Genomic DNA, 57,671 nt, shown 5'->3' on the forward strand with positions numbered 1-57,671 from the left:
AAGGCCGCCCCCACGGCACCGATCAGGCTGAGCGTCGGTGTGCCCAGCAGAAGCGCCAGCAGCAACAGGCCGAAGCCGTCCGCCGGCATGTTCAGCAGCACCGCCAGCACGGGGGCGGCGACGATCAGCGGCAGGCCGGTGATCAGCCAATGGGCCAACACCTTGGCCAGCACGACGACTTCGAGCGCGGGGGGGCTCAAGGCCAGAAGCTCCAGCGATCCGTCCTCGAAATCCGCATGAAACAGGCGTTCCAGCGACAGCAGCACCGACAGCAGCGCCGCGACCCACAGCACCCCGGGCGCGATGCGCGCCAGCACGTTGGGCTCCGGCCCGACGCCGAGGGGGAACAGCACCACGGCGATGACGAAGAACATGACGACCATGGCGCTGTCCATGCCCTGGCGCAGGGCAAGGCGCAGGTCGCGCATCAGGATGGCGCGGAAGCCGGTCATGCGGCGGTGTCCGCGTCCAGCGCCGGGCGGGCGGCGAAGCCGGCGAGGTCCAGGTTGTCGGCGTCCTTCAGCCCCAGGTCCGAATGGGTCGAGACCACGGCCATGCCGCCCGCGTCGCGGTGGCGCTGGATCAGACCGCGCAGGCGGTCGGTGGTCTCGGCGTCCAGCGCCGTCGCCGGTTCGTCCAGCAGCCAGATGGCGGCCGGGGCCAGGGCCAGGCGGGCCAGGTTCAGGCGCCGTTTCTGCCCGGCCGAGAGAAAGCGCGCGGGCAGGTCGGAAAGATGGCCGATGCCGAGCGCCTCCAGCGCCGGGGCGACCGCCCTGTCGGGGGTGGCGCCGATGAGCCCGGCCCAGAAGGCGAGGTTTTCCGACGCGGTCAGGGCGGGCTTCACCGCATCCAGATGGCCGAGATAGCGCAGCCGCTGGCGATGGGCGTCGGGATCGTCGGCGACCGGGGCGCCGTTCCAAGAAAGCGTGCCCGCCGCCGGCGGCAGCAGCCCCGCCATGAGCCGCAGCAGCGAGGATTTGCCGGAGCCGTTGGGCCCCGTCAGGACCAGCGCCCCACCGCTTTCGACCTGGAACGCCAGGCCCCGAAACACGGGCCGGGCGCTGCGCAGGCAGTCGAGCTTTTGTCCTTGGAAACGGTTCACGGGTGGACGGGTCCTCCGGTTCTGGGCGATCGCCCCGCTCAGTAATAGCCCGGAAGCCATTGTGAATACAGGGCCTTGGATTTGACCTTCATCAATGCGCGCCGGGCCGTGCGGGGCTGTGATAGGGGCCGTGGTTTTCATGCGTATGGAGGAATTTAGACATGACCCGGAAACCCGCGACCGCAACCGCCGCCAAACCGAAAGCACCGGCCAAAGTCCCCGTGAAAAAGGCCGAACCCAAGGAAAGTTTTCGCCAAAAGCTGTCCGACGTGTTCGAGGACATGTGGGAGACCATCGGCAAGCACCATATGTCGATCTCCGGGCGGGCGTATAGTGGCGACCCGCCCGTAACCGATTTGAAGGAATCGCAGCGCGTGATGACCTTCACCCTCGAGGTTCCAGGCATGGATGAGGGCGATATCCAGGTTTCCGTGGCGAATGGCCTGTTGACCGTCTCCGGCAAGAAAGAGGCGCAGAGCGAAACCAAGGGCGAAGGCTATGTGTTCCGTGAACGCAGCTACGGCAGCTTTTCGCGCGGGTTCTCCCTGCCGGCGGACGCCTTGGAAGACGGTGTGACCGCCGAGCTGGAAAAAGGGGTGCTGACCGTCAAGGTGCCGCGCAGTGGAAAGGCGATTGCGCCCGACGCCAAGCGCATCCCCATTCAAAAGAAATAGGCGCGGGTCTTCTTGCCCCATCGGGGGCGGCATCGCGAAAAAAAGCCGGGCTCTTGGGGAGAGCCCGGCTTTAAGTTCGGCTGGTGCCGATTAAGGGGACCAGAGAGGGGGGTCTCTGGTTAATAGACGAGGAGGTCTATGGTTCCTATTTAGCCCCCGGAATGGGGCGAGATTATGTCCCCAATGTGATCTTTTCTTGTGCCTGCCAAAGGCCTGAAATTCCGGGCTTTTCCAAAGGCGCCCCTGGCGATATCCTGAATCTCATGGCAAATCCGCGCCGTTTCGGGGGGCTGCGCGCCGCCCCGGTCCTGTTGTTGCTGCTGTTCCTGGCGCCCTTAATTGCGCGCCCGGCCCCGGCGGCGGCGGGGGATGGCGCGGCCCTGGTCGCGGCCCTTCGCGCCGGGGGTCATGTCCTCTATTTCCGCCATTCGGCGACGGACTGGGCCCAGAACGATCAGGTGCGGCAGGCCGGCGACTGGCAAAGCTGCGACGGGGCCAGAATGCGCCAGTTGTCGGACGCGGGGCGGATGACGGCGCAGTTGATCGGCCTGGCCATCCGCACCCTCGCCATTCCGGTCGGCGAGGTGCTGTCCTCGGAATACTGCCGCGCGGCGGAAACGGCGCGCCTGTTCGGCCTGGGCGATGTGCGCACGACGACGGAGATCATGAACCTGCGGGCGCAGGATTTCGTCGGCGGCCACGACGCGGCGGTCAATAACGCCCGCGCCCTCCTGGCCCGCCCGCCGGCGCCCGCCACCAACCGCATCATCGTCGGCCACGGCAACCTGATGCGCGCCGCCACGGGCCAGTATACGGACGAGGCCGGGGCCGTGGTGGTCCGCCCGGACCCCGGCGCGGACCTGGGCTTCGCGTTCATCACCCTGGTCACGCCGCAGGACTGGCTGCGGCTGGCGGAGGCGTTTGGTGGGGGGAAGTGAGGTCTGCTTTTGACCCGAAGGGGACGAATGGACGTTCATCGTCCGGTATAAAACGATTCGTCATTTCGCATGTTCAAGGTCGATGCCGATAACCATCCGCGTCTTATCGCCCGCGCCGGGATGGGTCGCATGGCTGAAATAGGCAGGCCACATCAGCATCGTTCCCACCTCAGGCTTGATGATACGGCGAGGGTAGTCATTACCCGTGGCTGATGAGTAGAGATGTTTGCCAACCTCCAGGCAATTTGTCAGTTCGTCCCTTTCCTCAACGTCATCCGGAATACGGACGTAATAGTTGGCGACCAGAAAACAATCGGAATGAACGTGGGGACCGACGTACCCGCTGTCCGGCATTGCGACGGCGAACATCCGAGGAAACGATTTTTCAGGCAGCCGCTCGAAATTCGGATGTTTGAACGGTGGGTTGGTGACGATGAATTCGTCCTGGTGTTTGGCGACGAACTCTTCGAAGTAGGCTTCGACCGCCCGAACGCACGGCCCGGCATTGGCGTCGTTCAGGTCTCTTGCGATGTAGTAGTTCACAGATTGTGGTTGGAACTGCAGTTTAAGGTTGGGCGACGCCATGACTTCATCAAACAGCCGATCATTGAAAGTTGGGTCATCATCTCCGGCGGCTGAGGCAGATGTTTGGAATTGAAGAGGAAAGGTCTCCAAGTCGACCCACTGTCGGGCCCGTTCGGGATGGCCGGACTGATGTTCAAGCGCGTACAACAAGTTCATGGTCTGGCCGATGTCGTATGTTGCTTTCGGGCCGGACTGGAGGATCATCATGTAGTGGTGCCGCGCCTTTTCGTGATCCTTCAATACGTGGGCAGAGACGCCGAGGCACGTATGAACAAACGACGGCAGGTCTCTTTCATCCACATCTTGAAAGTTATTCCCGACCACCTGATCAAATGCTTCCAGGATCCAACGGGCGACCGTCTCGTATGTAATGTCGGTGCCGGTGTCAAACGGGCCCGACTCAAATTCCAGCCGGGAGCGGAGGCATTGTTCGCCGAGTTTCATAACCTCCATGCATGACCCTTTCTCCCTGGCCAGCCGCAAGAGAAGAAGCCAAGGGCCAACCGCGGTTTCGTCCCGGTTTATCATCTTCTGACAAAGGGCGACCGCTTCCTCATGCCGACTTTTGTCGATTAGGGTGCTGGCCTGCTTGACGCCACGACGAATGTTTTGGGAGAGCTGTTCCCGGATGAACGCGTCCATTACCGATCCCAAATTTTCAATCAAAAGTCAGGGGCAGCAGGATTGGCGTAAATGATTAAGTTCAGTTTAATGGTCCGGCGTTGCGGAGAACGAACGTCAAGCACCTCGGCACGGCTGAGAATTTTGCCGAGCGAATAGAGCAAAAGGGCCGCCAATCGGGCAAAATCAATTGATGGCCATCCTTGGCCATAAGCGGACAATCTCCGTCGCTTAACTCCCAGCCCCCCGCCGATCATCGATCACCTTGCCGTCGTTGGGCAGGCTGCCGGGGGCAACGAACTCGACCCCGCCCTTGAGCTTGCAGGTCGCCTGGATGGTGTCGGCGAGGGCGGCGGCGAGGGCGTCCGGGGCGGGCGGGGTGGTCTCGCACATCAGGGTCATGACGTCGGTGCCGTCCCGGCGGTCCACCACCATGCGGGCGCGGGCGATTTCCGGGTGGCGCTTGACGATGTCGGCGATCTGGCGCGGGTGGATGAACATGCCCTTGACCTTGGCGGCCTGGTCGGCGCGGCCCATCCATCCCTTGATGCGGGTGTTGGTGCGCCCGCAGGGGCTGGCCCCCGCCATCACCGCCGACATGTCGCCGGTGGCGAAGCGGATCAACGGATAGTCGGTATTGAACGGCGTGGTCAGAAGAACCTCGCCGACCTGGCCCGGTTCGACCGGCTCACCCGTGCCGGGGGTGACGATTTCCAGGATCAGGCCCTCTTCCAGGATCAGGCCTTCGCGGGCCTGGCTTTCATAGGCGATCAGGCCGACGTCGGCCGAGGCATAGATGTTGAAGGCGTCGATCCCCGAGGCGTCGCAGGCGGCGCGCTGATCGGGCAGGAAGGGTTCTCCGCCGACGGCGGCCCTGGCGAGCGACGACACGTTGGCGCCCGTCTCGGCGGCCTTGTCGAGCAGGATCTTGAGGAACGACGGCGTGCCGCAATAGGCCGTGGGGCGGATGTGTTCGATGGCGCGGACCTGCAACTCCGTATTGCCCACGCCGGCGGGCACCACGGCGCAATCGAGGGCCTGGGCGCCGCTGTCGACCATCAGCCCGGCCGGCGTCAGGTGGTAGGAAAAGCTGTTGTGCAGGACGTCGCCCGCGCGCATCCCGGCGGCATACAGCCCGCGCGCCATGCGCCACCAGTCGGCGCCCTGGCCGTCGGCGTCGTAGGTCGGCCCGGGGCTTTGGTAGATGTGGCGCAGCCGGCCGTCGGGCACGGTCGTCAGGCCGCCCAGGGTATGGCCCGGCGCCTGCCGGTCGACCAGTTCCGACTTGCGGATCACGGGCAGCTTGGCCAGCGCCGCGCGGTCGATGATCCCGGCCGGGTCGATGCCGGACAGGACTTCGCGGTAATAGGGGGATTTCGCCTTGGCATGGGCCAGCAGGCCCCGCAGCCCCTCGAACAGGTCCGCCTCGCGGGCCTCCGCCGCCCGGGTTTCCAGATCGTCGTAATGGGGGGTGTCGGGCATGGTCGGTCTCTCGTTGTTGGTTGCACGCAAATGCGTCGCCGCAATCCGTGCCGGATTGCTCGGGATTTGCGTCAGAGCCAGCGCTTGCGGCGGCGGTAGTGCTTCACGTCGCGGAAGCTTTTGCGGCCTTCCCCGGCAAGGCCGAGGTAGAATTCCTTCACGTCCGGGTTTTCCCGCAGCCCCGCCGCGTCGCCGTCCATGACCACGCGGCCGTTTTCCAGGATGTAGCCGTAATCGGCGTACTTCAGGGCGATCATGGTGTTCTGTTCGGCGAGCAGGATGGACACGCCCTCCTGCTCGTTGAGCGCCTTCACGATCTCGAAAATCTCCTCGACCAGTTGCGGGGCCAAGCCCATGGACGGCTCGTCCAGCAGGATGGTGTTGGGATTGGCCATCAGCGCCCGGCCGATGGCGGTCATCTGCTGTTCGCCGCCCGAGGTATAGCCCGCCTGCGAGGTGCGGCGTTCCTTCAGGCGCGGGAAATAATGGTAGACCTTCTCCAGGCTTTCGGCGACGGCGGCGGCGCCGTCGGTGCGGGTATAGGCGCCCGTCATCAGGTTGTCTTCGACGGTCAGATGTTCGAAGCAGTGGCGGCCTTCCATGACCTGGATGACGCCGCGTTTGACCAGTTCGTTGGGCGTCAGGCTGTCGACCCGTTCGCCGCGGAACAAAATCTCACCCTTGGTGACCTCGCCGCGTTCGGCCCCCAGAAGGTTGGAGATGGCCTTCAGCGTCGTCGTCTTGCCGGCGCCGTTGGCCCCGAGGAGGGCGACGACGCCCCCCTCGGGAACCTCAAGCGATACCCCCTTCAACACCAGGATCACATGGTCGTAGATGACCTCGATGTTGTTGACCACGAGCGGTGACGTCTGGGCGGCCGCCTCGGTCTTCTGTTCAACAGCCTGTACCATGAACCTCGCCTTTCGTGCTCTGTTCGGGGGCCCGTCGGAACCGCTTACTTGCAGGTCCGGGGCGTGATGTTGTTTTCCTTCGCGTAGGCCGCGGCATCGGCCTCCACGATGGGGCGGACGATGTCGCGCATCGGCGTCAGCCATTCGCTGGCGTAGGACCACTTGGCGCCGTCCCATTTCTGGATGATCACCGGCCCCATGGTTTCATGGTCCTCGCAGGTGATCTTGAGCGGGCTGACCATCCCCTTGAACCCGAGCTTGTCCAGGGTTTCCTGGGTGATGTTCAGGTTTTCGAGGCCCCAGCGGACCTGTTCGCCGGTCAGGGATTTCTTGCCGAACTTGGCCTGGGCCGTGCGCACGGCTTCGGTGGCGAACATGGCGTTGACGACGCCGCGGTTGTACAGAACCTCGCCGACCTTGTTTTCCTTGGCCGCCGCCGCATCACCGCCGTAGATGTGCTTGATGATGTCGGCATGAACGCCGAAGTCGGTGCCCGCGCCGTGGAAGGTGGTCGACAGGTAGCCCTTGGCGCCGTCGCCGGCGGGCACCACGTCGGCGTCCGAACCGGACCACCAGTTGCCGACGAACTGATCCATGGGATAGCGGATGCCGGCGGCTTCCTTGATGGCGACCTGGTTCATCACGCCCCAGCCGGACATGAAGATGAAGTCGGGCTTGATGCGGCGGATCTGGCGCCACTGCGAGGCCTGTTCCTGGCCCGGATGATCGACCGGGACCAGGGTCAGCTTGTAGCCGTAACGCTTGGCCAGAACCTCGAGCGTCGGGTTGGCTTCCTTGCCGTAGGCCGAGTTGTGGTGCAGGTGGACGATCTTCTTGCCGGCCAGCTTGTCGTATCCGCCGGCCCGGCGCGCGAAGTACTTGATGACCGCGGACGCCTGCGACCAGTAGGTGGCGGGCGGGTTGAAGACCCATTCGAACACCCGGCCGTCGGCCGCCGAGGTGCGCCCGTAGCCCATGGACAGGATCGGAATCTTGTCGACGCTGGCCTTCGGGATCAGCTGATAGGTGATGCCCGTGGAATAGGGGTTGAACAGGCTGGCGCCGGTCGGGCCGTTGCCCTTCAGCTTTTCATAGCATTCGACACCCAGGTTGGTTTTGTACTGGGTTTCGCATTCCTCGAAGGTGACGGTGACGCCGTTGATGCCGCCGTCGCGCTTGTTCAACAGGGTGTAGTAATCGCGGAAGCCGTTGGCCACGGGAATGCCCGACGGCGCATAGGCGCCCGTGCGGTAGACGAGCATCGGAAAGAACTGCTCGTCCGCCTTGGCGGTTTCGGCCGCGGCGAACGTACCGAGGCCAACCACGGTCGCAGCCGTGGCCAGTACCAGTTTACGGAACTTCATGGTTGTGTCTCCCAGTTGCGGACGCCCCGGTTTTTGTGGGGCTTGGTCCTTCGGATTATCCCTCGGATCGTGGCACGCGGGGCAAGGGGCCCCAACGCGCACAACCCGGTTTCCAACGTCGCTTGTTATTGGTCTTGGCGGCAGTCGCGCCGCGTCACTTCAAAAATTCTCGGGCCGTCCCGTCAGTACGGGAACGGCCATTTCCTAAGCTTCTCGCGCAGAATCTGCCATAGCCGCGCGAAGCCTTCCGGCTCGACGATCAGGAAAAAGACGATCATCACGCCGAAGATGATTTCCTCCAGGTGCTTCTGCAAAGCCGTGGAAATATCCAGGCCGATCATGGGCGGAAAGTTGGTCAGGAAAATCGGCACCAGAATGATGAACGCGGCCCCCATGATGGAGCCGCCGATCGATCCCAGCCCGCCGATGATGATCATGAACAGCACGCGGAACGACACGGTGGCCAGATCGAAGGCTTCCGTTTCGGCCGATCCCAGCCAGCAGAAGATCATCAGGGCGCCCGCCACGCCGCAGTAGAACGACGAAATGGCAAAGGCCAGAAGCTTGGTCTGCAATGGGCGGATGCCGATGATTTCGGCGGCGATGTCCATGTCGCGGATCGCCATCCAGTTCCGCCCGATGCGCCCGCGCACCAGGTTCTTGGCGAACCAGGCGAAGACGATCAGGAAGGTCAGGCAGACGATGTAGCGGGCTTCGGGCGAGGCCGAGGGCCCGGTGATCAGCACCCCGAACAGTTCGCGCGGCGGCGCGGTGATCGTGCCCGACGGGTTGTTGTTGTAGAACCAGCCGACCTTGTTGAACAGCCACAGGATGAAGAACTGCGCGGCCAGGGTCGCGACGGCCAGATAGAAGCCCTTGATGCGCAGCGAGGGCAGCCCGAACACCACGCCGACGGCGGCGGCGCAGCCGCCCGACAGCAGGATCGCGACGATCACGTTCATGCCTTCGATGTTGGTGGTCAGCTTGTAGCAGGCATAGGCGCCGACGGCGGCGAAGGCCCCGGTGCCGAGCGAGACCTGCCCCGCGTAGCCCATCAGGATGTTCAGGCCGATCGCCATCAGGGCGAACACCAGGAACTGGATGAAAATCGCCTGCAACCAGTATTCGTCGGCGAACAGGGGCACCGCATAGGCGGCGAGAATCACCAGGATCACGGCGATCTTGTCCTGGAACACCGGGAAAACGGCCTGGTCGCCCTGGTAGGTGGTCTTGAACTGTCCGGCTTCGCGGTAGAACATGTCTCGGATCCTTCCTACACGCGCTCGATGATTTTTTCGCCGAACAGCCCCTGGGGCCGGAACACCAGGAACGCGAGGGCGAGCATGTAGGCGAACCAGTTTTCGATGGCGCCGCCCAGGGCCGGGCCCCAGAACCCTTCCGCCACCTTTTCGCCGACGCCGATGATCAGGCCGCCGACGATGGCGCCGGGCACCGAGGTGAACCCGCCCAGGATCAGCACCGGCAGGGCCTTCAGCGCGATCAGAGACAGCGAGAACTGCACCCCCGACTTGGCCCCCCAGACAATCCCGGCGACCAGCGCCACGATGCCGGCGATGGTCCACACGGCGATCCAGATGGTCTTCAGCGGGATGCCGACGGAAAGCGCCGCCTGATGGTCGTCGGCGACGGCGCGGAGTGCGCGGCCCATGGGCGTTTTCTGGAAGAACACGGCGAGGGACACCACCAGGAGTGCTCCGATGACGGCGGCGGTCACGTCGAAGGTGTTGAGCAGGATCTTGCCGCCGAGAATGTCGAACGGCTGGTCGGGAATGCCGATCTCCAGGCGCTTGACGTCGGATCCCCACATCAGCTGGCCCGTGCCCTCCAGGATGAAGTTGAGGCCGATCGTCGCCATGAACAGGATCAGGCCTTCCTGGTTGACCAGATGGCGCAGCATCAGGCGTTCGACCAGGAAGGCGAGCGCCACCATCACGGCAACGGTGAGGATCAGCGCCGCCCATAGCGGCACCCCGTGTTCCATCAGGCCGACCAGGGTCAGGGCGGCGAACAGCACCATCGCCCCCTGGGCGAAGTTGAACATGCCGGACGCCTTGAAGATCAGCACGAAGCCCAGCGCCACCAGGGAATAGAGGACGCCCGTTGACAGCCCGACCAGCACCAGTTCGGTAAAGTAGTACGGGCTTTCCCATATCTCGATGAACGGGGTGACCAGGATCGATTCGAGAAATTCCATAGGTGTCGTTCCCTCCGCGCCCTAGTCGTGGCTGACGCCCAGATAGGCGTCGATCACGTCCTGGTTGCGCTTGACCTCGTCCGGCGTGCCGTCGGCCAGTTTCTTGCCGTAGTCCAGCACGACGACCCGGTCGGAAATGTCCATGACCACGCTCATGTCGTGTTCGATCAGGACGATGGTGGTGCCGTATTCGTCGTTCACGTCGAGGATGTAGCGGACCATGTCCTCCTTTTCCTCGTGGTTCATGCCGGCCATCGGCTCGTCGAGCAGCAGCAGATCCGGTTCCGCCGCCAGGGCGCGGCCCAGTTCCACCCGCTTTTGCAGGCCGTAGGGCAGGCGGCCCACGGGCGTCTTGCGGATCGCCTCGATCTCCAGGAAGTCGATGACCTCTTCCGCCTTGGCGCGATGCTCCAGTTCTTCCCGAAGGGCCGGGCCGTAATAAAGGGCCTGCCAGAACAGGTTGCGTTTCATCTTCAACCCGCGCCCGGTCATGATGTTGTCGAGCGTCGACATGCCCTTGAACAGGGCGATGTTCTGGAAGGTGCGCGCGATGCCTTCCCCGGCCGCCTCATAGGGCTTGGCCGTGTCGCGGCGCTTGCCCTTGTAGGTGATCGCCCCTTCCTGGGGATGGTAGAAGCCGTTGATGCAGTTCAGCATGGACGACTTGCCGGCCCCGTTGGGCCCGATGATGGCGAGGATTTCGTGTTCGCGCACGTCGAACGACACGTTGTCGAGCGCGCGCACGCCGCCGAACGACAACGACACGTTCTCCACCTTCATGATGACGTCGCCGATGACGCGTCCGGTGGGTGTCTGGGGGCCGTCCGGCATTTAGGTTCCTTTCGCTCCTATGCGCCGCGGGTGCCGTTCATGCCGCCGCCTGTGCCGCGCCGGGCGGGACCACTTTGGCGTCGCGGATTTTCAGATCGGCGTGGATGGTGTCCGTGCGGCCGTCCTCGAAGGTCACGGTCGCGGTGACTTCGCAATGGTCCTGGTCCGAATAAAGGGCGGCGATCAGGTCACCGTAGCGTTCGGTGATGACGCTGCGCCGAACCTTGCGGGTGCGCGTCAGTTCGCCGTCGTCGGCGTCCAGTTCCTTGTGCAGGATCAGGAACCGCTTGATCTGCGATCCCGCCAGCTTGTCGTCCTGGGCCAGGTCGGCGTTGACCTTGTCGACGCAGTCGGCGATCAGGTCCAGAACCTCGGGCCGGCCGGCCAAGTCGGTGTAGCCGGTATAGGCGAGGCCGCGCCGTTCGGCCCAGTTGCCGACCGCTTCCAGATCCATGTTGATGAACGCCGCGACATAGTCCCGGCCGTCGCCGAAGGTTACGGCCTCGGACACGAAGGGGAAGAATTTAAGTTTGTTTTCCAAATATTTGGGCGCGAACAGCGTGCCGTCGGTCAACTTGCCCACGTCCTTGGCCCGGTCGATGATCTTCAGATGCCCGTCGGCGTCCAGGAATCCGGCGTCGCCGGTATGGACCCAGCCGTCGGCGGTCTTGGTCTCGGCCGTGGCTTCGTCGTTCTTGTAATAGGCCTGGAACACGCCGGGGCTTTTGAACAGGACCTCGCCCGTGTCGGCGACGCGGATATCGACCCCGGGGGCCGGCACGCCCACGGAATCGGAGCGGATGTCGCCGTTGGGCTGGATGGTGATGAACACGGACGCCTCGGTCGAGCCGTATAACTGTTTCAGATTCAGGCCGAGGGATCGGTAGAAATCGAAGATGTCCGGGCCGATGGCCTCGCCCGCCGTATAGCCCAGCCGCATGCGCGTCAGGCCGAGAACGTTCTTGAGCGGCCCATAGACCAGGAACTCGCCCAATCGGTACTTCAGGCGGTCGATCAGCGGCACGGGTTTGCCGTCCAGGATGTCGCGCCCGACCCGGCCCGCCAGATCCATGAAGTAATGGAACATGCGCTGCTTCCAGGGCGCGGCGTCCTCGATCCGGATCATCACCGTGGTCAGGATGTTTTCGAAGATGCGCGGCGGCGCGAAGAAATAGGTCGGGCCGATTTCGCGCAGGTCCTGGAGCACCGTTTCCGCGCTTTCCGGGCAGGCGACGCAGAAGCCATGGGTGAAGGCCTGGGCGACCGAGAAGATATGGTCGCCGACCCAGGCCATGGGCAGATAGGCCAGCATCTCGTCGTCGTCGGTCAGGCCTTCCCAATCGGCGGCGTTGCGCGCCGTCTGGATCAGGTTGTCGGCCGTCAGCATCACGCCCTTGGGCCGGCCCGTGGTGCCCGAGGTATAGACCATGATCGCCAGATCCCCGCCGCCCCCCTTGGCGACCTCGTCGTCATAGAAGCCGGGGGTGGCGGCGTCGAATGCGCGGCCCTTCGCCTGCACGTCGGCGTACAGGTGGAGGAAATCCTGGGTGTAATGGCGCATGCCGCGCGGGAAATGATAGATGATCGTTTCCAGCAGGGGCAGGCGGTCCTTGATCTCCAGCAGCTTGTCGACTTGTTCCTGGTTCTCGACCACGGCGAAACGGCATTCCGCGTGCGCCAACACGTATTGCATCTCGTCGGCCACGGAATCCTGATAGATCGGCACGGGCACGCCGCCCACGGCCTGGGCCGCGGGCATGGCCCAGTACAGGTGCGGGCGGTTGTCGCCGATGATGGCCAGCCGGTCGCCCCGCTTGAATCCCAATGCCGCCAGACCGCAGGCGAGTGCGCGAACCTCGTCGGCGACCTCGGACCATGTCCAGGTCTGCCAGATCCCGTAATCTTTTTCGCGGCTTGCGGGTTTGCCCCCCCGGATGCGCGCGTTCGCGGCCAACAGTTTGGGAAAAGTGTCTAGGCCCGCCGCAGTATCGCCGGACATGGATGTCTCCCTGATAAATCCTCAGCCTTCTTAAAATTTCGTGCTTTAGGATTTTTTGAATTTACCGTCTCTTGAAGGACGTTGAGATAAAATAACATGCAGATTGATCTGGAAGACGCAAGCCGAAATATCCCGCATCGACACACGGGTGCGTGAGAACGGGCGCTTGACGCTACGTAATATTGGCCGTTCACATCCGAATGTGTTCCGCGTGGCGAAACGCGGACGTTGACCGGCCTCATGAAAGACGCCGCATGACTATGGACATGAAGGCAGATTTCGGTGCCACTGCGTCTTGTGCGCAGGCGGCAGCACCGAATTTAGGGGCGCCAGGTGAGGCACGTTTCAGGAAGTCGACGCACCTCATTGGGGCTCAGGCTCTCGTCCTAAGCCCCGGCCAATAACGGTAACGGTGCGGCAAACCTGACGGGCACTTACACGCGCGGCGGTGCGAACCTGGTCAAGTTAATGCCATCCACCGCGGACTTGTACTCGTCAACGCTTGGCGTCCGCCCGAGGATCGTCGACAACACCACGACCGGCGTCGACGCCAGCAGCGACTCCCCTTTCTTTTCAGCGGAGTCCGCCACAACCCGGCCCTGGAACAGGCGGGTCGATGTCGCCATGACCGTATCGCCCTTTTCCGCTTTTTCCTGGTTGCCCATGCAGAGGTTGCAGCCGGGACGCTCCAGATAAAGGGTGTTCTCGTAGGATTTACGCGCCTCGGTCTTGGGGGCCGTGTCATCGAACTCGAACCCGGCGTACTTTTGCAGGATTTCCCAATCGCCTTCCGCCTTCAACTCATCGACGATGTTGTAGGTCGGCGGCGCGACAACCAGGGGCGCCTTGAACTCGATCTTGCCGTTCGCCTTTTCCAGGTTGCGGAACATTTGCGCGACGATGTTCAGGTCGCCCTTGTGCACCATGCAGGAACCGACGAAGCCCAGATCGACCTTCTTGTTGCCGCCGTAATAGGAAATCGGGCGGATGGTGTCGTGCGTATAGCGTTTCGCGACGTCGATGTTGTCGACGTCGGGGTCGGCGATCATCGGCTCGTTGATCTGGTCCAGATCGACGACGACTTCCGCGTGGTATTTGGCATTGTCGTCGGGCCGCAGCGCGGGCTGTTCGCCGGATTTGATTTGCGCGATGCGTTTGTCCGCCTTGTCGATCAGCCCCTGAAGCATCCCTGACGGGATTTCCATGCCCTTGTCGATCATGATCTGGATGCGGGACTTGGCGATTTCCAGGGATTTGATGAGGGTTTCATCATTGGAAATACAGATCGACGCCTTGGCCTTCATCTCGGCGGTCCAGTCGGTGAAGGTGAAGGCCTGGTCCGCCAGCAGCGTGCCGATGTGCACTTCGATGATGCGGCCCTGGAAAACGTTTTCCCCGTCGAACTGGGCCAGCATCTGGGCCTGGGTCGCGTGGACCACGTCACGGAAGTCCATGTGGTCGGCCATCTTGCCCTTGAAGGTCACCTTGACGGACTCAGGAACGGTGATGTTCGCCATGCCCAAGGCCAGCGCCAGCGCAACGGTGCCCGAGTCGGCCCCGAAGGCGACGCCTTTGGACATCCGGGTGTGCGAGTCGCCGCCGATGATGATCGCCCGGTCATCGACGGTGATGTCGTTCAGGACCTTATGGATGACGTCCGTCATCGCCGGGTAGACGCCTTTCGGGTCGCGGCCGGTGACCAGCCCGAACTTGTTCATGAAGGCCATCAGCTTGGGCGTATTGGCCTGCGCTTTGCTGTCCCACACGGAGGCCGTGTGACAGCCGGATTGGTAGGCGCCGTCCAGAATCGGGGAGATCACGGTCGCGGCCATGGCCTCCAGTTCCTGGACGGTCATCGGGCCGGTCGTGTCCTGGGAGCCGACGATGTTGACCTTCACCATGGCGTCGGAACCCGCGTGCAGAACGGTTCCTTCCGGAACGCCCACGGCGTTGTTGTTGAAGATTTTCTCGACCGCCGTCAGGCCCTGACCCGGGTGGGAGACCACCTTGGCGGGCGCGAAGACCGGCTTCGGCTCCACCCCCAGGGTTTCGGCGGCGAAAATCTGAAGTTTCTTGCCGAAGTCGATGGCATAGGAGCCGCCGGCCTTCATGAACTCGATCGATTGCGGCGAGAAGGCCTTCGAAACGTCGGCCAGTTCCTCGGAGCCGTCTTCGTTCAGGAGCTTCTTGGCTTTCGTGTCGATGGTCAGGGTCGTGCCCGTGGCGACGGAGTATTTTTCCTCCAGCACCGGGCTGCCGTCGTTGTTGATGATGGCGTTGCCGTCCGAGTCCACTTTCTTGACCCAGTTCTTAAGGTCCAGGCCGATGCCGCCGGTGACGCCCACCGTGGTCTGGAAGATCGGCGAAATCCCGTTGGTGCCGGCGACGATCGGCGCGATGTTGACGAACGGCACGTAGGGGCTGGCCTGCTCCCCCATCCAGAGCGCCACGTTGTTGATCCCGGACATGCGCGACGAGCCGACGCCCATCGTGCCTTTCTCGGCGATCAGCATCAGGCGCTTGCCGGGATGCTGGAGCTTCAGCGCCTGGATCTCTTTCTGGGCCTTTTCCGAGATGAAGCTCTTGCCGTGCAGTTCCCGGTCGGCGCGGGAATGGGCCTCGGCACCGGGGGACATCAGGTCGGTGGAGATATCGCCTTCCGCCGCGACGTAGGTCACGACGTCAATTTTGTCCTGGATTTCCGGCAGTTTGGTGAAGAATTCGGCATCCGCGTAGCTTTGCAGGATATCCTTGGCGATCGGGTTGCCGGCCTTGTAGGCGGCTTGCAGGCGGTCCGTGTCCGCGTCGTACAGAAAGACCTGCGTTTTCAGAACCTCGGCCGCGGCCTTGGCGATGTCGGCATCGTCGCCCAACGCCAGGTCGAGCAGCACCTCGACCGACGGCCCGCCCTTCATGTGCGACAGAAGCTCGAACGCGAAGTCCCGCGTGATCTCCTTGACGTCGGCCTGGCCGAGAATGATCTCTTTCAGGAACTTCGCCTTGACGCCTGCCGCGCTGGTCGTTCCCGGCAACGTGTTGTAAATGAAGAATTTCAGCGAGTCTTCCCGATGCGCGTTGCCGGTGTCCTTGATCTGCGCGATCAGTTCTTCGACAAGCGCGCCGTCTTCGATCGGTTTCGGATGCAAATCCTGCTTTTTACGTTCTTCGATTTCGGCCAAATAATCCGTGTACAAGCTCATGATTGCTCCGCGATCCTGGGTGTTCTCGACAAACCAACGGCGGATCGAGTAGACGATCTCGCCGAAAAGGCGCCGGGGATGGTTTAGTTTAGCCTAGTTCGGCTTGCAAGGTGAATCCAATCGCTTGATATGTTGGGGTTTAGCCCGGTTTCATTCCGAATCAGCGGTCGTGCCGGGCTCAGACGTAAACGGCGTGATTGGCCTGAAAAACCCTCCTTTCTCTCAGCCCGGTCGACATCGCGTCACGCCTTGACCGTTGCGTGGATGTGAAGAGTTTCCGGTTCCTGGTTGACCTGACCCATGGGGCACCGTAGCTATAGGCAGAAGGGGGATTAGTGCTGAGTTCAGCATGCGCAAAATCATGCGCGAGCGCCAAGCGGAGGTTCCCCATATGTCCATCACCGGCCAAGATACTCTTAAAACCCGCCGCACCCTTACGGTCGGCGGCAAGGAATACGATTATTTCTCTCTGGAAGCGGCGGAGGCGGCCGGCATCGGCGCCGTCGGACGGCTGCCGTTTTCCCTGAAGGTTCTGCTGGAAAACCTGCTGCGCCGCGAAGACGGGCGCACGGTTACGGTCGATGACGTCAAGGCCGTCGCCAAATGGCTCGACACCCGCACGTCGGACCACGAAATCGCCTACGGGCCCGCCCGCGTGCTGATGCAGGATTTCACCGGCGTTCCGGCGGTGGTCGATCTTGCCTCCATGCGCGACGCCATGAACACGCTGGGCGGCGATCCGGCCAAGATCAACCCGCTGTCGCCGGTCGATCTGGTCATCGACCACTCGCTGATGATCGACAACTTCGGCACCCCGACCGCGTTCAAGGAGAACGTCGACCTGGAATTCGCGCGCAACCAGGAACGCTATGAGTTCCTGAAATGGGGTCAGGGCGCCTTCGACAACTTCCGCGTCGTGCCGCCGGGCACCGGCATCTGCCACCAGGTCAACCTGGAGTATCTGGCCCAGGTCGTGTGGACGACCGAAGTCGACGGCAAGCAGATCGCCTATCCGGATACCTGCGTCGGCACGGACAGCCATACCACCATGGTCAACGGCCTGTCGGTTCTGGGTTGGGGCGTGGGCGGCATCGAGGCCGAGGCGGTGATGCTGGGCCAGCCCGTGTCCATGCTGATCCCCGAAGTCGTCGGCTTCAAGCTGACCGGCGCCTTGGCCGAAGGCATGACCGCGACGGACCTGGTCCTGACGGTCACGCAGATGCTGCGCAAGAAGGGCGTTGTCGGCAAGTTCGTCGAATTCTACGGCGACGGCCTGGATCACCTGTCCCTCGCCGATCAGGCGACCATCGCCAACATGGCCCCGGAATACGGCGCCACCTGCGGCTTCTTCCCGGTGACCCAGGCGACTCTCGACTATCTGATTTTCACCGGCCGCGACGCCGACCGCGTCGCCCTGGTCGAAGCCTACGCCAAGGCCCAGGGCATGTGGCGTGATTCCTCAACGCCCGATCCCATTTACACCGACACCCTTGAACTGGACATCGGCACCGTCGTGCCGTCCCTGGCCGGCCCGAAACGGCCCCAGGACCGCATCAAGCTGACCGACGCCGCCTCGTCCTTCAAAGACAACTTCAAGGAAATCTCCGCCGGCCGCGACACGCAGAAGACCGTCGATGTGCCCGGTTGCGATTTCAAGCTGTCCGACGGCGCCGTCGTGATCGCCGCCATCACCAGTTGCACCAATACGTCGAACCCGGCGGTGCTGGTCGCCGCCGGTCTGGTCGCCAAGGCGGCAAACGAACGCGGCATGACCAAGAAGCCCTGGGTCAAGACGTCGCTCGCCCCCGGCAGCCAGGTCGTCACCGACTATCTGAACGCGGCCGGCCTGACCGAACACCTGGACGCCCTCGGCTACAACCTGGTCGGTTACGGCTGCGGCAGTTGTATCGGCAACTCGGGCCCCCTGCCGGAAGACATCCACGAGGTGATCGAGGAACAGAACCTGTGTGTCGCCGCCGTACTGTCGGGCAACCGCAACTTCGAAGGCCGCGTGCATCCGCTGACCCGCGCCAATTATCTGGCGTCGCCGCCGCTGGTCGTCGCCTATGCGCTGGCCGGCAACATCAACATCGACCTGTTGAAGGACCCGATCGGCCAGGACCGCGACGGCAAGGACGTGTTCCTGAAGGATATCTGGCCAACCAACGCCGAGGTCAAAAAGGTCATGGACGCCTGCGTGACGCCGGAAATGTTCCGCGCCCGCTATGCCAACGTGCTGGAAGGCGACGAGAACTGGAAGGCGATCAAGACGACCAAATCGCTGACCTACAACTGGAATCCGGGATCGACCTATGTCCAGCACCCGCCGTTCTTCGAAGGCATCTCGATCGACGACGAAGGCAAGGCCGAGGACATCATCGGCGCCCGCCCGATCGCGCTGTTGGGTCAGTCGGTGACCACCGACCACATCTCGCCCGCCGGCAACATCAAGGAGGACAGCCCCGCCGGAAGCTACCTGATGGAACATCAGGTGCGCCCGATGGACTTCAACTCCTACGGCTCGCGCCGCGGCAACCACGAGGTCATGATGCGCGGCACCTTCGCCAATATCCGCATCAAGAACGAAATGGCCCCTGGCACGGAAGGCGGCTTCACCACCTTGCAGCCGACCGGCGAGACGACGACGATCTACGAGGCCGCCATGGGCTACAAGGCTCAGGGCATTCCGCTGGTGGTCATCGGCGGGGCCGAATACGGCACGGGATCTTCCCGCGATTGGGCGGCGAAGGGTACGCGCCTTCTGGGCATACAGGCGGTCATCGTCGAAAGCTTCGAACGCATCCACCGTTCCAACCTGGTCGGCATGGGCGTGCTGCCGCTACAGTTCCCTTCGGGCGTGACGCGCCAGACGCTGAAACTCGACGGCTCGGAAACCTATGACGTGGTCGGGCTCAACGCCGGCATCACGCCGCGCATGACCCTGACGCTCAAGATCCACCGCAAGGACGGCACGACGGAAGAGGTGCCGGTGCTGTGCCGCATCGATACCGTGGACGAGGTCGATTACTTCCTCGCCGGCGGCATCCTGCAATACGTGCTGAAGCGCCTCGCGGCATAAGGCTGTGCCCGGGGCGGCCCGGGCGCTGAAACGATCAAGGCCGGCCCCGTGACGGGGCCGGCCTTTTTCGTGGGGGGAGGGAGAGACGGGGGGAGGGGGAGACGGGGGCTATTTGGATTTCTTCTCCTTGTCGCCCTTATCCTTTTTCTCCTTTTTTTCCTTTTTCTCGGGCTTGTCCTTCTTCTCTTTCTTTTCCTTGGTCTGGCCCTTTTTCTTGTTTTCCTCGTCCTTGCGGTGATCGGCCGAGGATCCGCCCTTGTTGCCCTTGTTTTCCTTGTCGTCCTTGGCCTGGGCGCCGGGCGCCATGGCCACGAGAACGCCGCCCAACAGCAGGGACATGAAATCGCGTCGGTTCATTTCCTGGAATTCCTCTTTCTAGTTAGGTCGAAAATCAGACCAATAGGGAGGATAGCACCACAAAAGCAACCTGACGACGGTGATCCAGATCACGCGGGAGCGCTGAAATGCCCTGCGACCTTCACCCGCCTGTCATCACCGGTTCATGTTGAAAATCTATGGTCCCGGCAAGCGGCAATGGCGACCGGACCCGGGGGGACGCGGGTATCGGAACGCCGGACGACCAAGGTGAAATTCCAGTGAGGCCAATGAGGAGTCCCACGAGATGAACGAAGTGGCAATGATGTCCCGATACTACCTGAACCCTCGACGCGAACCGCAGATCGACGATGTCCTGAGCGACCCCGTGGTCCATCTGGTCATGGCGCGCGACGGCGTGACCCTGGACGACATGCGAGACGTGGTGTCGTCGGCGCGCGCGCGCCTTTTGTTCCGCCAGATGCTGGCGGCGGAAAGTTCCTTCTAAATACTTCCTGGGAACACGGCCCCGCGGCCCGGCGAAAAACGCCGGGCCGTCGGTCGTTTGGCCTAAGCCAGGCCCTTGGCCATCAGCTTGCTGAGCCGCTTGGCGAAGGCCTGCGCGTCGATCACCGGCTCGCCTTCCAGGATGCGGGCCTGGTCGAGCAGCAGGAAGGCCGCGTCGTCCAGTGCCGGGTCCTTGGCGTTCTTTTCTTGCGCCAGCTTGGCCAGCTTGGTGATCAACGCGTGGTCCGGGTTGAGTTCCAGGATGCGCGGCGCGAGGTTCCGTCCGTCCAACTGCTTGTGCTGTTTCAGCAGCCGTTCCAGGTTGATGTCCATGTCGCCGTCATCGGCGACCAGACAGACGGCGCTGTCGGTCAGGCGTTCCGACGGGCGCACGTCCTTGACCTTGTCGCCCAGCGCAACCTTGATCGCGGCGATCAGCTGATCCATGCCGGGGGCGGCAGGTTTGTCGTCGGCCTTGTCCGCATCGTCGTCAGCGGCTTTCTCGGCGTCTTTCGCCTTGGCGATCTTGGCCAGATCGGCGCCGCCCCGGGTCGCCGACTTGAACGGCTTTTCCTGGAACGCGCCGACATGGGACAGCCAGAATTCGTCGACCGGGTCGGTCATCAACAGGACTTCGACGCCCTTGGCCTTGAAGCCCTCCAGCTGCGGGCTGGCCAGTGCCGCCTCCGCGTCCTCGCCGGCGATATAGAAGATCGCGTCCTGGCCGTCCTTCATGGCGGCGACATAGTCGGCCAGGCTGATCCAGCCGTCGCGTTCCGAGCTTTTGAAGCGGGCGAGTTCCAAAATCCTCTCACGGTTGTCGCCGTCCTCATACAACCCTTCCTTCAGCACGGGACCGAAGGTTTCCCAGAACGTTTGGTAGTCCTCGGGCTTTTTCTCCGCCGATTTCTTCAGTTCGCCGAAGATGCGCTTGGTCAGGCCCTGGGAGATTTTCGCGACCACGGGGTTGTGCTGCATCATCTCGCGGCTGACGTTGAGCGCCAGATCCTCGGAGTCCACGACCCCCTTCACGAAGCGCAGATAGGGCGGCAGAAGTCCCTCGCAGTTGTCGGTGATGAACACCCGTTTGACGTAAAGCTTTACCTGTCCCGTGCGGTCCGGGTGGAACAGGTCGAACGGCCGCATGGAGGGGATGAACAGAAGGTTGGTGTAGCTGACCACGCCCTCGACCCGGTTGTGCAGGGTCATCCAGGGATCGTCGAAGGCATGGGCGGCGTGGTGGTAGAATTCCGTGTATTGCTCGTCCGTCACGTCCTTCTTGTCGCGGGTCCAGATGGCGGACGCGGTGTTCAGGGTCTTTTCCGCCGTCTCCTTGCCGTCGCCGGCCAGGACGATGGGAATGCCGATGTGGTCCGAATAGGTGCGCACGATGTGCTCGATGCGGGCGGGCTCCAGGTATTCCTTTTCGTCTTTCTTCAGATGCACGATGACGTCCGTGCCCCGCGTGTCGCGCGTCGCCGGCTCGATGGTGAATTCGCCGCGTCCGTCGGACGCCCATTTGAATGCGTTTTCCGTGCCTGCCTTGCGGGTCACGACCTCGACCAAATCGGCGACCATGAAGGCGGAATAGAAGCCGACGCCGAACTGGCCGATCAGCGATAGGGCCTTGTCCTTATCCTTTTTCCCGTCTCCGGACAGGCCCTCGACGAAGGCCTGAGTGCCCGAGCGCGCGATGGTGCCCAGGATGCCGGTCAGCTCGTCCTTGTCCATGCCGACGCCGTTGTCGGAAACGGTTAGCGTCTTGGCCTTCTTGTCCAACGAAAGGGTGATGCGAAAGCCGGGATCGCCCTCGATCAGCTTGGGTTCGGTCAGCGCCCGGTAGCGCAGCTTGTCGCAGGCGTCGGACGCGTTGGAGATCAGCTCGCGAAGGAAGATTTCCTTCTGGCTGTACAGCGAGTGGGCGACGATATCGAGAAGCTTACCCACTTCCGCCTGAAAGGCATGGGTTTCGACTTTGGTTTCCGTGGTCATGGCGCATTTACCCCCAAATCGTGGTCGCGGGGCGCCGCTTTCGGCGCGTCTTGCTCTTGGCGGGCGAGATATGTGACGGTGGGCCCAAGTTTGCAACCCCCGAAGGGGGCGGGACCATGGCGGACGACGACGACTTTGCGGACAAACGCCAGCGCATGCTCGACGAAATCGACCAGGACGCCCGGGACACGGCGTTCTGGACCGGGCGCAAGGCGTTTTCCGACGATACGATGGCGGCGCTGGAAGCGGTGCCGCGGCACGCCTTCGTGCGTCCGGGGGACGAGGTCGTTGCCTATATCAACCGGCCCCAGCCCATCGGCCGCGGCCAGACCATTTCCCAGCCTTATATCGTGGCATTGATGACCGACCTTCTCGACCTGAAGGGCACGGAAAAGGTCCTGGAGATCGGCACCGGCTGCGGTTATCAGGCGGCCGTTCTGGCCCATGTCGCGGCCCGCGTGTTCACGGTCGAGGCCGTGGAAGAGCTGGGCCGGGCGGCGGCGGAGCGGCTCAGGGCACTCGGCTACGGCAACGTGTCCGTGCGGATCGGCGACGGCTACCTGGGCTGGCCGGAAGAAGCGCCGTTCGACGCCATCATGGTCACGGCGGCCCCCGAACGCATTCCGGATGAGCTTATTCGCCAGCTTCGCCCCGGCGGGCGCATGATCCTGCCCATCGGCCGCGCCAACGACCGCCAGACCCTGACCCTGGTGGTCAAGGGCCCGGACGGCAAGGTAAGCGTCGACAGCGTCCTGCCCGTCGCCTTCGTGCCGATGGTAAAGCTCAAACAGCCGGACTAACGCCCTTGCGCCGGGCCGCCGTCGAGGCGACATTTAGGGGGTCATGGAACTCTCCACGCAGCGTCGGCGCATCATCGCCGTTTTGGGCCCGACCAACACCGGGAAGACCCATCTGGCGATGGACCGCCTGCTCGCCTATCCGTCGGGCATCATCGCCTTCCCGCTGCGGCTCCTGGCCCGGGAAAACTACGACCGGGCGGTCAAGAAGAAAGGCAAGGGTCAGGTCGCGCTGATCACCGGCGAGGAAAAGATCCTGCCCGAAGGGGCGCGCTATTTCCTGTGCACGGTCGAGGCCATGCCGCTCGACCGGCCGGTCGATTTCCTCGCCGTCGATGAAATCCAGATGTGCGCAGACCCGGACCGTGGGCACATGTTCACGGAACGGCTGCTGAAGGCGCGCGGGCGGTTCGAGACCATGTTCCTGGGCGCGGAGACCGTGCGCCCCTTGATCCAGCAACTCGTGCCCGAGGCCGAATTCATGACCCGCCCGCGCATGAGCGTGCTGCGCCATTCGGGGCATAAGAAGGTCACGCGCCTGCCGCCGCGCTCCGCCGTCGTCGCGTTCTCCGCCGCCCAGGTCTACGGCCTGGCCGAACTGGTGCGCCGTCAGCGGGGCGGGGCGGCGGTGGTTCTGGGGGCCTTGAGCCCGCGCACCCGCAACGCCCAGGTCGCCATGTATCAGGCGGGCGAGGTCGATTACCTGGTCGCCACCGACGCCATCGGCATGGGGCTGAACATGGACATCGACCATGTCGCCTTCGCCGGAATTTCCAAGTTCGACGGCCGTCACCGGCGTAACCTGGCGCCGGCCGAACTGGCGCAGATCGCCGGGCGCGCGGGGAGGGCGATGAACGACGGCACCTTCGGCACGACGGCGGATCAACGCGCCCTCGACCCGGACCTGGCCGAAGCCATCGAAGGCCATACGTTCGACCCCCTGACCAAGATCTACTGGCGCAACGGCGATTTGGATTTCGCCTCGGTCCATGCATTGAAGCACACCTTGACCCGCCCGGCGCCCAAGGGCGGGTTGATCCGCGCCCGCGCGGCGGAGGACGAACAGGCCCTGGCCCTGTTGCTGCGCGACGAAACGGTCATGGACCGCGCCCAGACGCCCGAGGCCGTGCGCCTGTTGTGGGACGTCTGTCAGGTGCCCGATTTCCAGGGCGTGATGACCGACGCCCATGCCAGCCTGCTGGCGACCATCTACAAATACCTGACCGGCCCCGAAGGCCGCCTGCCCGAGGACTGGATGGCGGGTCAGGTCAAGCGCCTGGACCGCACGGACGGCGACATCGATGCCCTGACCCAGCGCATCGCCCATATCCGCACCTGGACCTATGTGTCGTTCCATGGCGACTGGCTCGGCGATGCCCTGCATTGGCAGAACCGCACCCGGGCCATCGAGGATCGGCTGTCCGATGCCCTGCACGACCGCCTGACCCAGCGCTTCGTCGACAAAAGCACGGCGCATCTGATGATGAAGCTGAAGGACACGCCGGACCTGATGGCGGCGGTCACGGCGTCGGGCGACGTGGTGGTCGAAGGCCATCCCGTGGGGCATCTCAAGGGGTTTCTGTTCGACGCGGGCGGGGCCGGCGGGGACGCCGCCGGCAAGGCCATCGCGGCGGCGGCGGGCCGGGCGCTGAAGGGCGAATTCCGCCGCCGGGTCCAGGCCCTGGAACAGGCGGCGGACAAGGACATCGCCCTGGCGCCGCTCGACAGCCCCGACGCGGGCACGATCCTGTGGGACGGCATTCCCGTCGGACGGCTGGTCAAGGGCGAGACCCTGCTGCGGCCTGCCGTGCGGGTGACGGCCTCGGACCTACTGGACGCCCAGGGCCGCGACCGGGTCGCCCGGCGGCTGGAGCGTTGGGTCGCGGATCATCTGGCGCATCTGTTCCGCGATCTTCTGGCCCTCGACAAGGCGGTCCTCACGGGGCCGGCCAAGGGCCTGGCGTTCCGCCTGCGCGAAGCCCACGGCTCGCTGCCACGTGCCCAGGTCGACGAACAGCTTGCCCTGATCGTCAAGGACGCCCGCCGCGACCTGCGCGCCGCGGGCATCCGCATCGGCCGCGAGACCGTGTTTCTGCCCGCCCTGGTCCGCCCGGCCCCCGCCGCCATGCGGGGGTTCCTGTGGTGTTTGGCCGAGGGCCGCCGTCCCGTGCCGCCGCCCCAACCGGGGCGGGTTTCCGTGCCGGCCGGGCGGCTGCCCGGGGACTATTGGGAACAGGTCGGGTTCCGCCGGTTCGGCAAGACGGCGCTGCGTATCGACATGGTGGAGCGCATCGCTGCCAAGGCCTGGGAGATGGCCAAGGCGGGCGGCAAGGATGGGTTCGAGGCCGCGCCGGACCTGTTGTCCCTGGCCGGGTGCACCGCCGCCGACATGGCGCAGATTCTCCGGGGTCTCGGTTTCAAGGGCCGGGAGGTCGAGGGCGCCCTGCGCTTCCGCCCGGCGGCGCGCCGGCCCGCGCCGGACGGCGCGGGCGCGGGCAAGCCCAAAGGAAAAACCGCCAAGGTTAAGGGCCAAGGGAAGAGCAAGACGAGCGCGGCCGCGTCGGCGCCATCCCCCAAGATCGACCCCCATTCCCCCTTCGCCAAGCTGAAGGATCTGGTTTTGTCATGACGGATGGAGGCGGCGGCAATCTGCGCCTGGACAAGTGGCTGTGGTTCGCGCGGTTCTTCAAGACCCGCTCGCTGGCGACCAAGTACGTGCAGTCGGGCAAGCTGCGGGTCAACACGGTGACCGTCGCCAAACCCCATTATTCCGTGAAGGTGGGCGACGTGCTGACCTTTCCCATGCGGGCGGGGGTCAAGGTCGTGAAGGTTCTGGACATGGGTGCGCGGCGCGGCCCGGCGGCCGAAGCCCAGGCATTGTACGAGGACCTGTCGCCGCCACCGCCGCCGAAGAATGCCGCCGACATCGACCGGCCGGGCAAGGTCGCCTTGCGGGATGCGGGCAGCGGCCGGCCGACCAAGCGCGAACGGCGGGAAACGGACCGCCTGCGCGGCGAGGATGCGGACGCCTGAGCGTAAAAACGCCTAGGCCATGCCCGCGCGTTTTCTGAAGATCACCGACAGGTTGTTGGCCGGCATCCGCACCGTCTCGACCAGATGCAGGCCGCGCCCGCGGGCTTCCAGCGCCACGTCGTCCAGGTTGCGCACCCCCCAGTCGGGATTTTCGGCGCGCAGGTTGGCGTCGAAGCGGGCGTTGCTTTCGGCCGTGTGGGTGCCGCCGACGGCGAAGGGGCCGTACAGGTACAGCACGCCCCCTTCGGGCAGGATGTCACGGGCGCCGTCCAGCAACCCCAAGCAAGCGGCCCAGGGCGCGATATGGATCATGTTCACGGACATGACCGCCGCCGCGCCGGTGACCGGCCAGGGATGGCGGGTTGCATCCAGGTCGAGCGCCGGGGGCAGGCCCAGCCCGGCCTGGCGCGCCCAGGCATCGGCGGACGCCCGGTAATTGGGATCCGGGTCCGAGGCCTGCCAGCCGAGATGGGGCAGGGCGGCGGCGAAGGCGGCGATATGCTGGCCGGAACCGGATCCGACCTCCAGCACCCGGCCCTCGGCCGGCAGCACGCGGGCCAGTACCTCCAGGATCGCGGCCTGATTGCGGCCGGTCGCGGGAAAATTCAGGCGGGGATCGTCGGGCGATGAGGTCATGGTCCCGAGGTTTAGGAGGGGGGATCGGCGGGGGCAAGGAAAACCCGCAACTATGCTGTGGTTGAGGGGATCGCCCCTGCGTGCTAACTGACTTCCATGCTTGCCAAATTGAAATCCTGGGCCGACCGCCTTTCCGCCGATGCGGTCACCGCGCCTAAGGCCGGCGCCCGCGAACTGGAAGCCGCCACGGCGCTGCTGCTGGTCGAGGCGGCGTCCCTCGACGGCGATTTCGACGCGGGAGAGGAAGCGGCCATCCGCGGCCTGTTGACCGAGGAATTCAATCTGGATGACGGCGAGGCGGATGCCCTGATCGCCGATGCCAAGACACATGCCGACACCTCGGTCGAGTTCTACGGAATGACCCGCACCATCAAGGAGCGCATGGCGCCCGAGGACAGGGTCAGGATTCTCGAGATGGTCTGGGCCGTGGCCTATGCGGACGGCAGCCTGCACGATTTCGAGGCCAACCTGGCGCGCCGGGTCGCGGGGCTTTTGCATGTGTCCGATCGCGACAGCGGCGCCGCCCGCAAACGGGCCCTGGCGCGGCTTGAGCATGGCGCGGATAGGGCGTAAGTAGATGCCCTTGCCGATATTTCGCAAACTTATTGCTTGCTTGGCCTAACGGCTTTCTGGATTTATCGCACTTAATCGACCTTACGGAGCCCGCAATGACCTATATCGTCACAGAGAACTGCATCAAGTGTAAATTCCAGGACTGCGTGGAAGTCTGCCCCGTGGATTGCTTCTACGAAGGCGAGAACTTCCTGGTCATCCATCCCGACGAATGCATCGACTGCGGCGTTTGCGAGCCCGAATGCCCGGCCGAAGCCATCGTTCCCGACACGGAACCCGGCGTCGAGGAATGGCTGGAGATCAATACCAAGTTCGCGACCCAGTGGCCGAACATCACCTCCAAGGGGGATTGCCCCGCCGATGCCGACGATTGGAACGGCAAGGACGGCAAGAAAGAGCTGTTGAGCTCGAATCCCGGCAAGGGCAGCTGATCCGCCCCCGCGCCCGCCCGCCGGGCGCGCGGCCCCGATTGCCCCGAAACCGGCGGGATTCCCGCCGGATGCACGGAATTTGTGCACTTGCGAACCTGAGGGTGGTTTTTGTCCGCCATTTATGTTAAGGTCATCAATTGTTGGCCTTAAGGTCTATGTCCCCTCGGAAACGCCCATCTGTCCGTCCGGGGGGATTTTTACGGCCAACATTCGGCTGTGGGATGGGCGCCAAAGCGCCTGCCGGGGAAGACAGCCGCCCGCTTCAGGATTGGATCGGTCAGCGGCCACGTTCGGTGTCGCCGGGCGGTTCTTATACTCTCTGAAGCATGCCGCCGGACCGTAATCGTCAGGGAGAGCGGGCCGCGGCGGGCCTGGGCCGCCCAATGACAAGAAGGGTAATATCGGAGTTGACCTCACCTATGTCCAAACAAGAAGAACTGCAGATCGATACCGGCGACTATGTCGTCTATCCGACGCATGGCGTCGGCAAGGTCATCGGCGTCGAAACCGAAGAAATCGCGGGCCACAAGCTCGATCTTTTCGTCATTTCCTTTGATAAGGACCGGATGACCCTGCGGGTTCCCGTGTCCAAGGCCCCGACCTCGGGCCTGCGCAAGCTGTCGACGCGCAAGATCATGGAAGAGGCGATGACCACCCTCAAAGGCCGGGCGCGCGTCAAACGCACCATGTGGAGCCGCCGGGCCCAGGAATACGAAGCCAAGATCAATTCGGGCAATCCCGTGTCCATTGCCGAGGTCGTGCGCGACCTGCACCGCAATGTGGGCCAGCCCGACCAGTCGTTCTCCGAACGCCAGATCTACGAAGCCGCCCGCGACCGTCTGGCCGCGGAACTGGCGGCCGTCGACAAGACGGACGTGGAAAAGGCCACGGAAAAGCTGGAAAAAGTTCTGCGCGCCGCCTGATTTCAGGCAGGGCGTTGCCCGCCAGCCGGGCGACCGTTAAGGCAAACGGCCGGAGTTTCCGATCTCCTTGCGGAGGCGGAGCCCGGCCGTTTTCCGTTTCCGGGGGATGCCGGCGGCGAAAAGTCGCGTGCACAGACCAATAAGTTCTCCACCTTTTCGCATAAAAAGATATGCTCTCTCCGGGGAATGGGGAGAGCACGCCAGTGACGGAGACGCCACCCGGTAGTCTTGGGCTTGCCGCCGTCGGCGACCGTGTCGCGGCGCTGACGGATGTGTCCATGGTGCGGGAGTTCTGCGATTTCATCATCGCGGGGCTGGGTGGCCGTGCGTTGCCGGTCTACGAAACCATCGACCTGATGAAGGTCCCGCATCTGGCCCCGCATATCTTCGTCCACGATTACCGGGGCGGGGTCGAGCGGGGCATGCTGGTCAAGTTTTCCGGCACCGCCATCGACGAACATTACGGCAAGGTTCTTCAGGGCCGTTACGTCGAGGACGTCTACACGGGCAGTGACGGCGCCACGCATTATTTCCCGCTTCATTACCGCGCCATCGCGGCCTGCCGCCCCTTTTTCGCCCGCCGTGCGGTCGTGTTCGATCAAGGCACGCCGACCGAGCGCTACAAACAGTCGACGACCTTGTTTTTCCCCTGTTCACCGGACGGCAAGACCGCCAATTACGGAATCGGCGTGGTCATTTTCGGATCGGTGCAGACCGAGACGGAAGCCCTCTATCTGATCTTGTGAGCATGCGCCCTTACGGCGCGACGACCTTGACCTTGGCACCCGGCGTCAGTTTGTCCCCCGGCGCCAGGCCGTTGAGCGCCAGGAACCAATCCAGCTTGTAGGATTCCAGCGGCATGATGCCCGCCAGCTTGTCCGGGGTGTCGCCCGGGTTGACCGTCAGCACGCGCAGTTTCAGGGTTTTGACCGCCTTGGCCTCGGCCTCCGTCAGGGCGCGGAAGCTGTAGGTCACGCGGCGCAGATCCTCGCTGCGCCGTGATGTCGCTTCGGGTGGGGTCAGGAACAGAAAGCGATAGATGCGATCCTTGGCGAAACGGATGGCGACCAGGCGCACGTCCCGCACGCCTTCCGAGGTATCGGTGCGCGCGCTCCCCGTCGCGGCCTCCAGCCCGTTCACGTCGATGCGTTCGACCCCGCGCAGACGTCCGCCGCCCCATGATGAAACGTACCCCCGGATGTCGCGGACCTGGGCCGCTTCCTTCTGCATCAGTTGATTGAACAGGATGACCGTGCGGTCCGGGCCGTGGGCGGCGACCTGGGACGGCGAATTGATCAGGTAGAAACCGGCCGGGACCTCGAACCGGAAGCGCAGTTCCGGGTGTTCGAACACCCGGCCGCGGACCACGCCTTCCTCCGGCGAATCGCCCCACAGCATGCCGTCGATGCGGGCCAGATAATCCTCGCGCCCGACGCGCGGGTCGGCGTTGGGTGGCACCCGGGCCAGGGTGATGGCCTGGGCGATGCGGTCCGACGTGCGCGGATGGGTCGACATGATGTTGCCGGCCGGGTCCTCGTCCGGGCGGCCGCGCACGCGCTGGGTGATCGAGGTGTGCTGCGCCATCTTGCGGAAGAAGGTTTCGAGCGTTCTGGAATCGTAGCCGGCCTTGGACATGTAGCGCACGGCGAGCATGTCGGCCTCCAATTCCTGTTCCCGGGAATAGGATTGCAGGTAGATCTGGCCGACCTGGCCGGCCAGGCGGTTCAGGTCGCCGGGCACGCCGAACACGGAACCCAGGATGCTGGCGCCGATCAGCCCCAGGTTGGTCGCCATGGTGGCCGAATAGCGCTGCGCGGTGTGGCGCGCGGTGACATGGCCGATCTCATGGGCCAGGACGCCGGCCATTTCCGCCTCGTTCTCGGCCAGGGCGATCAGGCCGCGGGTGATGTAGACATAGCCGCCGGGCAGGGCGAAGGCGTTGATGTTGGAATCGTTCAGGACCGTGAACGTGAACTTCAGGTCGGGCCGGTCCGATGCCTTGGCCAGTTTCTCTCCGACCCAGTCGACATAGGTCTGGATCGTCGGGTTCTTGTAGGTCCCGCCCATTTCCTTGAGGATTTTCGGATGTTCCTCGGCGCCGACGCGCAACTCGTCGGTTTCCGACATGAAGGCGGTGAAGCTTTGCTCCCCCGTCGCGGGATTGGTCGAGCAGGCCGCGGCGAACAGCAGCGGTGCGATCAGGGTCAGGGCGGAAATCAGCGGGCGCATATCAGCAATATAGGGAGGAACGGCGCTACTTTGCCAGAACCTCGATCTGTTCAGGGTGGCTGGCCTCGATCATCGGGCCGTTCCAGGTCTTGAGCCAGCCGCGCACGCGCACCTCGCGGCCCTGATAGGCATCCGGCCCCAGGCCCGCGCGCTTGAACAGGCGCGCCGCCTTGCGGCCGATGCGGACCGTGAAATCCGTGCGCCAGTTGTCGCCGAAGTTCAGATAGATCACGCCGCGCACGTCGGCCGCGTCGATGACCCGGCCTTCGACGATCTGAAAGGTGTCGATGTCGCCGGCCAGGGCCGCGGGATCGGCGGCGCGGACCGCGTAGAACGGATGGGCCCAGATGCCGCGCCCGGCCGCGCGGGCGGCGGCTTCCAGCCGGTACATCTCGGCCGCGCGCTCTCGATTGTCGGGGAAGGTATAGACCCGGGCCATGCCGCGCGTCAGCATCTCGCCCTGGGCCCAAATGCCGTTCTGTCCGATCAGATGGGCCAAAAGTCGCCCATGGCGGTCCATGCGGGCATTGCCGTAAAACAGCTGCACGGGCTGGTTCATCAGGACGGCCTCAAGCGCCGCCTTGGATTCCTTGGCCAGCGGCCATTCCTTGAATCCGACGCGGCCCAAGGGCAGCTTTGGGGCCTGGATGCCGGTCAGGCGGACTTGCGAGGCGCCGACGATATCCCGGTCGAGGAACACCGTATCGCCGTCGACCACGGCGGCGACCACGGCCTGTTCGCCGGGTGTCAGCGCGTCCTGGTCGGCGGCCGGGGCGACCCCCGGGGCGACCCATAAAACAAATCCGATCAGGATGGTCGTGAACTTCATGGCATTGCCTCCGCCGATACACCGGCCATGGCCCATACGTTAGCAGGTGAATGTCCGCCTGCCCGCAGGCTTTCGATGGTCTCCGCCTTGTCGCGCTTGGCCAGACGCTTTCCGTCCGGCCCCGCCAGAAGGCCGTGATGGCGGTAGGCGGGGGTGTCCAGGCCCAGCAGCGCCTGCAACAGGCGGTGGACGTGGGTCGCCTCGAACAGGTCCAGGCCTCGGGTCACGCAGGTCACGCCCTGGATGTGGTCGTCCAGCGTGACGGATAGGTGATAGCTGGTCGGCGTGTCCTTGCGCGCGAGCACCACGTCGCCGAACCGTTCGGGCCGGGCGGTCTGCTCGCCCCGGTCCAGGTCGGTCCAGGCGAGGGGGCCGGCCGCCGCCGCCGCCGTGTCCGTCTTGAGGCGCAGGGCGTAAGCCTCGCCCGCCGCCATGCGGTCGTCGGCCCGGGCCGGGTCGAGGGCGCGGCAGGTGCCGGGATACAGGGGACCGTCGGGACCATGCGGGGCGTGCCCGGCGGCGGCGATCTCCGCCGCGATGTCCTTGCGCGTGCAGAAGCAGGGATAGATCAGCCCCTGGTCCCGGAGGCGATCCAGGGCCGTTGCATAGTCCTCAAGATGATCCGACTGGCGGCGCACCGGCGTTTCCCAGGTCAGGCCCAGCCAGCGCAGGTCCTCGATAATGCCGTCCTCGAACTCGGGCCGGCAGCGGCCCCGGTCGATGTCCTCGATCCGCAACAGAAACCGCCCGCCGCCTGCCGCCGCTTGGGTCCAGGCGACCCAGGCCGAAAAGGCATGGCCCAGGTGCAGACGGCCTGTCGGGCTCGGCGCGAAGCGGGTGACGGTGGTGTTGGCGGCCATGGAGATGTCTATCGGCCCTTTCTGCGGCATTTGGCGCCTTATGGCACCATTCGTTAACCATTCTGGGGTAACAAGGTGAACCGGTACCAGCCATAATACCGTTCACGTAATGGATTAGACGAGCCCGCCGCCATGAGCAAAATCAAGAAGCCCGCAAAACTCGCGCCCGATCTTCCCAAGGAAGAGGACATCCCGCATTTGACGGGCCCCATGGTGCTGCCGCGCGACGGCTCCAAACCGGAGCAGGTCGTGCTGTTGTTGCACGGCGTCGGCTCCGACGGCGACGATCTGATCAATCTTGCGACCTATTTCGGGCGGGTCCTGCCCAAGGCCGTGTTCATCGCGCCCAACGCGCCCTTCCGCTTCGACGGCGGACCCATGGGCTTCCAGTGGTTTTCCCTTGCCGATCCGTCCAAGGAAAAGAAGCTTGAGGGCGTCAAGATGGCGGCCCCCATCCTGAACGCGTTGATCGACCACCTGCTGGCCGAACTCGGTCTGGACGAAAGCAAGATGGCGATCATCGGCTTTTCCCAGGGCACCATGATGGCGCTGCATGTCGGGCCCCGGAGGGTCAAGCCGCTGGCCGGTATCATCGGCTATTCCGGTGCCTTGGTGGGCGGTGAGCTTCTGGCGTCCGAGATCAAGTCCAAGCCGCCGGTCCTGCTCATGCATGGCGAGGCGGACCCCGTCGTGCCGCCCGACCTGATGCACCATGCGGAAGACACCCTGAAGGCGGCCGGCGTGCCCGTGGCCGCCTACCTCAGCCCCGACCTGGGCCATGGCCTCGACGACATGGGCATCCAATTGGGCATGGAGTTCCTGGCCGAAATGTTCGATATCGACGTTCTCGAGGTTGCCGGCCGCACGTCCTAGACGGCACCGAACCCAAGATCGCCTCATGAACGCTTCCCGCCTTTTCACCATCCTTTGTCTGCCGCTTGCCCTGTGCTGGATGCTCGCCTTCCCAGGTGCGTCCATGGCGGCGGAAAACGTCGGCACGGCGAAGCGCGTGGTCAACGACGTCGTCACCCGGTCGTTCGGCCAGTCGGTGCAGACCGGCGACGGCCTGGTCGCCAACGAAACCGTCATCACCAAAAGCCGCAGCGCCATCGACATCCGGCTGGCCGACCAGTCGTCGCTGACCATCGGTGAAAATTCCGAACTGATCCTGGACGATCTGGTCTACGGCCGTGACCGGAACAAGGTCACCGGCGCTTTCCGCATGATGTCGGGGGCGATCCGTTTCGCCTCCGCCGGCGTGCCCATGGACTTTCTGATCAAGACGCCGACGGCGACCATCGGCATCCGCGGCACCCAGTTCGACGTTCTGGTCAAGGACGGCAGCACCGAGGTCGCGGTGGTCGAGGGCGTGGTCGTCGTGCAGTCCCGGTTCGGCATCGCCGACGTGCGCAGCGGCCAGGTCTATCAGGTTACCACCCGCCGCGCGGCCTTCGCGGATGCGCGCTCGCCGGGAATGAGCCAGGCCATCGAATTCATGGTGACCATGCTTGCGGACGGCGGGGCCGGCACGCTCCAAGCCGCCCCATATCCGCAAAAGGAAACCCGCCTGATTGTCCTGCCGCCGTTCCTGGAGAACAAGGACAAGGAAAACCTGCTGGTCGTGGACCTGCCCGCGGGCAAGGTCTACGTCGAACTTCTGCCCGGTCTTGCCCCTCTGCATGTGCGGCGGATCAAGCAGCTGGTGCGTCAGCAATTCTATGACGGCCTGGCCTTCCATTTCGTGCGTCAGGATTACGTCGCCGAAACCGGAGACCCGTCGTTCACGCCGGGCGGCGCCGGCGGCACCGGGGGCAGCGGCACGGCCATCGCCGCCGAATTCTCGTCCACCCCCTTCACCGAAGGCATGGTCGGCATGTCGCGCCTCAAGAACGATCACGACAGCGCCGACAGCCGCTTCTTCTTCGTCCTGGGCCCCACGGCGCGGACCCTGGACGGCAAATACACGGTCTGGGGCCGGGTCGTTGCCGGCATGCAACATCTGAAAGCGCTGAAGCCCGCCAACCGGCCCAAGGCACCGGAACGCATGGCCACCGTGCGCGTCGTCGCCGATCTTTACAAATAGTTCCGGGACCCAGAGGCCCCGTCGTCTGTCCGAAATCTGTAACCGGACGGTCAGGTTCCCTGTCAGAAAAGTTTCATGGCGGGAACATTTGGCGAAGAATCGCAATATGTAGTATCCTCCGCGCCATCAGGTAGGAGATATGAGGTTTCGACCCCGTGAGCGCTTCCGCCGAAAGCTGTCCCGCTCTCGTTCTCAACGCCGACTTCCGGCCGTTGAGCTATTTCCCCCTTTCCCTATGGTCCTGGCAGGATACCCTCAAGGCGGTGTTTCTCGACCGCGTCAACGTGGTCTCCGAATACGACCGGATCGTCCATTCTCCCAGCCAGGAATTCCGCCTGCCCAGCGTCATCGCGCTGAAGGAATACGTGTCCATGGGGCGGCGCCCGGCGTTCACCCGGTTCAACGTGTTCCTGCGCGACGCCTTCCATTGCCAGTATTGCGGCGAGCATTTCCCGGCCGATCATCTGACCTTCGACCACGTGATCCCGCGCGCCCGCGGCGGGCGCACGTCGTGGTCCAACGTGGTCACCGCCTGCGCGCCCTGCAACCTACAAAAGGGCCACCGCCTGCCCCGGCAGTGCGGCATGGTGCCGCTGCGCGAACCGGAACAGCCGTCCAACTTTCTGTTGCAGGAAAACGGCCGCGCCTTCCCGCCCAACTACCTGCACGAAAGTTGGCGGGATTTCCTGTACTGGGATACGGAGTTGGAGCCCTAGGGGCTACGGCGCCTGTCTCCCCTGATGGCGGCCGTAGACCGCCGCCGTTCCGTCCGCCTGAAACAACAGAACGTCGTAAACGTCCGGATTGGGGCCCTCCATACCGGGCGAGCCCACGGGCATGCCAGGCACGGCAAGGCCGCGCGCCTTGGGCTTCTCGGTCAGCAGGCGCGCCACATCGGCCGCCGGGACGTGGCCCTCGATGACGTAACCGTCCACGACCGCCGTGTGACAGGACTGAAGGTGGTCGCCCACGCCGGTCATCTTCTTGATGCCGGTCAGGTCCTCCATCTCGATGGTCTTCACGGTATGGCCGCTGGCTTTCATATGGTCCACCCAGGCGCCGCAGCAGCCGCAATAGGGCGACTTGTAGACGGTGACCTCGGCCGCCGCCGCCATGGCGGGCAGCTGCACAAGCATGGCAAGCGCCGCCACTGCGGCGCGCATGACCTTGAAGTTCATTCGTATTTCCTTTCCTAGAACCAGAAACTGACGCCGGCGACGAAGCGCAGCGCGTCGGTGTCCTCGCCCTCGTCGCGGGCGAAGTTGGCGGTGGCCCCGAACTTGCGCTCGTAATGCAGGCCGATGTAGGGCGCGAATTCACGGCGGATTTCGTATTTCAGGCGCAGGCCGGCCTCGACGGTGTTGATCCCCGCCCCGGAATGAATGCGCCGGTCCTCGGAAAACGCCAAGTCGACCTCGACCAGGGGCTGCAGCACCAGACGCTGGGTGATCAGCCAGTCGACCTCCGCCTCGAAGCGGGCGGAAACGTCGCCCGTTTCGCTGACGAACAGGTTGGCGTCGGTCTCCACGAACTGCTTGGCCAGGCCCTGGATGCCGATCACGCCGTAGGTGCGGTCCGGGTCCGGGCGCAGGTCGTGGCGGATGCCGGCATTGACGTCGAAGAAGTCGGAGATCGGTTTCCGGTAGAGGAACTGAAACTCCGCCTTCTCCAGGCGCTTGCCGATGGGGTTTTCGCCCTCCGTCTTGAAGGCGAGGCGGTGATCGTCGTTGCCGATCCAGGCGTTGCCCTGCCAGGCAAGGACGTCCGCGCCGTCGCCGATGCGGTACTCCGCCTGGTCCGCCTGGACGTGCCAGTAGATGTCATCGTCCATGCCGGCGGCGTTCGCGCCGCCGGGGGAGAAGGCGGTCATGGACACCGCAAGGCCGCCCGCGATCATGAGGATGAAGTTTTTCATCGCACCGCCTCCGCCGTCTCGCGTTCGACCACGACCTTGCGGAACATGCCGGTCGCCATGTGATACATCAGGTGACAGTGAAACGCCCATTCGCCTTCGGCGTCGGCCTCGATGTCGGCCTCGACCGTCTTGCCCGGCGCGATGGAGATGGTGTGCTTGGCCGGGTTGTACTTGCCCGATCCGTTGTCGAGGATCTGCCACATGCCGTGCAGGTGCATGGGATGGGTCATCATGGTCTCGTTGACGAACTTGAATCGCACCCGTTCGCCGAACTTCAGGCGGATGGGTTCGGCGTCGGAATATTTGACGCCGTTGATGGACCACACGTAGCGCTCCATGTTGCCGGTCAGGCGGACCTCGATCTCCCGCGCCGCCGGGCGGTCGGGGTAGAGCGGCTTGATCGCCTTCAGGTCGGCGTATGACAGAAACTTGCCGCCCTCGGCGGCCTTGGGCATCAGGCCGCTGCCGGGTGCGTAGAACGGATCGGCCTTATCACCGGAAGCCGGTGCCCCATGGGCCGAATGATCCATGCCCGCCATCGTGGCGCCGTCAGGCATGGTGTGGGTCGGCTGGGCCGGCATCGAATGGCCGGCGTGGCTTTCCCCTTTCATCGTTGTGCCGTCGGGCATGGCGTGGGTCATGCCTTGCCCTTCGTGGCGGGTCCCGGCCATGGTGGAACCGTCGGGCATTGTGTGCGTCGCGCCTTGGCCCATGGTCCCGTGGTCCATGCCGGCCATGCCGGCCATGTCGCCATGGGCCATGCCCATGTCGGCCATGGTCAGATACTGTTTCGGACGGTTCGCCGGAATGTCGCCGGCCATGCCCATTCGCGGGGCCAGGGTGGCGCGGGCGAAGCCCGTGCGCGCCATGCTTTCGGCGAGCACCGCATAGGCCTTGTCCTCGGTGGGCCGCACGATCACGTCATAGGTCTCGGCGACGGCGATGCGGAATTCGTCGACGGGCACGGGCCGCACGTTGTTGCCGTCGGCCTGCACCACCGTCATCTTCAGTCCCGGAATGCGGACGTCGAAGAAGGTCATCGCGGCGGCGTTGATGAACCGCAGGCGCACCCGTTCGCCGGGCTTGAACAGGCCGGTCCAGTTCTGTTCGGTATTGCGGCCGTTCGCCAGGAACACGTAACCCGAGACGTCGGCGATGTCCGACGGCAGCATGCGCATGTCGCCCCAGTCCATGCGGTCGGCGAGGGCCGCGCCGAGGCCCATCTTCCCGGCGTCATCGACGAAGGTCGACAGGGTGCGCTTCTGGTAATTGTAGTAGTCGGCGGACATCTTCAGGTTCGACAGGATTTTGTGCGGGCTGTCGTCCGGGTGCCAGTCCGACAGGACGATCACATGCTCCCGGTCATAGCGGAAGGGCTCGCGCGCCTTGGGCTCGATGACCAGCGCGCCGTACATGCCGACGGCCTCCTGCATGCCCGAATGGCTGTGGTACCAGTAGGTGCCCGCCTGTTGCGCCGGAAAGCGGTAGGTGAAGGTCTCGCCCGGCTTGATGCCGGGAAAGCTGATGCCCGGCACGCCGTCCTGCTGGTAGGGCAGGATCAAGCCGTGCCAGTGGATTGAGGTGTCTTCGGCCAGCGTGTTGGTCACGTTGATGACAAGGTCCTCGCCCTCCTTGAAACGGAGGACCGGCCCGGGGATCGAACCGTTGATGGTCATCGCCGTCTGGTCCTTGCCGGCGACGTTGATCGCCGCCGTGCCGATGGTCAGGTCGTAGGTGCCGGCCCGCGCGGTTGCGGGGGCCAGCAGGATCGCCGCCAGGGCGGCGAGCATGAGACGTCTCATGAAATCGCTCCTTCCCGATTGCGTCGTCATTTGATCCTGATGGGACCCATCATCCCCGACTCGTAGTGGCCGGGAACGTTGCAGGCGAATTCCAGCGTCGCCTCCTTGGGGAATTTCCAGATGATCTCCGCCGACTTGCCGGGCTCGACCAGGACGCTGCCCTGGTCCGCGCCGTGGCTGTGGCTCATGGCCATCTGGCCGGGGCCGTGGCTCATCTTCATGCGCTCATGGTTGACGCGGTCGGCCTCGATCATGCCGTGCTCCATCATCACCATCATTTCCTTCTGGTGGGCGGCATGCATGGCCGCCGTGCCCAGCCCGAATTCGTGCAATAGGGTGCCCTTGTTGACGATCTTGAAGTGCACGGTCTCGCCCGCCTTCACGGCGATCTCCGCGGGTTCGTAGAAATTGTCCTGCATGGTGATGTCGATGGTGCGGGTTACGTCTGCGGCCTTGCCCGGGCCGCCGATGGCCGGCGCGGCGCCGTGATGACCGGGCATGCCTTGGGTCCCCATCATCTGGCCGGGCATGCCTTGACCGCCCATCATATGTCCTTGGGCGGGGGCGGCGTCGTGACCGTGACCGGGCTGGCCGGCGCCGGACCACGCCGGCGTCGTTCCCATGCCGAGAACGGCGGCAAGCAATGCACAGGCGGCGCGGGATGATGTTTTCTTGGAAGTCGTCATGATCGTGGTCCTTGTTTATCAGCTGAAATCACGTGGATGCGCGAATGGCAGGGGCGTGGCCCCGCCGCGGCGATGGATTTCCGCTTGGTCTGCTCGGGCTTGCCGCTATCGGCTGAAAGCGGTGTGCACGGTCGGATTCATGGATTCCGCCTTGCTTGCCTGGGGGCGCGCAACATCAGGGAGGTTGTCGGGTGTTACGTCGCCCGGTCCGAGCGCACGGAAATCATCCGTGACGCCTTGGAGGCCTGAAAAGCCCGTGCAGGGCATTGACCACGATGGCTTGATCCGACCGCGGCATCAGCCGTTCGACGGAAAACGTCAGGCCGGCGGTGTGATCGAACTCCTGGACGGGGATGCTCGGGAAGCACGCGCTGGCACAGCATCCGTGCATCGTGCTGTTCTTTGGCGATCTGTCGACCGAGGCGGTTTTGGCGGGACCGTGGCAGTCAGCCTGCTGGGCTAATTCAGCCGAAGGGTCGCCGTCATGATCCGGTGCGGCGGCTTGGCTATGATGTGCCTGTCCGCCCGCTTGCATCGCCGCATGTCCGATCCCGGTACCCGCAGCAAGGACGGCGATGGCGAGCAGCGCGACGAACACGTGCTGTACGCCACATTTCAGGACTGCATTTCGGATCGCCATCATCATCACGGGAAAACTTACCACCTATGTCATGGGGTCTTCAACAAAACCTCAGGAAGATCCCGAAATCGTGTTCTTGCGTTCGTTGTATTCCGCCGTGTCGATTTCACCCCGTGCGTAGCGTTCGTTCAAAAGATCCATGGCCGTGGAAGACGGCGCGCGGTCACTGCCGGTGAACCCTTTGATCAGGAATAGGACGATCACGATCACCGCGATCATGAAAACGGCCATCATGCCCCAGCCCATGAACATATGACCCCAACCGCCGGACCACATGGGATGTCCGTAGTAGACGCCACCGGAACTCTGATCGGCGAGGGCTTGGCCCGACCCGGCGATCATGGCGAGGACAGCCAGTAGGGAAATGCGAAACCGCGTAATAGTGGTCATTTTCGGATGCTCCTTTATTTGGTGCGAAGGTTGATATCGTCGTGGCGCTGGCGAATGCGCTCCGGCCAGGTGCTCTTGATATAAGACAGCGCGGCGATGATCTCGTCGTCGGACAGAACGCCGGCGAAGCCGGGCATGTCGCTTTCGTAGGCGCCGCCGACCACGGCGGCGGGGCCGCGTTTGGTCAGGTCGAACAACTGCGCGTCCGGGTGGTGCCAGGTATGGCCCGTGCGGTCGTGGGGCGGGGCGGGCAGGCGGCCCGTGGGCAGGCGTTCGCGCCAGTTCGCCTGTCCTTCCAGGCCCGTTCCGTGGCAGTTCGCGCAGTGGTCGCCGTAGACCGTCCTGCCGAGGGCGACGACGGCGGCGTCATCGGGGCGCAGTGTGATCACCGTGCCGCCGCCGGGGGGCAGCCATAACCAGGCAGCACCGCCAAGCGTCACCGCGCCCAGGGCGGCAGTCGCCCACAAGGATTTGCGGCGTGCCGCCGTCAATGGTCCGGTCCCGCCAGGCCGTCGATGATGGGACAATGCGGGCGGCTGTCGCCGTGGCAGGTGTCGACCAGATGTTTCAGCGTTTTGTGCAAGGCTTTGAGTTCCGCGATCTTGGCCTCGATCCCGGCAAGATGCCCTTCGGCGATCGCCTTCACGTCGGCGCTGGCGCGATGGTCGTCCTCGTAAAGCGACAGCAGGGCGCGGCAGTCCTCGACGGAAAAGCCGAGCCCCCGCGCGCGCTGCACGAACTGCAACTTGTGCACGTCGGTCGGCGAATAGGCGCGGTAGCCGTTGCCGCTGCGCCCCGGCACGACCAGGGAGATTTCCTCGTAATAGCGGATGGTCTTGGCTGGCAGGCCCGACTGCTTGGCTGCTTCACCGATGTTCATGGGCTCACTCCTCCTCGATCCTGACGCGGCGCAGGCGCAGCGCATTGCCGACGACGGAAACGGAACTCAGGCTCATGGCCGCCGCCGCGAACATGGGCGACAGCAGGATGCCGAACACGGGGTAGAGGACGCCCGCCGCCACCGGCACGCCGAGGGCGTTGTAGATCAGGGCGAAGAACAGGTTCTGCTTGATGTTGCGCATGGTCGCGCGGGCGAGTTTCCGCGCACGGACGATCCCGTTCAGGTCGCCCTTGATCAGGGTGATGCCGGCGCTTTCGATGGCGACGTCCGCCCCCGTTCCCATGGCGATGCCGACATCGGCCTGGGCCAGGGCGGGCGCGTCGTTGACGCCATCGCCGGCCATGGCGACCATGCTGCCCTGGGTTTGCAGGTCCTTGACGATGCGGGCCTTGTCCTCGGGCAGGACGTCGGCGCGGATCTCGTCGATACCCAGCCGCGCCGCCACGGCCTGGGCCGTGCGCGCGTTGTCGCCGGTCGCCATGACGATGCGGAAGCCCTGGGCGTGCAGCGCCTTGATCGCATCCGCCGTGGTGTCCTTGACCGGGTCGGCGACGGCGATCAGGCCGGCGATTTCCTTGTCCACGATCACGAACATGACGGTCTCGCCCTGGTCGCGGCGCGCGTCCGCCGTGGCCGACAGGGCGTCGCCGTCCAGGCCCAGGTCGGCGGCCAGCTTGGCGTTGCCGAGGGCGACCTTGCGCCCGTCGACGGTGCCGGTGACGCCCTTACCCGTGACGGCGGCGAAATCCTCGGCCTTGGCGGCGTCGATGTTGCGGTCTTCGGCGCCGGTGACGATGGCCTCGGCAAGCGGGTGTTCCGAGCCCCGCTCCAGGCTGGCGGCAAGACGCAGGACCTCGGCCTCGTCATGCCCCGGCTCGGGCAGGACGGCGACCAGTTTCGGTTTGCCCACGGTCAGGGTGCCGGTCTTGTCGACGATCAGGACATCGACCTTGGCGAAGCGCTCCAGGGCCTCGGCGTTCTTGATCAGCACGCCCGCCTGCGCCCCCCGGCCCGTCGCCGTCATGATCGACATGGGCGTGGCGAGGCCGAGCGCGCAGGGACAGGCGATGATCAGCACCGCCACGGCGGCGACCAGGCCGTAGGCCATGGCCGGCGGCGGGCCCCAGATTGACCAGGCGACGAAGGCGAGGGCGGCGACGGCGACCACCGCCGGCACGAAGATACCGGCGACGCTGTCCGCGACCTTCTGGATCGGCGCGCGGGAGCGCTGGGCGCTCGCGACCATTTCGACGATGCGGCTCAACATGGTATCGGCGCCCACGCGCTTGGCTTCCATGACCAGGCTGCCGGTGCCGTTGATGGTCGCACCCGTGACCGGGTCGCCGGGCGTTTTCTCCACGGGGACGGCCTCGCCGGTGATCATGGATTCGTCCACGGACGACCGGCCCTCCAGGACCACACCGTCCACGGGGACCTTTTCGCCGGGCCGCACCCGCAGATGGTCGCCGGCCTTCACGTCCTCCAGGGGGATTTCCTCCTCCCGGCCGTCGGCGCGGATGACGCGGGCGGTCTTGGCGGCCATGTCCAGCAAGGCCCGGATTGCGGCGCCCGTGCGGTCGCGCGCCCCCAGTTCCATCAATTGGCCCAGCAGAACCAGGACGATGATGACGGCGCCCGCCTCGAAATAGACGCCGACATGGCCGCCGGCGTCCCGGAAGCCGTCGGGGAAGATGCCGGGGGCGACGACGGCGACGATGCTGAACAGATAGGCCGCCCCGACGCCGATGGCGATCAGGGTGAACATGTTCAGGTTGCCGGTGATCACGGATTTCACCCCGCGCACGAAGAACGGCCAGCCCGACCACAGGACCACCGGGGTCGCCAGCGCCATCTCGATCCACAGGGCCGTGCCTTTGCCGATCGCATCCCGGACGCCCAGGCCCAGCATGGGCCCCATGGCCAGGATCAGCAGCGGGACGGTCAGAACCGCGCCGACCCAGAAGCGGCGGGTGAAATCGACCAGTTCGGGGTTGGGTCCTTCATCGCCGGTGGGAATGCCCATGGGTTCCAGCGCCATGCCGCAGATCGGGCAGTCGCCGGGCTTGTCGGTGACGATCTCGGGATGCATGGGGCAGGTGTACTTGGTGCCGGCGGGCATCGCCTCGGCCGGCTTCTTGTGCGCACCCGACAGGTAGTGTTCCGGGTCGGCCTGGAATTTCGTGCGGCAGCCCGGATTGCAGAAATGATAGGTCGTGCCCGCGTGATCGAAGGTCGGTTTGCCCTGGCCCAGGGTCACGGTCATACCGCAGACCGGGTCCTTGGCGGTCGCCGCGCCGTGGCCGTGGCCGTGATCATGGGCGTGATGGCCCCCGCCGCAGCAGGAACCGCCGCTTTTCGGGGTGTCGGAGGTGGAGTGCGAATGGGTGGGCATGGCGAAGGACCTTCGGTTGCGGCGCGGGTGACATACCCGCGACGTCATCATGACCCCTTACATAAGGCTTCCAGTCACTGGAAGGTCAAGGCGCGTTATCGAAGAATTGCCAATCCGCGCCGGCCATAGGCTCCGCCGATAAATTCTATCGGCATTAGCGATTTGACGTATACCTGGACGGCTGGCGACACTCCTCCGACCGCAACCCCGGACAGAGCGCCGCCAATGCCCTTCGAAAGTGAATTCACGCCGGCCCCGTCCGAGGGCGAAAGCAACGCCTCGCCCCGGCGCCGGGAATGGGCGGCGGGGGCGCTGGGGGCGGCCTCGCAGACCCAGCTTGCCGAGGATGCGGCGCTGTTCCTGCATCAGTCCGTGTCCACGCCCTGTCTGTCGGTGATCGTGAAGGCGGAGGGCCCCTGGATCGAGGACGCCGAGGGCCGCCGCTATCTCGATTTCCACGGCAACAACGTGCACCACATCGGCTACGGCCATCCGCGCCTGAAGAAGGCCATCGCCGACCAGATGGACGCCCTGCCGTTCGCGCCCCGGCGTTTCGCTTGCGAACCTGCCACGGCCTTGGCGCGCAAGCTGGCCGACATCGCGCCGGGCGATTTGTCCAAGGTGCTGTTCACCACGGGCGGGTCCGACGCGGTCGAGGTCGCGTTGAAGCTGGCCCGCGCCGCGACCGGGCGGTTCAAGACGGTGTCGTTCTGGGACGCCTTCCACGGGGCCGGGTTCGGGGCGTCGTCGGTGGGGGGGGAACAGCTGTTCCGCTCCAACCTCATCGGTCCGCTGCTGGCGGGCACGGAACATGTCGCGCCCTTCGCCTGCTACCGCTGCCCCTACGGCTATCCGGAAACGGACGGCCAGCCGAACCTGGACCTCTGCAAGATGACCTGCGCCAACATGGTGCGCTACGTGCTGGAGAAAGAGGGCGACGTCGCCGCCGTGATCGCCGAGCCCGCCCGCGCCGTGCCCTTCGTGCCGCCGCCCGGGTTCTGGGCCGCCGTGCGCCAGGCCTGCGACGACGTCGGCGCTTTGCTGATCTTCGATGAAATCCCCACGGGCCTGGGCAAGACCGGGCGCATGTTCGCCTGCGACCATGACGGCGTGGTGCCGGACATCCTGGTCATGGGCAAGGGGCTCGGCGGCGGCATCCTGCCCATCGCCGCCGTGATCGCCCGGCCGGGCCTGGACGTGGCCGGCGACTATGCCTTCGGCCATTACACCCATGAGAAAAACCCGGTGACCACGCGGGCCGGGCTGACCACCATCGAGATCATCGAGGACGAAAACTTGGTCGAGAACGCGGCGACGCTCGGGGCCCATGCCCTGGCGCGGCTCCATGACATGAAGGACCGCCACAGCGTGATCGGCGACGTGCGCGGGCGGGGGTTCCTGATGGGTGTCGAGCTGGTCAGGGACCGCGCGGGCAAGGAGCCGGCGGCGGCATTGGCCGAGGACGTGCTCTACCGTTGCCTCTCGGGCGGTCTGTCGTTCAAGATATCCATGGGCAACACGCTGACCCTGACGCCGCCCCTGGTGGTGACGCGGGATCAGATCGACCACGCCCTCGACGTGCTGGACGCCGCCATCGCGGACGCCGCCCGCGCGGCCGGACTCGCCTGAACGACACCAACCCGAACAGCGAAGGGAAGCCCATGGTCAAGGTCGTCCGCACGGACCGCGAACTGCAATGCCCGGTGATCGATGCGGGGCTCCGCGACATGGGCGTCGACTTGGTCTTGGTGCCGGACGGGGCCGGGGAGAACGTGCTGCTCGACGCCGTCGCCGACGCGGACCTGATCCTCATGTGCTACACGCCGATCACGGCGCGCGTCATCGCGGCGGCCCCGAAACTGAAGGGCATCGTCAAATACGGCGTCGGCATCGACGCCATCGACGTCGCGGCCGCGCGGGCGCGCGGCATCCCCGTGGTCAACATCCCCGAATACGCCGAGCGCACGGTGGCCGAGGGCGCGTTCACCCTGATGCTGGCCCTGGCGAAAAAGCTGATCCCGCTGGACCGTGCCATGCATGCCGACGGCTGGGCCTGGCCCGAGGAAAAGTGGCTGGCGAACGACATCGCGGGCAAGACCGTCGGCATCGTCGGCGCCGGGCGCATCGGCCGCGCCTTCGCCCAGATGGCGGGGGCGGGCTTCGGCGCGCACGTCATCGCCTACAGCCCCCACACGCCGCCCGAGGAACTGATGCGGGTCGGGATCGAGCCAGTGGCCGACCTCCTGGACCTGATGGCGCGGGCGGACGTCGTCTCCGTCCATTCGGTTCTCAACGACGAAACCCGGGGCCTGATCGGTGAGGCGGAACTGGCCGCCATGAAGCCGACGGCGCTCCTGTTGAACGTCGCCCGGGGCGCGATCATCGACGAGGACGCCCTGGTCGCGGCATTGGTCGAAGGCCGCATCGCGGGGGCCGGGCTCGACGTCTACAGCCGGGAGCCGCTGATGCTCGAAGGGCATCCCCTGAGCCCCCTGTTCGGGATGGATAACGTGATCTTGCTGCCGCATCTCACCTTCTTCACCCATGAGGCCATGGAGCGCCTGGAGCGGGAGACGCTGGAGCGCTGCCGCGAGGTGCTGGAGGGACAGCCCGTCACCGTGAAATCCCCCGACCCCCGCCTGCGCGCCCAGACCCGGGGCGTGCGGTTCGAGGGCTAGAAACCCCCTGGCGCAGGCCGGGGCGCCGGGCTAACGTCCGCCTTTCCCCGGCCCACAGACCGAGTCCGCCATGACCGAAACCCTGACCTGTATTTCCCCCATCGACGGTTCGGTCTATGCCGAACGCCAAGCCGCCGCCGACGCCGACATTCAGGCGGCGCTCGACCGCGCCCAGGCCTGTCAGGCCGGCTGGCGCGACACGCCGGTCGCCGAGCGGGCGGCGCTGTGCACGGCCATGGTCGATGCCTTTATCAAGGAGCCCGAGGCGGTGGCCGAGGAACTGGCCCGCCAGATGGGCCGCCCGGTGCGCTACGGGGCCGGCGAGGTGAAGGGGTTCGAGGAACGCGCCCGGCACATGATCGCCATCGCGGAAGACGCCCTGGCCGACCGGCCCGCCCCGGAGAAGCCGGGTTTCACCCGTTTCATCCGCCGCATGCCCTTGGGCGTGGTGCTGGTCGTGGCCCCCTGGAACTATCCCTACCTCACGGCGGTCAACGCCATCGTGCCGGCGATCATGGCCGGCAACGCGGTGGTCCTGAAACACGCGACGCAGACGCCGCTCTGTGGTGAGCGCATCGCCCGCGCGTTCCAGGCCGCGGGGGCGCCCGACGGCCTGTTCCAGGTCCTGCACCTGACCCACGACCAGACGGCCCGCGTGGTGGCGTCCCCCGACATCGATTTCGTCGCCTTCACGGGATCCGTCCCCGGCGGGGCCGCCATGGAGAAGGCGGCGGCGGGCCGCTTCATCGGCCTGGGCTTGGAGCTGGGCGGCAAGGACCCGGCCTACGTCCGGGCCGACGCCAACCTGCCGCACGCCATCGAGAACGTGACCGACGGGGCCTTCTTCAATTCCGGGCAAAGCTGCTGCGGGATCGAGCGGGTTTATGTTCACGAACGCGTCTACGACGATTTCGTGTCCGGCATGGTCGATCTCGCCAAGGGATACGTCCTGGGCGATCCGCTGGACCCGGCCACCACCCTGGGCCCCATGGTGCGGCCCCGGGCGGCGGACTTCGTGCGCGGCCAGATCGCGGCAGCGGTCCAGGCCGGGGCCCAGGCCCTGATCGACCCCGCGGCGTTCCCCCGCGACGCCGCCGGCAGCGCCTACATGGCGCCGCAGGTGCTGGTCGGCGTCGACCATGCCATGCGGGTGATGACGGAGGAATCCTTCGGCCCCGTGGTCGGCGTGATGAAGGTCAAATCCGACGACGAGGCCGTGGCCCTGATGAACGACAGCGACTTCGGCCTGACCGCCAGCATCTGGACGGCGGACACCGACGCGGCCCTGGCGCTGGGTGCCCGCGTCGAGACGGGCACCCTGTTCATGAACCGGGCCGACTACCTGGACCCGGCCCTCGCCTGGACCGGGGTCAAGAATTCGGGCCGGGGCTGCACTCTGTCGCCGCTGGGTTATGATCACCTGACCCGGCCCATGTCCTTCCACCTTCGCACGCAGGTCTGACCGCCATGACGAACATGCCGCTTAAAGGAAACTGGAACTATCCGACGTCCATCCGCTTCGGCGCCGGCAGGATCGCGGAACTGGGCGAGGCCTGCAAACAGGCGGGCATGGCCAATCCGCTGCTGGTCACCGACCCGGGCCTGGCGGCCCTGCCCATGGTGGCCGACGCCGTGCGGGCGGTCGAGGGGGCGGGGCTTGCCGTTCAGGTATTCTCCGCCATCAAGGGCAACCCGACCCTGGAAAACGTCGAGGCCGGGGTGGCGGCGTTCAAGGCCGGCAAGCACGACGGCGTCATCGCTTTCGGCGGCGGCAGCGCGCTCGACGCCGGGAAGGCCATCGCCTTCCAGGCCGGGCAGACGCGGCCCTTGTGGGATTTCGAGGACGTGGGCGACAACTGGACCCGCGCCGACCCGGCCGGGATCGCCCCCAACGTCTGCGTCGCCACGACGTCGGGCACGGGGTCGGACGTGGGCCGCGCCTCGGTCATCACCGACAGTGCGCGCCACGTGAAGAAGGTGATCTTCCACCCTAAGATGATGCCGAGCGTCACCATCGCCGACCCGGCCCTGACGGTCGGCCTGCCGGCGCATGTCACGGCGGCGGTGGGCATGGACGCGCTGTCGCACAATCTGGAGGCCTATCTGGCGCCGTTCTATCACCCGTTCGCGAAAGGGGTGGCGCTGGAGGGCATGCGGCTGGTCAAGGACTGGCTGCCGACGGCGGTGACGGACGGCAAGAACATCGAGGCGCGGTCCCACATGATGGCGGCGGCCATGGCGGGGGCGACGGCGTTCCAGCGCGGGCTCGGCGGCATTCATGCGCTCGCCCATCCCCTGGGCGCGCTTTACGACGCGCACCACGGGCTCCTGAACGCGGTGCTCATGCCCTATGTGGTCAACGCCAACAAGGGCGCGGTGGACCGGGACCTTACGGACCTCGCCCGCGCGCTGGACCTCGCCGATTATTCGCCCGCCGGGGTGATCCAGTGGATTCTCGACCTGCGCAAGGAAGTCGGCATTCCGCACACGCTGGCCGAGATGAACATTCCCGGCGACGATGCCGACAAGATCGGCGCCATGGCGGTCGAGGATCCGACGGCGGGCGGCAATCCCATCCAATTCTCGGCGGCGCAGTACGCCGCATTGTTCCTGGACGCCCATGGGGGCCGTCTGGAATTCTAGGGACCAGCGATATTCATTAAAGGCAGGGGGACAGGCAGATGAAACCGGGACAGGTCAAGACGGCGGCGGACGCCAGAAAGATCATCGCCGAGCGCAAATGCGATTACGTGAAGGTCGGCGTGGTCGACATGGACGGCATCATGCGCGGCAAGTACATGAAGGCCGACAAGTTCCTCTCCTCCCTCGACAAGGGTTTCGGCTTCTGCGACGTGGTGCTGGGCTGGGATTCCAAGGACCAGCTTTACGACAACGTCTCCGTCACCGGCTGGCACACGGGCTATCCCGACGCCCCCGTGCGCATCATCCCGGAAAGCTGCCGCGAGATCGCTTGGGAGGACGACATGCTGTTCTTCCTCGGCGAATTCGACGGCAAGTACGAAGAGGTCTGCCCCCGCGCCGTGCTGCGCCGGACGCTGGCCAAGGCCGACAAGATGGGCTTCAAGGTGCTGGCCGGGCTCGAATACGAATTCTTCATGTTCGAGGAAACGCCCGAAACCGTGCGCGAAAAGAACTACCGCGACCTGAAGCCGATCCAGCCGGGCTTCTTCGGCTATTCCATGCTGCGCTCCACGACCGAAAGCGATCTTTACCGCGACATCCTCGACGGCTGCCTGAAGATGGACATGGCGCTCGAGGGCCTGCACGAGGAAACGGGGCCGGGCGTGCTCGAAGCCGCGATCCAGGTCGACGGCGCCCTGTCCGCCGCCGACAAGGCCGTGCTGTTCAAGACCTTCGCCAAGATCATGGCGCAGAAGCGGGGCCTGATGGCGACCTTCATGGCGCGCTGGTCGCCGGACTGGCCGGGCCAGTCGGGCCATATCCACATGTCGCTGACCAACAAGGCCGGCAAGCCGATTTTCCTGGACAAGAAAAAGCCCCATGGCATGAGCGACGTCATGCGCCACTTCGTCGGCGGGCAGCAGAAATTGTTGCCCGAATTCCTTTCCATGATCGCCGGCACGGTCAACAGCTACACCCGCCTGGTGCCGGGCTTCTGGGCGCCGACGGATTCGACCTGGGGCGTCGACAACCGGACCTGCGCGATCCGCATCATCCCCGGCTCGGAAAAATCGCAGCGCGTGGAATTCCGCATCGCCGCCGCCGACGCCAACCCCTACCTCGCACTCGCCGCCGCCGTGGGGGCGGGGCTGTGGGGCATCGAGAATAGGATCGAGCCCGACAAGGCGGTCGAGGGCAACGCCTACGACAAGACGTTTCCCAAACGCCTCAACCTGCCGCGCACCCTGATGGACGCGGCCGGGATGCTCAAGGCGTCGAAGCCCGCGCGGGCCCTGTTCGGCGACGCCTTCGTCGACCACTACGCCGCGACCCGCGAATGGGAAGAACGCCAATTCCGCCGCGCCATCACCGACTGGGAGATGGAGCGGTATTTTGAGATTATTTAGGGCGAAACCGGAGGCCCGGGGGCGCGTGAGCGGTTTTGCGGGAATGCTGGTTTCTGCGAATCTACTTTGAAGAAAACTTCCGAAAGCTTGAGCACTAGTGACGTCATGACAGGAAAAGCAAAAATTCAAGAGGGTCTGGGGAGCGTTCGCTTCCTGTTGGTGTGGTCTAGCTTGAGTCCAGTTTTCCTTCTTTGGGCAATTAGGGGGGTCGAGAAGGTTCCGGATATAATCTGGATTCCAGCGTGTGTGATGCTCTTTCTTTTACCTACGATTTTGCTCTGGATGTTTTTTCGGCGCGCTAAACGGCAAGAAAACTATAAAACGATCACTATTCACTCATCGAAAGATCAGAGAGAACATCTGCTGACCTATCTGTTTGCCATGCTGATTCCGCTCTTCGATGCGAACCTTGGGGGATATCGAGACCTAGTAGCAATTTTTGTTGCCCTTCTTTTTGTGCTGTTTTTGTTCTGGCATATGCGGCTTCATTATATGAATTTGTTTTTCGCCATGTACGGATATAGAATTTTTACAGTAGAAGCTGTTTCAGGGACTAATCTGGCAGATGGTGACAATCCGCGTTTTGCTACTTATGCTATCTTATCGAAGAGGCATAATTTAGACGCAGGGAAGCCGCTTAAAGGCTGGCGTCTCGGCGGGAATGTTCTTGTGGATCAAGCCACTGATGATTGAAGATGAATTCAACTTCCAAGATATCCAGGGTGTGAATTTCGCCGTGGCACTGCGTGACAATGGCAACCGATATTTCGTGCCGACAGATGGCCCTATCAAGAATGCTCTGAAGGACGTGCTTGGCGCCACGGTAGCTGCGTTCGAACAACTCGACGGAGACTGGGAACTGCACGATATTTCCGAGGATTATGGGGAACGGCGACCTGTCTACGCGCCGCGTGATACTGACTATTTGGCGGATTTATCTGCAATTTTCGACTCAGGTGATCTGGATGATCTCGCAAATGCTCACCAGCACGTGCCTGATATCGACTATTACTTTGGTGTCTTCCACGATAGTCAAGATCGAAAGGCCGTGGGCATCAAGAAGGGGACACAGCTAAAAGGGACGCTTGGGGCGCGGAATAAACTGATGCGCCTTTCGGACGACACCTTGCAAATGATTGAGGACGATGTTCTCAAACTGGATCGTGAGTTCGATGCCATCATCACGGAGCAGCATGTCTTTATGCTGAAAGTACGGTCAGTCGAGTATTTAGCAAATATTGTAGAGCGTGTAGCCGGCGCTGCGGCGCAAAAGGTTCAACAGATTCACAATGCTGTCGTTTTCCTGGATTTCACACGGATTCAGGCGGATATCGCCAATCACCCGAAAATGGCAAGATTGGCGGCCTCAATTGCCGCTCGAAATGATCTGGCGCTAATTCGCCGGGACCGGGTTGAGGAATTGGCAGCACATCATGGTCTCGTTCTCAAAGAAGTTGAAGGGCGACTGCAATGCCGACGGCAGGATGAAGCCAAGCTCTTGGAGATTTTGGATGCTCGTCGGTATCAACTAGACCTGACAGCGACAGGGCCGGTGCCATATCGTGCTACGGGCCGTCAAAGAGTGACGGCGTAGGCACATTATTCGTCCATGACTTCATTGATAGTCGAGATGGGGGCATGACGGCTCTTAGGCTGAGATCGGTTGCGACATTTTGGATCTCGACGGCGTCCTGCGAAAGCGCACTAGCCCACACCTAATCCCGCTCCGTCACCGCCAGTTCCCAGAACGCCCGCACCACCCGTGTCTCGGCCCGGTTTTCCAGGCAGACCATGTATTCGTGCATGGGCAGTTTGCAGTCCTTGAGCTCGATCATCACCAGGCGCGAGTCGAAGCCGAATTCGGGTTTGGAGACGAAGCCGATGCCGTTGCCGGTGGCGACGGCCTCGCGGATGCTTTCGCGGCCCTCGACCTCCATCACCGTGCCCATCTGTAGCTCCAACCTTGCGAATTCCTGTTCGACCAGCCGGCGGGTGGTCGAGCCCCGTTCGCGCAGCACCAGGGGTTCCCCGGCCAGTTCCTTGAATTTGACCGCGCCGCGCCCGGCCCAGGGATGGTCGCGGTTGATGACGGCGACCAGCGGGTCGTCGCGCAGGCTCAAGACCTTGAGCCTGGCGTCGTCGGGCACGTGGGAGAACACGCCGACGTCGGCGTCGAAATCGTAAAGTTGATTGAGGATGTCTTCCGAGTTGCCGATCTTCAGGTTCACGGTCACGCCCGGATAGCGGTTGCGGAAGGCGCGCACGATGCGCAGCACGTGGAAGGGTGCATCGGCCGAGAGGGTGAGGGAGCCGACCAGAAGGTTCTGCGATTCCTTGAGGTATTCCAGCGCCTCGCCCTCGCATTCGAACATCCGGTTGGTGATGGCGAGCAGGTGCCGCCCGGCGTCGGTCAGGGCGACCGAGCGCGAGGTGCGGTTGAACAGCAGGATGTCGAAATCCTTTTCCAGCTTGCGCACCTGGTCGGACAGGGTCGGCTGGGTCAGATGCAGGTGTTCGGCGGCCTTGGAAAAACCGCCTTGCGTCGCGACCGCATGGAACGCGCGCAGTTGCGAATAGTACATAGATGAAACCTATACGATCTATATAAACTGACGATTTGACTTATATTTCCCCGATGCGATTGAGTCTACATGAACCCCGCGCAACGGCGAATTCGCCGGGGTTCGGGGCCGGCGTCGACGAGGGCACGGGCTCCGGGGGGATTTGGTGCAGTGCCGAACAAATCCTGTCACGTCACCGCAGAAATGGTTAAAACTGTCACATGCCGGTAACAGTCCGTTCTGATAATCCGGCGATCAAACAGGGAGTATCACAATGAAATCAACATGGTTCCGCGGCCTCGGTTTGGGGCTGGCGACGGTGGCCACGGCCGCCATTCTGGGCGCAGCACCCGCCAAGGCGAAAACCGACCTTCTGGTCTACACCGCGGTCGAGGCGGACGAACTGAAGAAGTTCAAGACCGCCTTCGAGAAGGACAATCCGGACGTCAACATCAAGTGGGTCCGCGATTCCACGGGCATCATCACCTCCAAGCTGCTGGCCGAGAAAGAAAACCCCAAGGCCGACATCGTCTGGGGCGTGGCGGCGACCAGCCTGCTGCTGCTGGCCGATTACGACTACTTCCAGGGCTATGCGCCGAAGGGTTTGGATAAGCTGTCGAAGAAGTATTACGACACCACCAACACCCCGCCGCTGTGGGTCGGGCAGCGCGCCTGGATCGCGTCGGTCTGCTTCAACACGGTCGAGGGCGCCAAGCACAAGCTGCCCGTTCCCGCCACCTGGGCCGACCTGACCAAGCCGGTCTACAAGGGCCATGTCATCATGCCGAACCCGAACTCCTCGGGCACGGGCTTCCTCGACGTCTCTTCGTGGATTCAGATCCAGGGCGAGGAAAAGGCCTGGAAGTACATGGACGCGCTGCACGAAAACATCGCGCGCTATACCCATTCGGGCTCCAAGCCCTGCAAGCTGGCGGCCAAGGGTGAAATCGCCATCGGCATTTCCTTCGCCTACCGGGGGGCCAAGTCCAAGAACGAAGGGGCGCCGCTCGAGGTCATCGCGCCGACCGAAGGCGTGGGCTGGGATCTGGAATCCTTCGGCATCGTCAAGAACACCAAGAACCTGAAGGCCGCGCAGGCGCTGGCCGACTGGTCCGTGTCCAAGACGGCGCAGGAAATCTACAACGAGGAATACGCCGTCGTCGCCATGCCCGGCGTCGCCAAGCCGGTGAAGAACTTCCCCGTCGGCATCGAAGACAAGATGATCAAGAACGACTTCAAGTGGGCGGCCGCCAACCGCATCCGCATTCTGGACGAGTGGCGCAAGCGCTACGACGGAAAGTCCGAACCGAAGAAGTAAGGTTATCTTTTCTGCACTGATCTGAACGGCAAGCCCCGGCTCCCGCAAGGGGCCGGGGCTTTCTGTTTCGGTCGCGTTCAGTCCGTGCACCGGGGCGCGGCGGTCTGATAGAATTGAGCCTTGGAGGGCGGGCATGGCGAACGACAACAACGGCGGGGCCTATCTCAGGGTCCGCAACCTGACAAAGAAATTCGGCGAGTTCACGGCGCTGCAAAGCGTATCGCTGGACGTCGCCGAGGGCGAATTCGTGTGTTTTCTGGGCCCGTCGGGCTGCGGCAAGACGACGCTGCTGCGCGCCATCGCGGGCCTGGATATTCAGACCATGGGCACGGTCGAACAGGCTGGCCGCGACATTTCGGCCCTGCCGCCCAACGAACGCGATTTCGGCATCGTGTTCCAGTCCTACGCCCTGTTCCCCAACCTGACCGTCACGCGCAACATCGGCTATGGCCTGGAAAACCGGAACATGCCGAAGGCCGATATCGCGCGGCGCGTGTCGGACCTGCTTGACCTTGTTGGGCTGCGCGACCACGCGACCAAGTATCCGTCGCAGTTGTCGGGCGGCCAGCAGCAGCGCGTGGCCCTGGCCCGCGCGCTCGCGACCTCGCCGGGCCTGTTGTTGCTGGACGAACCCCTGTCGGCGCTCGACGCCAAGGTCCGCGTCCACCTGCGCCACGAGATCAAGGAACTCCAGGAAAAGATCGGCATCACCACCATCATGGTGACCCATGACCAGGAAGAGGCCCTGGCCATGGCCGACCGCATCGTGGTCATGAACCACGGCGTGATCGAACAGGTCGGCTCGCCCGAGGACATCTACGCCGACCCGGCGTCGCCCTTCGTCGCCGACTTCATCGGCACCACCAATTTCGTCGACGGCGAGGTGCAGCCGGGCGGGCGGGTCGCCGTCGCGGGCATCGCCATCGACTGCGGCGCGGTGCTGGACGGCCTGTTTCCCGGCGATAAGGTCACGGTCTGCATTCGGCCCGAGGACGTGCAGGTTTCGACCGAGGCCGGCGCCGCCGGCATCCCGGTGACGATCACCGACGTGGAATTCCTGGGCTCGTTCCATCGCTGCCATGTGGTGCCGGTCAACGGCGCCGGGCAAAGCTTCGGCAAGGGCATCGACTTCATGATCGACCTGTCGGCCAACCGCGCGCGCGACCTGGGCATCCGCGAAGGCATGGCGGTGCAGGCCGCTCTGCCGCCCGAGTTCGTGCGCATCTACCGCCCCGTGGGCGAGGCCTGAGCCATGCGGGACGCCGCCGCCGTCGCCGCAGCGCCTAAAATCACGCCCAAGGTCAGCAGCGAAGACTGGATCATGCGCGCGGTGCTGGTCGGCATCGCGCTGTATCTGACCATCTCGATCCTGCTGCCGCTTTACGCGCTTCTGTCGAAAAGCTTCAAGAACGCCGACGGGGTGTTCGTCGGTCTGGCCAACTACGTCAGCTTCTTTTCCACTCCGGCGCTGTTCTGGTCGATCGAGAACAGCTTGACGGTGACCCTGCTGTGCTGCGTCATCGTGGTCACCCTGGCCTTCATTTACGCCTATGCCCTGACCCGCACCTGCATTCCGTTCAAGGCGCTGTTCAAGGGCGTGGCGCTGCTGCCGATTCTCATGCCGTCGCTGCTGCCGGCGATCGCCCTGGTCTACCTGTTCGGCAATCAGGGCATCATCAAGGACTGGCTGTTCGGCTATGAAATCTACGGCCCCATCGGCATCGTCATGGGCGAATGCTTTTACGTGTTCCCCCATGTGCTGACGATCATGCTGATCGCCATGGCCAATTCGGACGCGCGGCTGTACGAGGCGTCGGACGCGCTGGGGGCTTCCAAGATCAAGACCTTCTTCACCGTGACGTTGCCCAGCGTGCGCTACGGCGTGGTTTCGGCCTTCTTCGTCTGCTTCACCCTGGTCATCACCGACTTCGGCGTGCCCAAGGTGGTCGGCGGCAAGTACAACGTGCTGGCCACCGATATCTATAAGCAAGTGGTCGGGCGCCAGGATTTCGAAATGGGTGCCGTGGTGTCCATGGTCCTGCTGCTGCCGGCCCTGTTCGCCTTCGCCGCCGACCGCATCGTGCAGCGCCGCCAGGTGGCATTGCTGTCGGCCCGCGCGGTGCCGTTCCAGCCCAAGAAGAACAACGCGATGGACATGACCATGCTGGCCTTCTGCTGCCTGATCGGCCTGATCATGGTGTCGATCCTGGGCATGGCCTGCTTCGCGTCCTTCGCCAAGTTCTGGCCCTATGACCTGACCCTGTCGCTGAAGCATTACAACTTCGACCTGATGGACGGCGGCAGTTGGTCCGCCTATTGGAATTCCCTCGAACTGGCGGCCTGGACCGCCGTGATCGGCACGGCGATGGTGTTCACCGGCGCCTACCTGGTGGAAAAAAGCAAGGGCTTCCATTCCGGCCGCACCGCCATGCAGCTTCTGTGCATGATCCCCATGGCCGTGCCGGGCCTGGTGCTGGGGCTGGCCTATGTGTTTTTCTTCAACGCGCCGGGAAATCCGCTCGGCTTCATCTATCACACCATGCCGATTCTGGTGATCTGCACGGTCACCCATTTCTACACGGTCTCGCACCTGACGGCGGTGACGGCGCTGAAGCAGTTGGACGGCGAATTCGAAAGCGTGTCGCAGTCGCTCAAGGTGCCGTTCTACAAAACCTTCTTCCGCATCACCGTGCCCGTCTGCATGCCGGCGATCCTGGACATCTCCATGTATCTGTTCGTCAACGCCATGACGACCGTGTCGGCGGTGGTGTTTCTCTACTCCCCGGATACGGCCCTGGCGTCGGTCGCGATTCTCAACATGGACGACGCCGGCGACGTGGCGCCGGCCGCCGCCATGGGCATGATGATCGTCGGCACGGCGGCGGCGGTTCGGCTGGTGCATGCGGGGCTCACTCGGGGTATTCTCTCCCGCACCCAGGCGTGGCGAAAGCGCTGAGCGGGTAATTTTCCGTCCGGCGCTTCATCGTCCTGATCTATGGATGATATCCGAATTAACGATTTGACGAATTGACGCATCCCGCCCGAAACTCCGCGCGACCGGCTGCCTGATCGGCCCGGCCGCGGCTCAAATGACAAAGTTGGAAAGGCCCAACCATGACCCTGACCCCCGGTGACCCCCTTCTTCTCACGCCCGGCCCCCTGACCACGGCCGCCGAAACCCGCGACGCCATGCGCCATGACTGGGGCTCGCGCGATCAGGCCTTCATCGACGCCAACGCCGCCGTGCGCCGCAAGCTGCTGGAAATCGCCAATGCGACCGATACCCACGTCTGCGTGCCCTTGCAGGGCTCCGGCACCTTCGTGGTCGAGGCGGCGCTGTGCACCTTGATCCCCAAATCGGGCAAGGCGCTGATCCTGGTCAACGGCGCCTACGGCAAGCGCATGGGCAAGATTCTGGAGTACGCCGGGCGCGCGTTTGAGATTTCCGAAACCGCCGAAGACGTGCCGCCGGACGCGGCGGCGCTCACCGCCAAGCTGGCCGCCGACAAATCCATCACCCATGTCCTGGTCGTTCATTGCGAAACGACGTCGGGCATCCTCAACCCCATCGCCGACATCGCCCATGCGGTGAAGGACGCGGGCCGGTCCCTGATCATCGACGCCATGAGTGCGTTCGGCGCGATCGAACTGGACCTTGCCAAGGTGCCGTTCGACGCCGTCATGGCGTCGTCCAACAAGTGCCTGGAAGGCGTGCCGGGCATGGGCTTCGCGCTGATCCGCAAAACCGTGCTGGAAGGCTGCGCAGGAAATTCCCATTCCCTGGCTCTCGACCTTTACGATCAGTGGAAGGCGATGGAAGCCAACGGCCAATGGCGTTTCACCCCGCCGACCCATGTGATCTTCGCCTTCGCCAAGGCCATCGAGCAGTTCGAGGCCGAGGGCGGCCAGCCCGGGCGCTTCAAGCGCTATTCGGAAAACTGCCGCATCCTGATTGACGGCATGGCCGACCTGGGGTTCCAGACCCTGCTGCCCCAGGGGCTGCAGGCGCCGATCATCGTCACCTTCCACATGCCGTCGGACCCGGCGTTCGATTTCCAGGTGTTCTACGACAAGGTCAAGGATCGTGGCTTCGTGCTCTATCCCGGCAAGCTGACCGTGGCGCCCAGTTT

At 64.3% G+C, this 57,671-nt stretch carries 52 protein-coding genes (2 of these 52 only partly in view); 25 read left to right on the plus strand and 27 right to left on the minus strand.

Annotated features, from left to right (window positions below):
• Nucleotides 1-452, minus strand: the 5' portion of a protein-coding gene (ccmB, locus tag RJ527_10225; protein WND74423.1) for a heme exporter protein CcmB. Its footprint begins 214 nt before the window's first position; only the first 452 of its 666 coding nucleotides appear in the window; its start codon is at nt 450-452; its stop codon lies beyond the left edge, outside the window.
• Entirely contained in the window at nt 449-1,102 is a 654-nt protein-coding gene (ccmA, locus tag RJ527_10230; GenBank protein WND74424.1) for a heme ABC exporter ATP-binding protein CcmA, read from the minus strand. The genes ccmB and ccmA overlap by 4 nt, the downstream gene beginning before the upstream one ends.
• 161 nt (nt 1,103-1,263) lie before the next feature.
• Here ccmA and RJ527_10235 point away from each other — a divergent pair, with 161 nt between their 5' ends.
• Together RJ527_10235 and RJ527_10240 are read left to right on the plus strand one after the other, a co-directional pair.
• Nucleotides 1,264-1,776: an Hsp20/alpha crystallin family protein gene (locus RJ527_10235; protein WND74425.1), complete on the plus strand. Its 513-nt coding sequence runs from the start codon at nt 1,264-1,266 to the stop codon at nt 1,774-1,776.
• A gap of 263 nt (nt 1,777-2,039) precedes the next feature.
• Nucleotides 2,040-2,714 carry a histidine phosphatase family protein gene (locus tag RJ527_10240; GenBank protein ID WND74426.1) on the plus strand — a complete coding sequence of 225 codons (675 nt, stop codon included), beginning with the start codon at nt 2,040-2,042 and terminating at the stop codon, nt 2,712-2,714.
• A gap of 60 nt (nt 2,715-2,774) precedes the next feature.
• Here RJ527_10240 and RJ527_10245 read toward each other — a convergent pair whose 3' ends face one another.
• From RJ527_10245 to RJ527_10285, 9 genes are all read right to left on the minus strand, one after another.
• Nucleotides 2,775-3,941: a putative 2OG-Fe(II) oxygenase gene (locus RJ527_10245; GenBank protein ID WND74427.1), complete on the minus strand. Its 1,167-nt coding sequence runs from the start codon at nt 3,939-3,941 to the stop codon at nt 2,775-2,777.
• Between the two features lie 210 nt (nt 3,942-4,151).
• Nucleotides 4,152-5,402 carry an AMP-binding protein gene (locus RJ527_10250; protein WND74428.1) on the minus strand — a complete coding sequence of 417 codons (1,251 nt, stop codon included), beginning with the start codon at nt 5,400-5,402 and terminating at the stop codon, nt 4,152-4,154.
• Nucleotides 5,403-5,473: 71 nt separating this feature from the next.
• Nucleotides 5,474-6,313, minus strand: coding sequence for an ABC transporter ATP-binding protein (locus tag RJ527_10255; GenBank protein ID WND74429.1), 840 nt, complete (start codon nt 6,311-6,313; stop codon nt 5,474-5,476).
• Between the two features lie 44 nt (nt 6,314-6,357).
• On the minus strand, nt 6,358-7,677 hold the full coding sequence (locus RJ527_10260; GenBank protein WND74430.1) for an ABC transporter substrate-binding protein: 1,320 nt from the start codon (nt 7,675-7,677) through the stop codon (nt 6,358-6,360).
• Between the two features lie 182 nt (nt 7,678-7,859).
• Nucleotides 7,860-8,936: a branched-chain amino acid ABC transporter permease gene (locus RJ527_10265; GenBank protein WND74431.1), complete on the minus strand. Its 1,077-nt coding sequence runs from the start codon at nt 8,934-8,936 to the stop codon at nt 7,860-7,862.
• Between the two features lie 14 nt (nt 8,937-8,950).
• Nucleotides 8,951-9,892 carry a branched-chain amino acid ABC transporter permease gene (locus RJ527_10270; GenBank protein ID WND74432.1) on the minus strand — a complete coding sequence of 314 codons (942 nt, stop codon included), beginning with the start codon at nt 9,890-9,892 and terminating at the stop codon, nt 8,951-8,953.
• A 21-nt stretch (nt 9,893-9,913) separates the two neighbouring features.
• On the minus strand, nt 9,914-10,723 hold the full coding sequence (locus RJ527_10275; GenBank protein WND74433.1) for an ABC transporter ATP-binding protein: 810 nt from the start codon (nt 10,721-10,723) through the stop codon (nt 9,914-9,916).
• 37 nt (nt 10,724-10,760) lie between these two features.
• Nucleotides 10,761-12,722, minus strand: coding sequence for an AMP-binding protein (locus RJ527_10280; GenBank protein WND74434.1), 1,962 nt, complete (start codon nt 12,720-12,722; stop codon nt 10,761-10,763).
• Between the two features lie 434 nt (nt 12,723-13,156).
• Entirely contained in the window at nt 13,157-15,922 is a 2,766-nt protein-coding gene (locus tag RJ527_10285; GenBank protein WND74435.1) for a bifunctional aconitate hydratase 2/2-methylisocitrate dehydratase, read from the minus strand.
• Between the two features lie 391 nt (nt 15,923-16,313).
• Here RJ527_10285 and acnA point away from each other — a divergent pair, with 391 nt between their 5' ends.
• On the plus strand, nt 16,314-19,001 hold the full coding sequence (acnA, locus tag RJ527_10290) for an aconitate hydratase AcnA (protein ID WND78046.1): 2,688 nt from the start codon (nt 16,314-16,316) through the stop codon (nt 18,999-19,001).
• Nucleotides 19,002-19,109: 108 nt separating this feature from the next.
• On the opposite strand, the gene RJ527_10295 is transcribed toward acnA, so the two are convergent.
• A complete protein-coding gene (locus RJ527_10295; protein WND74436.1) occupies nt 19,110-19,358 on the minus strand; it encodes a hypothetical protein in 249 nt (82 codons plus the stop codon).
• Nucleotides 19,359-19,623: 265 nt separating this feature from the next.
• On the opposite strand from RJ527_10295, the gene RJ527_10300 reads away from it, so the two are divergent.
• On the plus strand, nt 19,624-19,824 hold the full coding sequence (locus RJ527_10300) for a hypothetical protein (protein ID WND74437.1): 201 nt from the start codon (nt 19,624-19,626) through the stop codon (nt 19,822-19,824).
• Between the two features lie 62 nt (nt 19,825-19,886).
• Here RJ527_10300 and htpG read toward each other — a convergent pair whose 3' ends face one another.
• Nucleotides 19,887-21,815 (minus strand): molecular chaperone HtpG, encoded by a 1,929-nt coding sequence (gene htpG / locus RJ527_10305; GenBank protein WND74438.1) that lies wholly within the window; start codon nt 21,813-21,815, stop codon nt 19,887-19,889.
• Nucleotides 21,816-21,931: 116 nt separating this feature from the next.
• Here htpG and RJ527_10310 point away from each other — a divergent pair, with 116 nt between their 5' ends.
• The 3 genes from RJ527_10310 to RJ527_10320 are packed head-to-tail and all read left to right on the plus strand — an operon-like array spanning nt 21,932 to nt 25,645.
• Entirely contained in the window at nt 21,932-22,615 is a 684-nt protein-coding gene (locus RJ527_10310) for a protein-L-isoaspartate(D-aspartate) O-methyltransferase (GenBank protein ID WND74439.1), read from the plus strand.
• Between the two features lie 43 nt (nt 22,616-22,658).
• Entirely contained in the window at nt 22,659-25,241 is a 2,583-nt protein-coding gene (locus tag RJ527_10315; GenBank protein WND74440.1) for a helicase-related protein, read from the plus strand.
• Complete coding sequence (locus tag RJ527_10320; protein ID WND74441.1) at nt 25,238-25,645, plus strand: RNA-binding S4 domain-containing protein; 408 nt, start codon at nt 25,238-25,240, stop codon at nt 25,643-25,645. Before RJ527_10315 ends, RJ527_10320 begins: the two co-directional genes overlap by 4 nt.
• Before the next feature lie 12 nt (nt 25,646-25,657).
• Here RJ527_10320 and RJ527_10325 read toward each other — a convergent pair whose 3' ends face one another.
• On the minus strand, nt 25,658-26,281 hold the full coding sequence (locus tag RJ527_10325; GenBank protein WND74442.1) for a DUF938 domain-containing protein: 624 nt from the start codon (nt 26,279-26,281) through the stop codon (nt 25,658-25,660).
• A 96-nt stretch (nt 26,282-26,377) separates the two neighbouring features.
• On the opposite strand from RJ527_10325, the gene RJ527_10330 reads away from it, so the two are divergent.
• The 4 genes from RJ527_10330 to RJ527_10345 all read left to right on the plus strand — a co-directional run bounded on the left by RJ527_10330 (nt 26,378) and on the right by RJ527_10345 (nt 28,954).
• Nucleotides 26,378-26,854 carry a TerB family tellurite resistance protein gene (locus RJ527_10330; protein ID WND74443.1) on the plus strand — a complete coding sequence of 159 codons (477 nt, stop codon included), beginning with the start codon at nt 26,378-26,380 and terminating at the stop codon, nt 26,852-26,854.
• Nucleotides 26,855-26,949: 95 nt separating this feature from the next.
• Entirely contained in the window at nt 26,950-27,285 is a 336-nt protein-coding gene (locus tag RJ527_10335) for a ferredoxin family protein (protein ID WND74444.1), read from the plus strand.
• Nucleotides 27,286-27,704: 419 nt separating this feature from the next.
• Complete coding sequence (locus RJ527_10340; protein WND74445.1) at nt 27,705-28,208, plus strand: CarD family transcriptional regulator; 504 nt, start codon at nt 27,705-27,707, stop codon at nt 28,206-28,208.
• A 203-nt stretch (nt 28,209-28,411) separates the two neighbouring features.
• Nucleotides 28,412-28,954, plus strand: coding sequence for a hypothetical protein (locus RJ527_10345; protein ID WND74446.1), 543 nt, complete (start codon nt 28,412-28,414; stop codon nt 28,952-28,954).
• A gap of 10 nt (nt 28,955-28,964) precedes the next feature.
• Here RJ527_10345 and RJ527_10350 read toward each other — a convergent pair whose 3' ends face one another.
• From RJ527_10350 to gluQRS, 3 genes are read right to left on the minus strand one after another with little or no spacing between them, the layout of a single operon-like run.
• Complete coding sequence (locus RJ527_10350) at nt 28,965-30,437, minus strand: M48 family metalloprotease (GenBank protein ID WND74447.1); 1,473 nt, start codon at nt 30,435-30,437, stop codon at nt 28,965-28,967.
• Nucleotides 30,438-30,462: 25 nt separating this feature from the next.
• A complete protein-coding gene (locus RJ527_10355) occupies nt 30,463-31,266 on the minus strand; it encodes a thermonuclease family protein (GenBank protein ID WND74448.1) in 804 nt (267 codons plus the stop codon).
• Nucleotides 31,263-32,156, minus strand: coding sequence for a tRNA glutamyl-Q(34) synthetase GluQRS (gene gluQRS, locus RJ527_10360; GenBank protein ID WND74449.1), 894 nt, complete (start codon nt 32,154-32,156; stop codon nt 31,263-31,265). Before gluQRS ends, RJ527_10355 begins: the two co-directional genes overlap by 4 nt.
• A 102-nt stretch (nt 32,157-32,258) precedes the next feature.
• Between gluQRS and RJ527_10365 the strand changes: the two genes are divergently transcribed.
• The 3 genes from RJ527_10365 to RJ527_10375 all read left to right on the plus strand — a co-directional run bounded on the left by RJ527_10365 (nt 32,259) and on the right by RJ527_10375 (nt 34,925).
• Complete coding sequence (locus RJ527_10365; GenBank protein WND74450.1) at nt 32,259-32,999, plus strand: dienelactone hydrolase family protein; 741 nt, start codon at nt 32,259-32,261, stop codon at nt 32,997-32,999.
• 25 nt (nt 33,000-33,024) lie between these two features.
• On the plus strand, nt 33,025-34,209 hold the full coding sequence (locus tag RJ527_10370) for a peptidylprolyl isomerase (protein WND74451.1): 1,185 nt from the start codon (nt 33,025-33,027) through the stop codon (nt 34,207-34,209).
• Nucleotides 34,210-34,364: 155 nt separating this feature from the next.
• Entirely contained in the window at nt 34,365-34,925 is a 561-nt protein-coding gene (locus tag RJ527_10375) for an HNH endonuclease (GenBank protein WND74452.1), read from the plus strand.
• A gap of 3 nt (nt 34,926-34,928) precedes the next feature.
• Here RJ527_10375 and RJ527_10380 read toward each other — a convergent pair whose 3' ends face one another.
• The 9 genes from RJ527_10380 to RJ527_10420 form a co-directional block, all read right to left on the minus strand.
• The gene (locus RJ527_10380; protein WND74453.1) at nt 34,929-35,387 is read right to left on the minus strand and encodes a DUF411 domain-containing protein; all 459 of its coding nucleotides are present in this window, start codon (nt 35,385-35,387) and stop codon (nt 34,929-34,931) included.
• A 14-nt stretch (nt 35,388-35,401) separates the two neighbouring features.
• Nucleotides 35,402-36,124 (minus strand): copper resistance protein B, encoded by a 723-nt coding sequence (locus RJ527_10385; GenBank protein WND74454.1) that lies wholly within the window; start codon nt 36,122-36,124, stop codon nt 35,402-35,404.
• Complete coding sequence (locus tag RJ527_10390) at nt 36,121-37,926, minus strand: copper resistance system multicopper oxidase (GenBank protein WND74455.1); 1,806 nt, start codon at nt 37,924-37,926, stop codon at nt 36,121-36,123. The genes RJ527_10385 and RJ527_10390 overlap by 4 nt, the downstream gene beginning before the upstream one ends.
• Nucleotides 37,927-37,952: 26 nt before the next feature.
• Nucleotides 37,953-38,612: a cupredoxin domain-containing protein gene (locus tag RJ527_10395; GenBank protein ID WND74456.1), complete on the minus strand. Its 660-nt coding sequence runs from the start codon at nt 38,610-38,612 to the stop codon at nt 37,953-37,955.
• 223 nt (nt 38,613-38,835) lie between these two features.
• Nucleotides 38,836-39,258, minus strand: a complete 423-nt coding sequence (locus tag RJ527_10400) for a hypothetical protein (protein ID WND74457.1) — start codon at nt 39,256-39,258, stop codon at nt 38,836-38,838.
• A 45-nt stretch (nt 39,259-39,303) separates the two neighbouring features.
• Nucleotides 39,304-39,642, minus strand: coding sequence for an SHOCT domain-containing protein (locus tag RJ527_10405; protein ID WND74458.1), 339 nt, complete (start codon nt 39,640-39,642; stop codon nt 39,304-39,306).
• A 14-nt stretch (nt 39,643-39,656) separates the two neighbouring features.
• Nucleotides 39,657-40,133, minus strand: coding sequence for a c-type cytochrome (locus tag RJ527_10410; GenBank protein ID WND74459.1), 477 nt, complete (start codon nt 40,131-40,133; stop codon nt 39,657-39,659).
• A complete protein-coding gene (gene cueR, locus RJ527_10415; GenBank protein WND74460.1) occupies nt 40,130-40,522 on the minus strand; it encodes a Cu(I)-responsive transcriptional regulator in 393 nt (130 codons plus the stop codon). The genes RJ527_10410 and cueR overlap by 4 nt, the downstream gene beginning before the upstream one ends.
• 4 nt (nt 40,523-40,526) lie before the next feature.
• On the minus strand, nt 40,527-42,806 hold the full coding sequence (locus RJ527_10420; protein ID WND78047.1) for a heavy metal translocating P-type ATPase: 2,280 nt from the start codon (nt 42,804-42,806) through the stop codon (nt 40,527-40,529).
• A gap of 354 nt (nt 42,807-43,160) precedes the next feature.
• On the opposite strand from RJ527_10420, the gene RJ527_10425 reads away from it, so the two are divergent.
• From RJ527_10425 to RJ527_10455, 7 genes are all read left to right on the plus strand, one after another.
• On the plus strand, nt 43,161-44,564 hold the full coding sequence (locus RJ527_10425) for an aspartate aminotransferase family protein (GenBank protein WND74461.1): 1,404 nt from the start codon (nt 43,161-43,163) through the stop codon (nt 44,562-44,564).
• A 32-nt stretch (nt 44,565-44,596) separates the two neighbouring features.
• A complete protein-coding gene (locus RJ527_10430; protein WND74462.1) occupies nt 44,597-45,613 on the plus strand; it encodes a C-terminal binding protein in 1,017 nt (338 codons plus the stop codon).
• A gap of 70 nt (nt 45,614-45,683) precedes the next feature.
• Nucleotides 45,684-47,075: an aldehyde dehydrogenase family protein gene (locus RJ527_10435; protein ID WND74463.1), complete on the plus strand. Its 1,392-nt coding sequence runs from the start codon at nt 45,684-45,686 to the stop codon at nt 47,073-47,075.
• Nucleotides 47,076-47,080: 5 nt separating this feature from the next.
• A complete protein-coding gene (locus RJ527_10440; GenBank protein WND74464.1) occupies nt 47,081-48,256 on the plus strand; it encodes an iron-containing alcohol dehydrogenase in 1,176 nt (391 codons plus the stop codon).
• A gap of 38 nt (nt 48,257-48,294) precedes the next feature.
• Nucleotides 48,295-49,662 (plus strand): glutamine synthetase, encoded by a 1,368-nt coding sequence (locus tag RJ527_10445; GenBank protein WND74465.1) that lies wholly within the window; start codon nt 48,295-48,297, stop codon nt 49,660-49,662.
• Nucleotides 49,663-49,749: 87 nt separating this feature from the next.
• The gene (locus RJ527_10450; protein ID WND74466.1) at nt 49,750-50,355 is read left to right on the plus strand and encodes a hypothetical protein; all 606 of its coding nucleotides are present in this window, start codon (nt 49,750-49,752) and stop codon (nt 50,353-50,355) included.
• Nucleotides 50,348-51,256 (plus strand): DUF4868 domain-containing protein, encoded by a 909-nt coding sequence (locus tag RJ527_10455; GenBank protein ID WND74467.1) that lies wholly within the window; start codon nt 50,348-50,350, stop codon nt 51,254-51,256. The genes RJ527_10450 and RJ527_10455 overlap by 8 nt, the downstream gene beginning before the upstream one ends.
• A 121-nt stretch (nt 51,257-51,377) precedes the next feature.
• Here the strand turns inward: RJ527_10455 and RJ527_10460 are convergent, their stop codons facing one another.
• A complete protein-coding gene (locus tag RJ527_10460; GenBank protein ID WND74468.1) occupies nt 51,378-52,244 on the minus strand; it encodes a LysR substrate-binding domain-containing protein in 867 nt (288 codons plus the stop codon).
• 253 nt (nt 52,245-52,497) lie between these two features.
• On the opposite strand from RJ527_10460, the gene RJ527_10465 reads away from it, so the two are divergent.
• From RJ527_10465 to RJ527_10480, 4 genes are all read left to right on the plus strand, one after another.
• Nucleotides 52,498-53,541 carry a putative 2-aminoethylphosphonate ABC transporter substrate-binding protein gene (locus tag RJ527_10465; GenBank protein WND74469.1) on the plus strand — a complete coding sequence of 348 codons (1,044 nt, stop codon included), beginning with the start codon at nt 52,498-52,500 and terminating at the stop codon, nt 53,539-53,541.
• A gap of 133 nt (nt 53,542-53,674) precedes the next feature.
• Entirely contained in the window at nt 53,675-54,790 is a 1,116-nt protein-coding gene (locus RJ527_10470) for a putative 2-aminoethylphosphonate ABC transporter ATP-binding protein (protein WND74470.1), read from the plus strand.
• A gap of 3 nt (nt 54,791-54,793) precedes the next feature.
• Entirely contained in the window at nt 54,794-56,497 is a 1,704-nt protein-coding gene (locus RJ527_10475; protein ID WND74471.1) for a putative 2-aminoethylphosphonate ABC transporter permease subunit, read from the plus strand.
• Between the two features lie 158 nt (nt 56,498-56,655).
• Nucleotides 56,656-57,671, plus strand: the 5' portion of a protein-coding gene (locus RJ527_10480; GenBank protein WND74472.1) for a 2-aminoethylphosphonate--pyruvate transaminase. Its footprint extends 118 nt past the window's final position; the window shows 1,016 of its 1,134 coding nt (coding positions 1-1,016); its start codon is at nt 56,656-56,658; its stop codon lies beyond the right edge, outside the window.

This window comes from Thalassospiraceae bacterium LMO-SO8 (assembly GCA_031655335.1).
In the GTDB taxonomy this organism is placed as follows: domain Bacteria; phylum Pseudomonadota; class Alphaproteobacteria; order Rhodospirillales; family Casp-alpha2; genus UBA1479.

Bases quoted from the DNA above. Each gene is read 5' to 3' on its own strand.
- RJ527_10235 (WND74425.1), top strand. From the start codon at position 1,264: ATGACCCGGAAACCCGCGACCGCAACCGCCGCCAAACCGAAAGCACCG.
- RJ527_10240 (WND74426.1), top strand. From the start codon at position 2,040: ATGGCAAATCCGCGCCGTTTCGGGGGGCTGCGCGCCGCCCCGGTCCTG.
- RJ527_10245 (WND74427.1), bottom strand. From the start codon at position 3,941: ATGGACGCGTTCATCCGGGAACAGCTCTCCCAAAACATTCGTCGTGGC.
- RJ527_10250 (WND74428.1), bottom strand. From the start codon at position 5,402: ATGCCCGACACCCCCCATTACGACGATCTGGAAACCCGGGCGGCGGAG.
- RJ527_10255 (WND74429.1), bottom strand. From the start codon at position 6,313: ATGGTACAGGCTGTTGAACAGAAGACCGAGGCGGCCGCCCAGACGTCA.
- RJ527_10260 (WND74430.1), bottom strand. From the start codon at position 7,677: ATGAAGTTCCGTAAACTGGTACTGGCCACGGCTGCGACCGTGGTTGGC.
- RJ527_10265 (WND74431.1), bottom strand. From the start codon at position 8,936: ATGTTCTACCGCGAAGCCGGACAGTTCAAGACCACCTACCAGGGCGAC.
- RJ527_10270 (WND74432.1), bottom strand. From the start codon at position 9,892: ATGGAATTTCTCGAATCGATCCTGGTCACCCCGTTCATCGAGATATGG.
- RJ527_10275 (WND74433.1), bottom strand. From the start codon at position 10,723: ATGCCGGACGGCCCCCAGACACCCACCGGACGCGTCATCGGCGACGTC.
- RJ527_10280 (WND74434.1), bottom strand. From the start codon at position 12,722: ATGTCCGGCGATACTGCGGCGGGCCTAGACACTTTTCCCAAACTGTTG.
- RJ527_10285 (WND74435.1), bottom strand. From the start codon at position 15,922: ATGAGCTTGTACACGGATTATTTGGCCGAAATCGAAGAACGTAAAAAG.
- acnA (WND78046.1), top strand. From the start codon at position 16,314: ATGTCCATCACCGGCCAAGATACTCTTAAAACCCGCCGCACCCTTACG.
- RJ527_10295 (WND74436.1), bottom strand. From the start codon at position 19,358: ATGAACCGACGCGATTTCATGTCCCTGCTGTTGGGCGGCGTTCTCGTG.
- RJ527_10300 (WND74437.1), top strand. From the start codon at position 19,624: ATGAACGAAGTGGCAATGATGTCCCGATACTACCTGAACCCTCGACGC.
- htpG (WND74438.1), bottom strand. From the start codon at position 21,815: ATGACCACGGAAACCAAAGTCGAAACCCATGCCTTTCAGGCGGAAGTG.
- RJ527_10310 (WND74439.1), top strand. From the start codon at position 21,932: ATGGCGGACGACGACGACTTTGCGGACAAACGCCAGCGCATGCTCGAC.
- RJ527_10315 (WND74440.1), top strand. From the start codon at position 22,659: ATGGAACTCTCCACGCAGCGTCGGCGCATCATCGCCGTTTTGGGCCCG.
- RJ527_10320 (WND74441.1), top strand. From the start codon at position 25,238: ATGACGGATGGAGGCGGCGGCAATCTGCGCCTGGACAAGTGGCTGTGG.
- RJ527_10325 (WND74442.1), bottom strand. From the start codon at position 26,281: ATGACCTCATCGCCCGACGATCCCCGCCTGAATTTTCCCGCGACCGGC.
- RJ527_10330 (WND74443.1), top strand. From the start codon at position 26,378: ATGCTTGCCAAATTGAAATCCTGGGCCGACCGCCTTTCCGCCGATGCG.
- RJ527_10335 (WND74444.1), top strand. From the start codon at position 26,950: ATGACCTATATCGTCACAGAGAACTGCATCAAGTGTAAATTCCAGGAC.
- RJ527_10340 (WND74445.1), top strand. From the start codon at position 27,705: ATGTCCAAACAAGAAGAACTGCAGATCGATACCGGCGACTATGTCGTC.
- RJ527_10350 (WND74447.1), bottom strand. From the start codon at position 30,437: ATGCGCCCGCTGATTTCCGCCCTGACCCTGATCGCACCGCTGCTGTTC.
- RJ527_10355 (WND74448.1), bottom strand. From the start codon at position 31,266: ATGAAGTTCACGACCATCCTGATCGGATTTGTTTTATGGGTCGCCCCG.
- gluQRS (WND74449.1), bottom strand. From the start codon at position 32,156: ATGCCGCAGAAAGGGCCGATAGACATCTCCATGGCCGCCAACACCACC.
- RJ527_10365 (WND74450.1), top strand. From the start codon at position 32,259: ATGAGCAAAATCAAGAAGCCCGCAAAACTCGCGCCCGATCTTCCCAAG.
- RJ527_10370 (WND74451.1), top strand. From the start codon at position 33,025: ATGAACGCTTCCCGCCTTTTCACCATCCTTTGTCTGCCGCTTGCCCTG.
- RJ527_10380 (WND74453.1), bottom strand. From the start codon at position 35,387: ATGAACTTCAAGGTCATGCGCGCCGCAGTGGCGGCGCTTGCCATGCTT.
- RJ527_10385 (WND74454.1), bottom strand. From the start codon at position 36,124: ATGAAAAACTTCATCCTCATGATCGCGGGCGGCCTTGCGGTGTCCATG.
- RJ527_10390 (WND74455.1), bottom strand. From the start codon at position 37,926: ATGAGACGTCTCATGCTCGCCGCCCTGGCGGCGATCCTGCTGGCCCCC.
- RJ527_10395 (WND74456.1), bottom strand. From the start codon at position 38,612: ATGACGACTTCCAAGAAAACATCATCCCGCGCCGCCTGTGCATTGCTT.
- RJ527_10400 (WND74457.1), bottom strand. From the start codon at position 39,258: ATGATGATGGCGATCCGAAATGCAGTCCTGAAATGTGGCGTACAGCAC.
- RJ527_10405 (WND74458.1), bottom strand. From the start codon at position 39,642: ATGACCACTATTACGCGGTTTCGCATTTCCCTACTGGCTGTCCTCGCC.
- cueR (WND74460.1), bottom strand. From the start codon at position 40,522: ATGAACATCGGTGAAGCAGCCAAGCAGTCGGGCCTGCCAGCCAAGACC.
- RJ527_10420 (WND78047.1), bottom strand. From the start codon at position 42,806: ATGACCGTGACCCTGGGCCAGGGCAAACCGACCTTCGATCACGCGGGC.
- RJ527_10425 (WND74461.1), top strand. From the start codon at position 43,161: ATGCCCTTCGAAAGTGAATTCACGCCGGCCCCGTCCGAGGGCGAAAGC.
- RJ527_10430 (WND74462.1), top strand. From the start codon at position 44,597: ATGGTCAAGGTCGTCCGCACGGACCGCGAACTGCAATGCCCGGTGATC.
- RJ527_10435 (WND74463.1), top strand. From the start codon at position 45,684: ATGACCGAAACCCTGACCTGTATTTCCCCCATCGACGGTTCGGTCTAT.
- RJ527_10440 (WND74464.1), top strand. From the start codon at position 47,081: ATGACGAACATGCCGCTTAAAGGAAACTGGAACTATCCGACGTCCATC.
- RJ527_10445 (WND74465.1), top strand. From the start codon at position 48,295: ATGAAACCGGGACAGGTCAAGACGGCGGCGGACGCCAGAAAGATCATC.
- RJ527_10455 (WND74467.1), top strand. From the start codon at position 50,348: ATGATTGAAGATGAATTCAACTTCCAAGATATCCAGGGTGTGAATTTC.
- RJ527_10460 (WND74468.1), bottom strand. From the start codon at position 52,244: ATGTACTATTCGCAACTGCGCGCGTTCCATGCGGTCGCGACGCAAGGC.
- RJ527_10465 (WND74469.1), top strand. From the start codon at position 52,498: ATGAAATCAACATGGTTCCGCGGCCTCGGTTTGGGGCTGGCGACGGTG.
- RJ527_10470 (WND74470.1), top strand. From the start codon at position 53,675: ATGGCGAACGACAACAACGGCGGGGCCTATCTCAGGGTCCGCAACCTG.
- RJ527_10475 (WND74471.1), top strand. From the start codon at position 54,794: ATGCGGGACGCCGCCGCCGTCGCCGCAGCGCCTAAAATCACGCCCAAG.